Raw genomic sequence first — 56,323 nt, 5'->3', positions numbered from 1 at the left:
GGGTGACCGAGCACCTCGGGCTCGCCGCCACCGTCAACGCCACCTTCAACGAGCCCTACGAACTCGCCCGCAGATGCGCCACGTTGGACCACCTCAGCGGCGGCCGGGCCGCCTGGAACGTGGTGACCTCCTCCGACGCCTTCACCGGCGAGAACTTCCGCCGCGGCGGCTTCCTCGACCGGGCCGACCGGTACACGCGAGCCGCCGAGTTCGTCGAGGTGGCCCGGAAGCTGTGGGACTCCTGGACGCCGGACGGCGTCAGCCGGCCGTTCGCCCACCGCGGGCGGCACTTCGACATCGCGGGTGAGTTCACCGTGCCGCGCTCACCACAGGGTCATCCGGTGGTCATCCAGGCGGGGGACTCGGGAGAAGGGCGGGAGTTCGCCGCCTCCATCGCCGACGTGATCTTTTCCGGCTGGGGGTCCGGGGGTCATCCCCCGGGATGGCACAGCACACGGCACGGTTCGCTGGAGGCGGGGCGCGCCTTCTACGCCGATGTGAAGCGCCGCCTCGCCAAGTACGGCCGGGAACCGGGGGACTTGAAGATCATGGCCGGCGTCACCGTCGTCCTCGGCGACACCGCCGCCGAGGCACAGGAGAGGGCCACCGAGATCCGGCGGCAGCAGGTCTCCCCGCAGAACGCGATCCTCGCCCTGGAGCAGATCTGGGGCGTCGACCTGTCGGCGTACGACCCCGACGGGCCGCTCCCCGAGATCGACCCGGTGGCGGACTCGGCGATCACCCAGGGGCGGACTCGGCGCGGCGACAGCGTCGTGATCGCCGAGATGGGGGTCCCCCCGCTCGAGCGGAGTTCGAGAGTGGGGGAGGCGTGCCCGTCCAAGGAGAAGGGGCTGTCCATCCGGGAGACCGTGATCGAGGCGGGCGCCCGGCAGTCCTTCATCGGGACCCCGGACGCGGTCGCCGTCGAGCTGGAGGAGTTCGTGCGGCGGGACGCCGCCGACGGTTTCATCCTCGTACCGCATCTCACCCCGGGCGGACTGGACGAGTTCGTGGACCGGGTGGTGCCGCTGCTCCAGGAACGCGGGGTGTTCCGCACGGAGTACCGGGGCTCGACCCTCCGCTCCCATCTCGGGCTGGACCACCCCGGCGCCTGAGTGGTGCGGGGGAGCCGGCAGGACCGAGGACGATCCGGACGGTCGACTTCCGGACATCCGCCGAAGCCGGACGGCGGACGTCGACGTCGCGCTCGGTGCGGAGAGCGGTGGGTGGTCGTGCCGGGGCGCGAAAAGGCGTGAGAAGTACGGGACTTCGACCCCGATGCCGCAACGCGCCGCCTCCCGGGGCAGCGAGGCCACGGCCACGCGGAACCAGGGCGTGTCTGGCCAAAACGCATGGTTCGTTCACAGGTTGACGGCCGAAAGGCGCCCTTGCGGCTAGCGGTCGTTGGGCCGAATACTCCCCGACAAGCGCTTGTCAGGGGCACGGCTTGTCCGGAACCCGGACGATCATGCCCCGGGCTGCGCCTCACGGGGCCCCGACCCCACGCGGGCCCCCCGACTTCCCCTTGGGAGGAACGAACGTGAGGATCAAGCGCACAACCCCCCGCAGCGGCATTTCGAGACGGACCCGGCTGATCGCCGTCACCACCGGTCTCGTGGCCGCCGCCGCGATCGCGGTCCCCAGCGCGAACGCGTCCGAGTCCCCCGCCTTCAGCGCGAGCGCGCTCAAGAGTGCGGACGCCTCGGTGCTCAAGGCCGATGTCCCCGGCACCGCCTGGGCCGTCGACAGCAAGACCAACCGTGTCCTGGTCACCGTCGACAGCACGGTCTCCAAGGCCGAGATCGCCAAGATCAAGCGCGAGGCCGGCGCCAACGCCGGGGCCCTCACCATCAAGCGCTCGGCCGGGCAGTTCAAGCCGCTGATCTCCGGCGGCGACGCCATCTACGGCGGACAGTACCGCTGCTCCCTGGGCTTCAACGTGCACAGCGGGAGCACCTACTACTTCCTGACCGCCGGCCACTGCGGTGAGGTCGCCTCCACCTGGTACTCCAACTCCGGCCACTCCACGGTGCTCGGCACCAACGTGGGCTACAGCTTCCCGGGCAACGACTTCGCGCTGGTGCGCTACACCAACTCCTCCATCTCGCACCCGAGCACGGTCGGCAGCCAGACCATCTCCAGCGCGGCCACGCCGAGCGTGGGCACGACCGTGTACCGCCGTGGATCGACCACCGGTACGCACAGCGGGCGGGTCACCGCGCTGAACGCCACCGTCAACTACGGCAGCGGTGACGTCGTCTACGGTCTGATCCAGACCACGGTGTGCGCCGAGGGCGGCGACAGCGGTGGTCCGCTGTACGGCGGCAGTGTGGCGTACGGGCTGACCTCCGGTGGCAGCGGCGACTGCAGCTCCGGCGGTACGACCTTCTTCCAGCCGGTGACCGAGGCGCTGAGCTACTACGGCGTGAGCATCGGCTGACGTCCGGTGGTGAGTGGCCCCCGTACACAACCGGTGTGCGGGGGCTCCCTCTTGTTCGGGTGGCGGAGTTACCTTCGGAGTACAGGTAGCGCTCAGTCCCCAGGGGGCCGACATGGTCGAGGCGCTGGTGGCGGCGGGAGTGACCCTCGCGTCAGCCGGGGCGGTGTACGTGATGGCGGCGGCGCGGGTCGTCAAGCAGTACGAACGCGGGGTGGTGTTCCGGCTGGGCAGACTGCGCGACGAGGTGCGCGGGCCGGGGTTCACGATGATCGTGCCGTTCGTGGACCGGCTGCAGAAGGTCAACATGCAGGTCGTGACGATGCCGGTGCCCGCGCAGGAGGGGATCACCCGGGACAACGTCACCGTGCGGGTCGACGCCGTCGTGTACTTCAAGGTGACCGGGCCCGCGGAGGCCGTGGTGCGGGTCGAGGACTATCGGTTCGCTGTCGCGCAGATGGCTCAGACCTCGTTGCGGAGCATCATCGGCAAGAGCGAGCTGGATGATCTGCTGTCCAATCGGGAGAAGCTCAATCAGGGACTGGAGTTGATGATCGACAGTCCGGCGGTCGAGTGGGGGGTGACGATCGACCGGGTCGAGATCAAGGACGTCTCGTTGCCCGAGACCATGAAGCGGTCGATGGCTCGGCAGGCCGAGGCGGACCGTGAGCGGCGGGCCCGGGTCATCAACGCGGACGCGGAGTTGCAGGCGTCGAGGAAGCTGGCCGAGGCGGCGCAGCAGATGGCCGACACGCCGGCCGCCTTGCAGTTGCGGCTGCTGCAGACGGTGACCGCGGTGGCGGCCGAGAAGAACTCGACGCTGGTGCTGCCGTTCCCGGTGGAGCTGCTGCGGTTCCTGGAGCGGGCGCAGCAGGGGGTGGCGCCGCAGGTTCCGGAGCGGGCGGTGCGGGAGCAGTTGCCGGCGGCCGGGGAGTCCGAGGCGGGGGAGTAGCCGCGGGATGCCTGCGGCGCCTGTGCGGCTTCGGTGGGGGTGCGCGTAGCGCCTACGGTTTGGTTGTGGGTCGGGGCCGGGGCGGGGGGTGTCCGTCCTCGGTCGGGCGGTGCTGTTGGTCATGCGGTGCTGTTTCTTGACGCCCGACACTGCGGGCGGACACCCCCCACCCCGTCCCCTTCTCGCCGTGGGCGCGTGGTCTTCACGGCACCGTGGGCGCGTGATCAGTTCGGTTGGCGTAGGCCGGCTACGAGGAGCGTGACCATTCGGCGGGCGTCGTAGCGGGGGTCGCTCTCGGCGCCGACGCAGAGGTTTCCGATGCCGCGCATGAGGTGGTAGGCGTCGATGCCCGGGCGGATCTCGCCGGAGGCGTCGGCGGCTTCGACGAGTTGGGCGCACACCGGCAGGAGCCGTTCGAGGAAAAGGGCGTGGAGCGTCTCGAAGCCGGCGCTGTCGCCCTGCATCGCGGCTGCGAGGCCGTGTTTGGTGACGAGGAAGTCGACGAAGAGGTCGACCCACTTCCCCAGGGCGGCATAGGGGGTGGGGCCGGCCGCCAGCAGGGTGGGGCCGGCTTCGGCGCAGGCGTCGATCTGGTGGCGGTAGACGGCGACGACGAGGTCCGCCCGGGTGGGGAAGTGGCGGTAGATGGTGGCCACCCCGACGCCGGCCTCGGCCGCGATGTCGCGCACCGGCGCGTCCACGCCCGAGGCCACGAAGACCGCGGCGGCCGCGTCCAGCAGGGCCTGCTGGTTGCGCCGGGCGTCCTTGCGATTCGACCTGGCTGAGCTTCCCGGGCTCCGGCCCTCGTCGTTCACCGCGGCTCTCCTTCGACGGCCGATCTTGCGAAACGGATCAGCGTTCCGTATCTTAGGTGGAACAAGGTTCCGTTTCCTTCATGATGGCAGAGGGGCAGGCCTACGGCCAACCGTTGCCCTCAGCGCGCCCGTGCCCGCGGCGATCGCCGCTCGCACTCACGTACGTACCGAAAGGCATCCCCATGTCCGCATCCAAGACCGCGCCCGCCACAGTGGTGTCCGCGCGGCCGCTCGTTCTGCCCGCCCCGGGCCGCGGCGAGGACCTCCAGGTCCGCGTGTCCGCCCCCGCGAGCGGCGACGATCTGCCCGTCATCGTCTTCTCGCACGGCTTCGGCTGGTCCATGGACGGTTACCTCCCGTTGGCGGACTACTGGGCCGCGCAGGGCTTCGTGGTCGTCCAGCCCACCCACCTCGACTCCAGGACGCTCGGCCTGCCGCCCGAGGACCCCCGTACGCCGCGGATCTGGCGCATCCGCATCGAGGACCTCACGCGCGTGCTGGACGGGCTCGACGTCCTCGAAGCCGCCGTGCCGGGCCTCGCCGGGCGCCTCGACCGGGACCGCATCGCCGTGGCCGGCCACTCCTGGGGAGCCCAGACGGCGAGCGCGCTGCTGGGTGCCCGCGTCCTCGGCTCCGACGGCAAGCCCGGCCAGGACATGTCCGACCCCCGGGTGAAGGCGGGTGTGCTGCTCGCGCTGACCGGCCTGGGCGACACCCTGACCCCGTTCGCCGCCGAGCACTTCCCCTTCATGAAGCCGTCCTTCGACACCATGACCACTCCGGCCCTGATCGTCGCCGGGGACAACGACCAGTCCGCGCTCTCCACGCGCGGACCGGACTGGTTCACCGACCCGTACACCTACAGCCCGGGCGACAAGAGCCTGCTCACGCTGTTCGGGGGTGAGCACTCGCTCGGCGGCATCTGCGGGTACGAGGTCGTCGAGACGACGGATGAGAATCCCGCGCGCGTCGCCCTGATCCAGCAGCTCAGCTCGGCCTACCTGCGCAGCGCCCTCCACCCCGGGGACACCGGCTGGAAGGCGGCGGCCACCGCGCTGGCGGAGGATCCCGAAGCGCTGGGCACGCTGCGGAGCAAGTGACGCCCCGACCGCTCGCCCGCCGGTGTTTTCCCAGGTGAAGGGTGCCCGGACCGTTATCGCACAAGCGTTCTGATTTTGGTCTATGGTGGAGGTGGGACGGTCGGGAACTGATGTTCGATAACGGGAGGTGCGGGTGCCGGGCTTCACTCATCTGCACACCGCCTCCGGGTTCTCCCTGCGGTACGGCGCTTCGCACCCGGAGCGGCTGGCCGAGCGCGCCTCCGAACGGGGGATGGACGCCCTGGCTCTCACCGATCGCGACACCCTCGCCGGTGCTGTCCGGTTCGCCAAGGCCTGTGCGGGAGCGGGGGTGCGGCCGCTGTTCGGGGTGGAGCTGGCGGTGGGGGGCTCGGAGCCGGAGTCCGTGGGGGGAGGGCGGCGCCGTAACCCTGTGCGCGGTGGTTCCTTTGTCGATGAGTCGATGCCTCGGGTTGTCTATCTGGCGCGTGCGGGGGCTCGTGGCTGGGCGGATCTGTGCCGGCTGGTCACGGCGGCGCATGCGGGGGTGGGACAGCCCCTGCTGACCTGGGCGGACAATCACGCCGACGGTGTGACCGTCCTGCTCGGCCCCGCCTCCGACGTCGGGCGGGCCCTTGCCGCCGGGCGGCCGGATCGTGCGGCCCGGCTGCTCGGGCCCTGGCGGGAGGTCTACGGGGACGCCCTGCGCCTGGAGGTCGTCTGGCACGGGCGTGAGGGCACCGGGGCCGGGTCGCTGCGGCTGGCCGCCCGCACCCTGGGCTTCGCCGCCGAGCAGCGGGTCCGGCCGGTGCTCGGCAACGCCGTCCGTTATGCCGACCGCGGGCTCGGGCCGGTCGCCGACGTCCTGGACGCGGCTCGGCGGCTCGTCCCGATCGACCCCAGGAAGGAGCTGGACTCGGGGGAGGCCTGGCTCAAGGGCGCGGATGAGATGTTCCGCGGGGCGGAGCGGATCGTCGAGGCGGCGGGGTACCGGCGGGAGACCGCCCACCGGCTGCTGGAGCAGACGCAGTCCGTGGCCGCCGAGTGCCTGGTCGATCCCGAGGACGACCTGGGCATGGGGACGGTCCACTTCCCCGAGGCGCACCTCGTCGGTGCGGGACGCCGTACCGCTCAGCGGGCGCTGGCCTCCCGGGCGGCGGCGGGCATGGTGCTGCACGGTTACACGGACCGGCGTGACTACTGGGAGCGGATGCACGATGAGCTGGACATCATCGGTCATCACGGTTTCGCCTCCTATTTTCTGACGGTCGCTCAAGTCGTCGATGATGTAAGGGAGATGGGAGTCCGTGTAGCCGCTCGTGGGTCCGGTGCCGGGTCGTTGGTGAACCATCTGCTGGGTATCGCGAACGCCGATCCGATCGAACACGGGCTGCTGATGGAGCGCTTCCTGTCCAAGGAGCGGGTCGTGCTGCCCGACATCGACATCGATGTGGAGTCCGCGCGCCGGCTCGAGGTCTACCGGGCGGTCATCGGCCGGTTCGGCGAGGAGCGGGTCGCCACGGTCGCGATGCCGGAGACCTATCGGGTGCGGCACGCGATCCGGGACGTGGGCGCCGCCCTGTCCATGGACCCGGACGAGATCGACCGGATCGCCAAGTCCTTCCCGCACATCCGGGCGCGCGACGCCCGGGCGGCGCTGGAGGAACTGCCCGAGCTCAAGGCCCTGGCGGGGGAGAAGGAGAGGTACGGGCGGCTCTGGGAGCTGGTCGAGGCTCTTGACGCCCTTCCGCGCGGGGTGGCCATGCATCCGTGCGGGGTGCTGCTGTCGGACGCCTCCTTGCTGAGCCGTACGCCGGTCATGCCCACCAGCGGCGAAGGATTTCCCATGTCACAGTTCGACAAGGACGACGTGGAGGATCTCGGGCTGCTCAAGCTGGACGTGCTGGGTGTGCGGATGCAGTCGGCCATGGCGCACGCGGTCGCCGAGGTGGAGCGGGCGACGGGGGAGCGGATCGACCTGGACGGGTTGGCGGGAGGTGACCCGGCCACGTACCAGCTCATCCGGTCCGCCGAGACGCTGGGGTGCTTCCAGATCGAGTCGCCTGGTCAGCGGGATCTGGTGGGGCGGCTGCAGCCGAGTACTTTTCACGATCTGGTGGTGGACATCTCGCTGTTCCGGCCCGGGCCCGTCGCCGCCGACATGGTGCGGCCGTTCATCGAGGCCCGGCACGGACGGGCGCCCGTCCGGTATCCGCATCCGGATCTGGAGGAGCCGCTGCGGGGCACCCATGGGGTGGTCGTCTTCCACGAGCAGATCATCGACATCGTCGCGATCATGGCCGGCTGCGGACGCGGGGAGGCGGACCGGGTGCGGCGCGGGCTGTCCGATCCGGAGTCGCAGGGGCGGATCAAGGTGTGGTTCGCCCAGCACGCGGCGGCCAACGGATATGACGGAGAAACGATTCGGCGGACCTGGGAGATCATCGAGGCCTTCGGGTCGTACGGGTTCTGCAAGGCGCACGCGGTGGCCTTCGCCGTACCGACGTACCAGTCGGCCTGGCTGAAGACCCATCATCCGGCCGCCTTCTACGCGGGGCTGCTCACGCATGATCCCGGGATGTACCCGAAGCGGTTGCTGCTGGCGGACGCGCGGCGACGGGGGGTGCCGGTGCTGCCGTTGGATGTGAACAAGTCGGCGGTCGCACACCGGATCGAACTGGTGTCTGAATCTGATGGGGTGTGGGGACTGCGGCTGGCGCTCTGCGATGTGTACGGGGTCAGTGAGGCCGAGGCCGCGCGGATCGAGGAAGGGCAGCCCTACGACTCGCTGCTGGACTTCTGGGAGCGGGCGCGGCCCAGCCGGCCGCTCGCGGGACGGCTCGCCCAGGTCGGCGCCTTGGACGCGTTCGGCGCCAACCGGCGTGATCTGCAGCTGCACCTGACCGAACTGCATCGCGGGGCACGGGGCGCGGGCGGCGGCCAACTGCCCTTGGCCGGCGGGCGGAAGACCGCGTCCGCGGGGCTGCCGGACCTGTCGGAGACGGAGAAGCTCAGCGCCGAGCTGGGTGTGCTGTCCATGGACGCCTCGCGCAACCTGATGGACGATCACCGGGTCTTCCTGGACGAGCTGGGCGTGGTGTCGGCGCGGCGGCTGCGGGAGGCGCGGCACGGGGAGACCGTGCTGGTCGCGGGGGCCAAGGCGGCGACCCAGACACCGCCGATCCGGTCCGGCAAGCGGGTCATCTTCTCCACGCTGGACGACGGGACGGGCCTGGTCGATCTCGCCTTCTTCGACGACTCCCACGACGCGTGCGCCCACACCGTCTTTCACTCCTGGTTGCTGCTGGTGCGCGGGGTCGTACAGCGGCGCGGGCCGCGCAGTCTGAGCGTGGTGGGTTCCGCCGCCTGGAACCTCGCCGAACTGGTCGAACTGCGCGCCGAGGGCGGGCTCGAGGAGGTGGCGAAGCGGCTGGCGGAGCCGGCGGTGGAAGGGACGGGCGGCGATCCGGCGCGGGGCCGGCGCATCCAGCTGCCCACCGGATACGAACTCAACCCATGGGCCGATCTGCGCCCGGCGGGTCAGGAGCCTTCGCAGGTACGGAAGTTGTGGCACCAGAGTCCGGGGAGTGCGGGATGACCATCGTGTGCGTACGTTTCCAGCTGCCGCCGGAGTCCGAGACGGCCCTGCCCGGGCTGCTCGGACTGCTGGAGGAGTTCACCCCGGTCGTGGAGGCGCTGCCGCCGGATGCGGCGCTGGCCGATCTGCGGGGCGCCGAGCGGTACTTCGGGCGCGGGGCGGTCGAACTGGCGTCGGTGATCCGGGTGCGCGCCCTCGCGCTGTACGGGGTCGACTGTGTGATCGGCGCCGGACCGGGGCCGATGCTGGCCCGGGTGGCGCTGGAGGCGGCCCGGCCCGGGGTGACCTGCGAGGTGCCCGGTGATCCGGAGGGCAGCGCGGAGTTCCTCGCGGACCTGCCGGTGAGCGCGCTTCCCGGCGTGGGGGCGACGACGGCCCGCACCCTGTCCGAGTACGGCCTCGACACCCTGGGGCGGGTCGCCGCCGCGCCGCTGTCCACGCTCCAGCGGCTGGTCGGCGCGAGGACGGGCCGAGAACTGCACGAGAAGGCGAACGGCGTCGACCGCGGACGGGTCGTCCCGAACGGCGTCTCCCGCTCCCTGGCCACCGAACGCCCCTTCGATCGCGACGAGTTGGATCCCGACCGGCACCGCCGCGCCCTTCTGTCGGCCGCCGAGGAACTGGGCGCCCGCCTCCGCGCCCTGGACAAGATCTGCCGCACCCTCACCCTCACGGTCCGCTACGCCGACCGCTCCTCGACGACCCGCACCCGCACCCTGAAGGAACCCACCGCGCACTCCGCCGCCCTGACCAGGACGGCGTACGGCATGTACGAGGCCCTCGGCCTGCAACGCGCCCGGGTCCGCGCCCTCGTCCTGCGCGCCGAGTCCCTCAGCCCCGCCGACCAGGCCTCCTACCAGCTCACCTTCGACCCGGTCGACGAGAAGGTCCGCCGCATCGAGCAGACCGCGGACCGGATCAGGGCGAAGTTCGGCCCGGGGGCGGTGATCCCGGGGGCGCTGGTGGCGTGAGCGTCAGTTCGCCCAGGGCGGGGTGAGTCGGGTGCCGTCGGCCAGTTCCGCCTCCAGGCCGATGGATGTGGTGACCCAGGAGATGGCTGTCTGATCGGTCGGGTTCTCGACGCCCAGGGTCGCGCCGGGGTTGACGATGACGGTGTCGCCCGCGGTGACGCGGTCGGTGCGGCCGTCGAGGGTGATCAGGAGTTCGCCGACGAGGAGATGGAAGATCTCCTCGCGGGTGACGGTGTGGACGGGAGCCTTGGTGCCCGGGGGGATCTCGCCGCGCCAGGCGCAGAGCTCCTTGCTCCCGGTGAGGGGCGTCGCGTACGAGACGAAGCGGGCGCCGTGGATCTCATGGGTGACGGCTTCGGATGTGCGGATGACGGGCATGGGTGCCTCTCCGGTCGGATGCCGATCACATGGTCAAGTTGCTTGACCATGTTACTCGCCTCCATGGTCAAGCAACTTGACCATCTCGTCAAGGGTGCTTCAATGCCTGCGTGCAGAACTCCGAGGCCATGGCCCTTTCGGCAACCCTGCTCGCCGTCGCCGGTGAGCTGACGCAGCGCATCAACGAGGGCGTCGTCGCCCGGGGCTTCGAAGGGGTCAGGCCCGCTCACGGGTTCGCCTTCGCCCGGCTCGCCCCGGACGGCGCGACGGCGACCGAGCTCGCCGCCCATCTCGGGGTGACGAAACAGGCCGCCAGTCAGCTCGTCGACGAGATCGTGCGCAAGGGGTTCGCCGAGCGGCGGCCGCACCCCGGGGACGCCCGGGCGCGGCTGGTCGTGCTGACCGAGCGGGGGTGGGCGTGCACCCGGGCCGCGGAGGAAGCGGCCGCCGAGGTGGTACGGGGGTGGGCGGGTGTACTCGGGGAGAGTGAAGTGCGGGTGTTGTGGGAGCAGTTGTGGCGGATCGCACCCTATGGTCCTGTCAGGCCCGCCTGGTGACGGTTCCTCAGCCTCTACCGCCGAGTCAGTTACCACTGGAAGTTTTTACTGACGCGTAACTTCACACTTGCACTACTCGCTCGTAACTTGACGAGTGAACAGCATCCTTCGTGATCCGGATCACAGGGCGTAAGGCCATCGCAACTCCCTTGAGCCGCAAGGAGATCACACGATGCTGCCCTGGAACCGAGTGCTCAGACCCCTGGCCGCGGTGCTGCTGACCGCCGCGGTCGCCCTCGTCCCCGCCACCGCCGCCCATGCCTCCACGGCCCCGAGCAGCGGTTGGAACGACTACTCCTGCAAGCCCTCCGCCACCCACCCCCGCCCCGTCGTCCTGGTCCACGGAACCCTCGGCAACTCGGTCGACAACTGGCTGGGCCTCGCCCCCTACCTGGAAAGCCGCGGCTACTGCGTCTTCTCCCTCGACTACGGCCAGCTCTCCGGCGTCCCCGTCTTCTACGGCCTCGGCCCCATCGACAAGTCGGCCGAGCAGCTCTCCGCCTTCGTCGACAAGGTGCTCGCCGCCACCGGAGCCGCCAAGGCCGACATCGTCGGCCACTCGCAGGGCGGCATGATGCCCCGCTACTACCTGAGGTTCCTCGGCGGAGCCGCCAAGGTGAACGCCCTGGTAGGCATCGCACCCGACAACCACGGAACCGACCTGGACGGCCTCACCAACCTGTTGCCGTACTTCCCGGGAGCGTCCGACCTGCTGTCCTCGTCCGTTCCGGGCCTCGCCGACCAGATCGTCGGGTCCGCCTTCCTCACCAAGCTCAACGCCGGCGGCGACACCGTCCCCGGCATCCACTACACCGTCATCGCCAGCAAGTACGACGAGGTCGTCACGCCGTACAGGAGTCAGTTCCTGAGCGGTTCCGACGTGCACAACGTCCTCATCCAGAACCTGTGCTCGCTCGACCTCTCCGAGCATGTCCTGATGGGTCTCAGTGACCGGCTCGCCTTCCACGAGGTGGCCAACGCGCTCGACCCGGCGCACGCCACCACGACCACCTGTGCGTCGGTGCTGAGCTGACGCACGAACGGGGCCTGTCCGACCTGAGCCGCCGGACAGGCCCCGCCCCCCGTGGGGTCTACCGACGGCCTGAGGTCGTCGCATGCCGGCGGACCGAGGCGAACAGCGCCGCCGACCCCAGCGCGAGCGCCGCCGCACCGCCCATCGCGAGGTACGGGGTGCTGCCACCGCCTCCCGTCTCGGCGAGGTTCTCCACGGCACCGGCCGCCCTCGGCGTGTTGGCGGCCGCCGGCTCGGCCGACGTGGCGGCGTCCTGGTCGCCGTGACCGTGGTGCTCGACCGTCGACTTGTCGGCACCGGCCGCGATCTGCCGGTCGGAGGGTGCGGAGGCGGTCGGAGCCGGTGCCGAGCCGGTGGCCCCTGCGCCGCCCCCGAAGGTGACGTCCGAGCAGGAGTAGAAGGCCTCCGGGCTGTCCGAGCGCTGCCAGATCGCATACAGGAGCTGCCGGCCCGAGCGCTGGGGGAGGGTGCCGGAGAACGTGTAGAAACCGTTCGCGGCGACCGGGTCGGTGGCCTTCGCCACCGGGGCGGACAGATCCAGGTCCTTCCAGGCGAGCGGCTTCGTCGGGTCGTAGCCCGGCTTGGTGATGTAGACGGTGAACGTGCCCTTGTGCGGGGCGGTCACGCGGTACTTGAAGGTGTACGACCCGCCGCGCACGCCCGTCGCCGGCCAGTCCGCACGGGGCAGGTCGAGGCCCTTGAACTCCTCGTTGCCCGCGCTGCACAGCTTGCCGTCCGGGATCAGCGCCTGGTGCCGGCCGTTCGCGTCGCCGATGCGGATGCCGTTCCAGTCGTAGAGCGCCTGGGTGCCGCCGGCCGCGACCGCTGCCCTGCACGCGTCCGACTTGGGGCTCTCCGGGTTCTCCGCGTAGCACTGCGCGACCCGGCTGACCGGGTCGCCCATCGTCCCGTGCGCCGACGCCGGGGCGGCGGCGAGGGTGGTCAGGGCGAGCGGGGTCGCGCCGAGGACGGCGATCGTGACGGCCTTGCGGAGGCGTGCGGGCATGCGGAATCTCCTCGGAACGGTCCTGGGTGAATCCCGTGGGGTGTGATCAGAAGCTAGCCCCGAGAAACCGTGAAATCGCCTGCTGGGGACGGGCGAGGGAGATCCTTATGCTCGCGTTAAGGGAGTGCTGAGACTGGGATCAGGTAGGGAGCGTGCCGGCATGGCAGACGACGGGATCCGGGCGGCCGGGGCCGCCGACGTGGCGGCCGTGAAGGCCGTGACCGACGCCGCGTACCACCCCTACATCGAACGGATCGGGGTGGTTCCGGTGCCCATGGAGGCGGACCACGCGGCGAACGTGGCCGCGGGGAAGGTGTTCGTGACGGGCGATCCCGTCCTCGGGCTCGTCGTGCTGGAGGAGCGCGACGACCATCTGTTCCTCGACAGCATCGCCGTCCACCCCGACGCACACGGCACGGGGGTGGGGCGACGGCTGCTGGGCTTCGTCGAGGCACGCGCGCGTGCGCTCGGTCTGCCCGAGGTCAGGCTCTACACCAACGCGATGATGTGGGAGAACCAGAAGATCTATCCGAAGTTCGGCTACGAGGTCGTGGAGCGGCGGGTGGACGGCCCCTACGACCGTGTCCACTACCGCAAGCGGCTCGACTGAGTGCCCTCACCCGTCGGGCCACCACGTTCGTGCGATGTCCTTCCGCACCTCCGGGCGCCCGGCGGGACGCTCGTCGGCTTCCTCGTGGACCCTGCGCGAGTCCGACTTCTTCAGGGGCTTCTGCACAGTGGTCCGGCGCATGGCTGCCTCCTTCAGTGCCCACCGAGTTCCGCGTTCGCACGGAGGTAGACCCTTTTCGGGAGAGTGACTCATCGGTGCGGGTCTGTCAGTGGCGGCTGTCACGATTCGACTGTCAGTGGCGGGTGTCACTCTGGGGAGCATGACGAACGACAGTGAAGCCCTGACCGGGGCGGACGCGGGTTCCGGCATCGACTGGGACGCCGAGGCCGCCTCCTTCGACGACGAGCCGGACCACGGACTGCGCGATCCGGAGGTACGGCGGGCCTGGGCGGGCCGGTTGGGCGACTGGCTGCCGGGACGGTCCTCGGACGTCCTCGACCTCGGCTGCGGCACGGGCAGTCTGTCGCTCCTCGCGGCCGAACAGGGACACCGCGTCACGGGCGTGGACGCCTCACCGGCCATGGTCGAGCTGGCGCGGGCCAAGCTGGCCGGGCGTGACGCGGTGTTCCTGGTCGGCGACGCGGCGGCACCGCCGGTGGGGGAGCAGCGCTTCGACGTCGTGCTCGTACGGCATGTGCTGTGGGCCCTGCCCGATCCCGGCCGCGCGCTGCGGCACTGGAGAGGGCTGCTGCGGCCGGGCGGGCGGCTCATCCTGATCGAGGGGGTGTGGGGGACGGTCACGCCGGCCGGCATACCGGCCGGCACGCTCACCGGGCTCGTCGAGTCGTTGGCCGAGCAGGTGCGGGTGGAGCCGCTGTCGCAGGACGCGGTGCTGTGGGGAAGGCCGGTCGAGGACGAGCGGTACGCGGTGGTGGCGCTGGTGTGAGGCGGCGGCGCCTCAGGGGTCCTTTCACTATGAGCGACCCGGACGGGCATGGTGAAAGGACCCCTCAGGCCAGGAGCGCGTCGAAGCCGCCCTCGCGGGCCAGCCGCTCCAGGGTGTCCAGGGCCGCGACCGCCGCTGCCGCCGCCTGAGGGTCCGTCTCCGCCAGGCCACTGGCCGCGAACTCGTCCTCGTCCAGACGGCGTACGTCCCTGCCGTCGGCCGAGCGCCACAGGTCCAGGTCGAGGTCCTCGACGATCAGTTCCGAGCCGAAGAGGACCGCGGGGCGGGTGACGTCGCAGTACCAGCCCTTCAGCCCGCCCTCGGCGTCACGGACCTCCTTCACCGCGTACCAGCGGTCCCGCCAGTAGTACTCGGTGAAGACGTCGCCCTTCTCGAAGCGCACGAACCCGAAGTCACGGACCCCCTCGCCCGCCCAGAGGGCGCGCACGGCGATCCGGTCGCCGTCGTCCTCGACGAGGTCGGCCTCATAACCGATCTTGGTGCGGCCCGCCTTGACGAGGACGACGTTCAACCGCCGGACCGGCTCAGCCGAGTTCGCGGACATAGCGCACCTCCGACGCGGAGATCTCGTACCCCAGCCACTTGTTGATCGCGAGCATGGGGCCGTTGCCGGCGTCGTTGCCCGTGTGGGCCTCGGCGAAGCCGGCGGCGCGGGCGCGGTGCAGCGAGTGGTTCTTGGCGAGCTTGGCCAGACCCCGGCCGCGGAAGGCGCGGGCGGTGCCGGTCATGGCGGTGAAGTAGCGGGTGCCGTCCGTGTAGGCCACGGTGAAGGCGGCGGGGCGGCCGTCGACGACCGCCACCGTGGTCAGGTCGAGGTCGAGGCACGGGTGTTTCCAGTTCTCCTCGATCCAGAGCTCGTAGTCCGTGAACTCGGCGTCCACGTCGCTCGGTTCGTCCGCCGTGGTCTCCGCGTCCAACTCGAACAGCGGGCGCGGGTCGTCCGCGAAGTCGGCGGCCCTGCGCAGTTCGGTGCCGGGCGGCGGGTCCTGCAGGGGCGGCAGCGTGACGTTCGCCAGGTCCAGCCGGAGGAAGCCGGCCGAGCGGCTGGCGCGGTAGCCGTGGTGCTCGGCGAAGGCGCGGTTGGCCGGCTCGTCGAGGACCCACGCGAACAGCTTCGTCGCACCGTGCGCGATCAGGTGCTCCTCGGACGCCTGGACCAGCAGACGGCCGGCGCCGCGGTGGAACCGGTCCGGGTGCACGTAGATGTTGAGGAACCCCTGGCCCGGCTGCGGGCTGTCGTGGGCCAGGCCGATCTGGGCCGTGCCGATCATCTCGCCGTCCTCCTCCGCCACCAGCGCCCGGGCCTTCGCGTCCGGGTGGGTGCGCAGAAGGTGGTGACGGATGGCGTCGGCGGTCCACATGACGTAGGGGAGGCCGAGATGGCGGATGAGGGCGAAGTCCTCGAGGTCTTTCCGGTCGTCGGGGCGCAGGTCGCGCACGGTTACTGTCATGAAGGCGCACGCTACGGGGGAGCCGAGCCCGGGTGCCTCCCATTTTCCGGCGGGTACGGGACAATCGGGCCGTGACCTTGAAGATCCACATCGACGACAGTGCCGCGCCGTACGAGCAGGTGCGGGCGCAGATTTCCGAGCAGGCGCGGACGGGGGTGCTGCCGGTGGGGTACCGGCTGCCGACCGTGCGGGGGCTCGCCGAGTCGCTGGGGCTGGCGGCCAACACCGTGGCCAAGGCGTACCGGGCGCTGGAGAGCGACGGGGTGATCGAGACGCGGGGCCGGAACGGGACGTACGTGGCGGCGGCGGGCTCGGCGGCGGAACGGGAGCTCGCGGCGGCGGCCCAGGCGTACGTGGACCGGGCGCGGCGGTTGGGGCTGCCGGAGGCCGATGCGCTGGCCGCGGTGCGGGACGCGTTGCGGGCGGGGTACGGCGCGGGCTGAGCGGAGTTCGCACAGCGGCGGCACATCAGGCGGGCGACAGCGATGGGGTGCGGGTGACCGGGGCGCCCGCTGCCCGGGCCGCCTTCGCGAACGTCGTCGCGTCGTGTACGGCCGCCCCCGTCGGGTCGTTGTTGAAGTAGGCGTAGACGTCCTCGGTCGCCCCCCAGGTGCTCATGATCCGGGTCACCCATGTCTCCAGCGCCCGGCGGCCGTAGTGCGGCCACGGTTGGGCGCGGCCCTGGTGGAAGCGGACGTAGCCCCAGTCCGTGGTGCGCCACAGCGGGGTGACCGGGCGGGAGAGGACGTCCGCCCAGCACAGGGCCGCGCCCCGGGTCTCAAGGACCTTGCGTACCTCCGGCGTCCACCAGGACTCGTGGCGCGGCTCGACCGCGACCCGGGTGCCCGGCGGGAAGCAGCCGAGGCAGGTGTCCAGCAGGCCCGGGTCGACCTTCAGGGTGGGCGGGAGCTGGAGAAGGACCGGGCCCAGCCGATCGCCGAGACCCGCCGCGTGGGTCATCAGTCGGTCGACCGGCTCCTCGGGCTCCTGTAGCCGCTTGATGTGGGTGAGGTACCGGCTCGCCTTCACCGCGACCACGAAGTCGCCCGGCACCCGCTCCCGCCACGCCTCGAAGGTCTCCCGCGTCGGCAGACGGTAGAACGCGTTGTTGATCTCCACCGTCGCGAAGTGCGCCGTGTACTCCTCGAGCCACAGTCGCATGGGGCACCCGGCGGGGTAGAGCACACCCCGCCAGTCCTTGTACTGCCACCCCGACGTCCCGACGAACAGGGTCATACCGTCCATGAAAGCACTACAGGTACAGCCCCGCGTCCGCCCCGTCCCGGGGATCCGGCACCGAGGTCGGTGAGGTGCCCCGGCGCAGCGCGTACAGCTCGGCCAGGGTCGCGCCCTCACGGCCGACGCCCTCTTCGGTGCCCAGCCAGCCGACCGCCTCGCGGTGTGTCAGCCTGCCCACCTCGATGCGGGCCAGGCAGCGGCCGGGGCGGACCACGGCCGGGTGCAGACGCTCCAGGTCCTCGTTGGTCGTGACGCCCACCAGGACGTTACGGCCCTGCCCCAGCAGTCCGTCGGTGAGGTTCAGCAGCCGCGACAGTGCCTGGCCCGCCGTGTGCTTGGCCTCGCCGCGGATCAGTTCGTCGCAGTCCTCCAGCAGGAGCAGCCGCCAGCGGGCCTTGCCCGTCGAGTCGTCCTCGCCGATCGCGATGTCCATCAGATAGCCGACGTCGCTGAACAGGCGCTCGGGGTCCAGGACGCAGTCGACCTGGCACCAGTCCCGCCAGGAGCGGGCGAGGGTACGCAGCGCCGAGGTCTTGCCCGTGCCCGGTGGGCCGTGGAGCAGCAGCAGCCGGCCCGCGATGTCCTCCGGCGTCGTCTTCATCAGGCGGTCCATCGCCTCCGCCACCGGCGCCGTGTAGTTGTCCCGCACCTCGTCCCAGGTGCCCGCGGAGATCTGCCGGGTGGTTCGGTGCGGGCCGCGCCTCGGGGAGACGTACCAGAAGCCCATCGTCACGTTCTCCGGCTGGGGTTCGGGCTCGTCCGCCGCGCCGTCCGTGGCCTGGTCGAGGATCTTCTTCGCGAGCTCCGCGCTGGTCGCCGTGACCGTGACGTCCGCGCCCCGGTTCCAGCGGGAGATCAGCACCGTCCAGCCCTCGCCCTCGGCCAGGGTCGCGCTGCGGTCGTCGTCGCGGGCCACACGCAGCACCCGCGCGGCGGGCGGCAGCAGAGTCGCCCCGGAGCGCACCCGGTCGATGTTCGCCGCGTGCGAGTACGGCTGCTCGCCCGTCGCGAAGCGGCCGAGGAACAGCGCGTCGACGACGTCGGACGGCGAGTCGCTGTCGTCGACGTTGAGCCGGATCGGCAACGCGTCGTGTGGGTTCGCAGACATGGCGTCCATGATCCGACACCGACGCACTGCGCGCACTGGATTTCCCCCATGGGAAAATGTAGCGAAGCTGTGCATTCACTACATCTGCCCTATCTGGCGCCGACACCATTACTGTTGGCCTCGATGGGACGTCATGGGTGGACTTCGGGGGCTCGGCGGTGGCGGCTCACCGCACTGCTCGGTGTGGGCGTCGCCGCACTCGCGCTGGTCGTGACCCTGCTCAACACGCTTCCGGACAGCGGCGGCACCAAGGGCACCTCCAAGAACGGCGCCACGGTGCACGGCACCCCGGTGACCCCGCCGGACCAGGACAAGCCCGAGGTCGGCTGGGGCTTCACCCACACCCAGTACAGCGCCGACGAGGGCAGCTCCACCGCGACCGACCGGGTCGAGAAGCTGATCCAGGACGCCGGGGGCATGCCGCAGGACCAGGCGCTCATGGGCTGGGGCGCGGACAACCCCGAGCCGGTGAGGGGCCGTTACGACTTCGGCGCGATGGACCGCCGGATCGACTTCATCCGCAGATCGGGCGGCACCCCGGTCGTCACCCTGTGCTGCGCCCCGGACTGGATGAAGGGCGGCAAGGCCGGCGTCGACAACACCAACTGGAGCCAGTCCGCGCTGGAGACCGCCCCGCAGCCGCAGCACTACGCCGACTTCGCCGCGCTCGCCGCGACCGTCGCCCAGCGCTATCCGGACGTACGGCACTTCATCGTCTGGAACGAGTTCAAGGGCTTCTGGAACAACGCCAAGGGCCGCTGGGACTACGAGGGGTACACCCGGCTCTACAACCTGGTCTACCGGGCGCTGAAGAAGGTGGACAAGGACATCATGGTCGGCGGGCCGTATCTGGTGATGGACAGCGTCGATCCGCGCGCCGACGAGGCCTCCACGACCTTCAAGGGACCCTGGGGCGCCATGGACCAGCGGGTTCTGGACGCCTTCGACTACTGGAACGGGCACAAGGCGGGCGCCGACTTCGTCGTCGTCGACGGCTCCAGCTACACCAACGACGACGAGATGAAGCCGGACGAGTTCGGGGCCACCGACAAGCTCACCGCCGTGGGCCGGTGGGTGCGGCAGCAGACGCACGACCTGCCGCTGTGGTGGGCCGAGTACTACGTCGAACCCGCCGACGGCAACGACGACCGCAAGGGCTGGTCCGAGACCCGCCGGGTCGCCGTCCAGGCCGCCGGGATGATCGCGATGGTCAAGGGCGGTGCCTCCTCCGGCTTCTACTGGAACCCGGAGGACGAGAAGGGCGACACCTGCGCGGGCTGTCTGTGGACGCCGACGGACGACTCGGGCGGCGGGCGGAAGCTGCCCATGTCCGACCTGGTCTCCCGGTTCAACCAGGCGTTCCGGCCCGGCACGAGGTACGAGACCGTGTCCGTCGCGGCGGACGACGTGCCCAACGTCCGGGTGCTGGCGAGCGACAGGACCGTCCTGGTGGTCAACACCCTCGACCGGTCGATCAGCGCGCGGATCGACGGCAAGCGGTTCGAGATGCAGGCGTACGAGGTGAAGTGGCTTCAGCGGTAGGCCGCTTCACCCCGTACGCGGACCTCACTTCAGGCTCAGGAACCGTTGCACCAGCGAGGCCAGCAGCACCGCCAGCAGCGGCAGCGAGAACCAGAAGCTGCTCTGCAGCAGGCGCAGTTGGCGCACGCTGGGCCGCATCGCGACCCGGAGGACCTCGCGTGCCGTCAGCATCAGGATCAGCGCGAGGGCGGCGAGGGCGCCGACGACCGACCACGGCGTCCAGGTGATCTGCGGACCGATCGGACCCGGATCGGGCTTGGGCACCTTGCCCTCGGGCTGCTTCCTCAGGGCGTAGATCGTCGCGTCCGCGTTGTCGTACACCTTCTTCAACTCGGGCCGCCGGTCCAGGTTCTGGATCAGCCGGGGTTCCCAGGTGGCCGAGTAGCCCACGTCCATCTGGAGGTAGGTCACCTGACCCGCGTTGATCATCAGGTACGAGTTCGGCCCCGCGTCCTTGAGCGCCTTGACCAGGCTGGAGACCAGGACCGGGTCGGCCGGCGCGAGTGTCGGCACGTAATCGACCCGCTCCATGTCCTTCGCGCCCCACGGCATCGCCGGGGTCACGTCGTTGACGGTGTCGTTGCTGAGCCACAGCAGGCGGACCGTCGGCTTGTCGTGCGCGTAGACGTAGTCCATGGCGGCGACCTCGCCGGGCCGGACCCGTTCGAAGGGCTCGTTGCCCCAGCGGGCCACCAGGAAGCCGCCCATGAGCAGCAGCCCGGCCATCAGCGCCGCCAGCGGGGCCAGGCTCACCCGGTTCTTGTCCCGCTCCTCGGCGGTGACGCCGGTGCGCGGGAACAGGGCGAGACCGGCCAGCAGGGCCGCGCCGGGCAGGGCGAACATGAACACGCGCAGCGCCATCTCGCCGCCGTAGGACTGCAGGCCGAAGCCGAGGAACGGGACGAAGGTGAGGACCAGCAACGACCGTTCGCGGTACTTGTGGTCGCGCCGGCGCCACCAGCCCCAGCAGGCGAACAGCATCACACCGGCGGCCAGCAGCACGCGTGCGTACAGGACGAGCTTGTGGGTCGAACTGCCGCCCTGGATACGGCCGGAGACGGAGGTGGAGACATTGCTCCCGACGCCGCCGACCCCGCCGAACAGCTCATCGAAGTGGCCGGACCAGTACGGCTCGGCCATGAAGCCGATCCACACCGCGACCACCACGGCGAACAGGATCGGCAGGCCCCGCAGTTCGGAGCGGCCGACCAGGACGAGCGCCGCGAGCACACCCAGCATTACGAACGGGGTGAGCTGGTGGGCGGGGACGCTCGCCATGAACAGGCCGATCAACACGGCCAGCAGGACGGCCTTCTGGCGCCGGTTCGCCGGTTCGACCTCCGCCTCGCCGGGCCGCCGTTTGGTCCAGATCACCCGCGGTTCGCGGAACCAGACCAGCAGGATCGCCACGAACGCCAGATAGAGCAGGTAGGTGAAGCCCTGCGGGGAGAAGTAGTCCTGGCCGACCCAGCCGCTGAGGACGAAGATCCAGATGCCGGTCCACTTGGCGCGCCAGCTCGCCCGCAGCGAGCGGACGAGGAGGAACATCGGCGCCAGACAGAGGAGTTGGATGGTCAGCGGCCACCAGCGGATCAGGTCGGTGAGGTCGGTGACCCCGCAGGCCCTGGTCACGAACGCGGCGACCGCGAAGAAGCCCGGCCAGCTCCAGCGCGCGTCCAGGTCGGGCACGGCCGAGCCGGTCCGGTCGATGTGGTCGAGGAAGCCCAGGTGCTGCCAGGCCGTCGGGAACCGCGGCTCGGTCTCGATCACCGCGGGCAGCGCGTGCAGTGACACCACGGTCGCCAGCAGGGTGATGAGCAGCAGTGCCTTGTGCTCGCGGCCCAGCCACAGCAGCGAGCCGAACACCGCGATCAGCAGCGCGGCCCCGACCAGCGTCGGCAGCGGCAGGACCGAGATCAGCCCGAGCCCGCCCATGCGGTCCAGGTCGCTCTCGCCCAGCCGCAGCGCTGGCACCCAGTACAGCAGCAGGGCGGCGACCAGCAGACAGCCCAGGACCAGCCCGAGCCGGGTGGGCCGCAGCCGCTGACGCCAGGACAGGGCGGGCGGCTCGGGCTCGCGCACTTCTTCCCGTAGGGGCTTCTCCGCCTGCGCGGGCCACGGCTCCCGTACGGCCTGTTCGGCGAGCCCTGCCTCGAAGGGCGCGTCGACCTCCAGCTCGGCCGGCCCCAGCGAGGCCTCGGAACCGGGCTCGCGCTCCTCCACCGGCAGCCCGACCTGCGGCTGCTTCGCCCAGGTCGGCCGGTGGTCCGGGCGTACGGCGGGCGTGCCGGTGGGTGGGGTGCCCGGTCCCGGGCGGACGTCCGGGCGCCGTTCCTGGTGGTCGAAGTCGACGTGGATGCCGAGCGCGAGGGTGTCGGTGTCCAGCGCCCAGCCCGGTCCGCGGCGGCGCGGCTTCTCGCGCGCGGGTACCTCGCGCGCACCGAGGTCGGCGAGGTCACCGTCGGGCGCCGCGTCCGCGGGCAGTTCGGCGGGGGCGGCCCGCACCGTGCGGTACAGCTTGGGCGCGGCGATGGCGACGATCACGGCGAGCGAGGAGATCTCGGCGACACCGGCGCCGGTCAGCCCCATCCGGGGGAGCAGCAGCAGGGTCAGCCCGAGCACCAGCACGCACAACAGGCCCTGCAGCCAGGCCAGTCCGGCGGTGCGGCTCTGGGCGCGCAGCACCGCGAAGTACGTCTCCATCACGACCCGGAGCAGCGCGCCGACCGCGAACCAGCGCAGCAGCGGGGTCGCCGCGTCCGCATAGCCCGAGCCGAAGACGCCGAGGATGTACGGCGCCCCGAGGAACAGCAGCCCGCAGATCGGCAGCATGATCCGGGCCATCCGCCGGAGTGCGGCCCGGGTGTTGGCGGCGAGCCGCGCCGGGTCGTGCGAGCCCTCGACGGTCAGCGAGGCACCCATGTTGATGGCGAGCAGGTTGATCGTGCCGCCGATCGTGGTGGTGATGTAGAAGTACGCGTTGTCCTCGGAGCTGACCTGCGAGGCGATGATGACCGGCACGAGGTAGACCACGGCGAGCGAGAACAGCGAGCCCGTGTAGTCACCGGCGAGGAACGTGCCGATCTCCCTGACCGTCGGCGGCTTCGCGTGGTCCTCGGTCGCCTTGACGTGCCGGGGCACCAGCCTGCGGAAGACCAGGATGCCGAGCGGCACCACGGAGGTGGCGATCGCCAGGACCCAGGACAGGAAGACACCGGTCGTCGGCATCGAGGCGGCGAGCCCGATCAGCAGCGCCAGCTTCACCGCGGAGAAGACGGTGTTGCCGACGGGCACCCAGGGCGCACTGCGCAGCCCGGTCAGCACCCCGTCCTGCAGCGTGAGCAGGTTCCAGGCGGCGACCGCCATGATGAAGCCGAGGCCCTTGACCGCCCCGTGCAGGAAGGCGTACGACGGCCCCCAGGTGTCCAGCGTCAGCAGGAAGACGCCCGCCGCGAACGACACCACGACGCAACTCGCCGCGTACGTACGGAAGATGAGACGCCCGGTGCTGCGTCCGGCGACCGGGATGAAGCGGGCCAGGGCGCCGGTCAGGGTCACCGCGGTCAGGCCCGCCAGCAGCTTCATCGCGGCGATCGCGGCCGAGCCCTGGCCCACCGCCGTGTCGGAGTAGTAGCGGGCGGCGACCAGCCAGTACCCGAGGCCCAGCACCGCGGAGATACCGGTGTTGAGCATCAGGGCGTAGGCGTTGCGGAACAGTGGGCTGCCACCCCGGGACCGGCCGAGCCCGGGCAGCCGGAGACGGCGCCCCTGCTGCTCGGGCGCCTCGGTCGGGGGCTGGGCCTCGGTTGTCGTGGTCGTCGTGTCAGACACGGGAACGGATGGCCTTCCGGCGGACCTGACGTGCTCTGCGGACCAGGGCGTACCCCTTGGTGAGGGCACGGTCCCCGGCGAAGGTGCGGGCGATCGAACGGCCTTCGAGAAGGCGTCCGAACTCCTCGATCCCGGTGCTGCGGCGCACGGTGACCCGCCGCAGCGCGTACGGTCCCTGGCGGCGGCGCGCGAGGGCGTTGCCGACGGCGAGCGCCTGGGCGTACCCGCTCTCCCGGACGGCCTCGCGCACCCGGCGGCTGGAGTAGCCGTAGGGGTAGGCGAAGGAGGCCGGGGCGGTGCCCAGTTCTTGGGCGACGATCTCCCGGCACCGGCTCAGCTCGTACCGCAGCCTGTCGTCGTCGAGCTGGTCGAGCTGCGGGTGGGTGTGGCTGTGGCCGCCGATCTCGACGTCCGCCGCTGCCAGTTCGCGCACCTGGTCCCAGTCGAGCATGGTGTCGAGGCCGCCCCCGGTGTCGTACGCGCCCTTGATCCAGCCCGTGGAGACGAACAGGGTCGAGGCGAAGCCGTGCTTGGCGAGCACGGGCAGGGCGTGCCGGTGCACGCCCTCGTAGCCGTCGTCGAAGGTGATCAGGACGGGACGCGGCGGCAGCAGGCCCCCCGTGCGCCAACCGGCCGCCAGATCGGCGGTGCCGACGGGGGTGAGCCCGAGGTCGCCGATCATCGCCATCTGCTCGGAGAACGCCTCTGGCGCGACCGACAGGGCACGCGTGGCGTCGTTCGGCGCGGTCGCCACCGAGTGGTACATCAGGATCGGCACCGGCGTTTCAGTCATCGGATCCCCCCTCGATCTCGACCACCGAGAACGTTGCCCCGCCCCGGCGGGCCCGTACGCTCCCCACGACGTATCCGCCGACCGCCGTCAGCACCCCGGCGACGATCGCCCCGGCCCGCCCCGCGCCCCCCGGACGGGCCAGTACGGCGTCCCGCAGCCCGCGTGCCACCCCGGCCGGCAGCACCCGGGTGGTGTACCGGCGTTCGGACTCGAGCCCCTTGTCCGCGCCCACACTGCGCGCCACCAGCGCCTTGGACAGCCCTTCGGCGTAGGCGCGGGTGCGGAAGTAGCCGAAGCGCTCACGTGCCGCGGGCACCCGGTGGTGGATCACCGCCCGGTCGTCGATGAGCAGGACGGCGTCGGGCCTGGCCCTGCTGAGCCGGATGCACAGCTCCGTCTCCTCACAGCCCAGCGGCCGCTTGTCGCCGTCGCGTCCGATGCCGGTCGCGAAACCGCCCGCCGCCTCGAACGCCGTACGACGGAACGAAGCGTTTCCGCCGAGGACGTTGCGCACCCGCACCCGGCCCGGCGGCAGCCCCCGGTAGGTGCAGCCCACTACCCAGTCGAACTCCTCCGGGAACCAGGCCGGACGGCGTCCCGACGCCCAGACGGGCATCGTGCGTCCGCCGACGGCCATCACCCGGAGATCGGTGTAGGCCTCGGTGAAGCGGAGCAGCCAGTCGCGCTCGGCGACGGCGTCGTCGTCGAGGAAGGCGAGCACCTCGCCGCGGGAGGCCGCGATGCCGGTGTTGCGGCCGGCGGACAGGCCACGGGGGCCCGCGTTGGGGAGCACCCGTACGTCCGCGGTCTCCTTGTACTCCTTGGTGAGTCGTTCCAGCAGGGTCGGATTGTGGTCGACGACCAGCAGGGTCTCCAGAGCGGGCCGCGACTGCGCGCGCACCGAGGCGACCGCGGCGAGGATGTCCTCCCAGCGGTCCTCGGTGTAGACGCAGATCACGACGGAGACGTCGAGATCGCTCAAGACACCTCTCCCCGCACCGAGTCGAGCATCGGCGAGTGGTGTTCCTGCCGGCGCAGCTCACGCCGGTTGGAGCGCTCCTTGAGGATGACCTTCAGCACCCGGAACCCGTCCCGCACGGCGCGCAGATTGCTGGCGCCGTGGATGCGCAGGTACTCGTAGCTGGGAATCTCCTGCACCTTCAACCCGGCCTTGACCACCCGGATGTTGATGAGCGTCTCGATCTCGAAGCCGGTGCAGTCGAGGGAGATCTTGTCCAGGCAGTGCCGCCAGAACGCGTTGTAGCCGTAGCAGAGATCGGTGTAGCGGGCGCCGAACTTGCGGTTGACGATCGTGCACAGCGCCCAGTTGCCGAGCTTGCGGATGAAGGTCATGTCGTCGGTGCCGCCGCCGTTGGCGAAGCGTGAGCCCTTGGCGAAGTCGGCGCCGGAGACCAGGGCGGAGACGTACGAGACGATCTCACCGCCGTCGGCCGAGCCGTCCGCGTCGACCATCACGATGATGTCGCCGGTGCAGGCCTCGAACCCGGTGATCAGGGCGTCCCCCTTGCCCTTGCCCCGCTGCTCGACGACCTTGACCTTCGGCCACAGTTCACGGGCCACTTCGACGGTGTCGTCCGTGGAGTTGCCGTCCACCAGGACCACTTCGTGTATCCAGTCCGGCAGTGTCTTGAAGACGTAGGGGAGATTCTCCGCCTCGTTCATCGCGGGAATCACCACACTCACCGGTGGTGCGATGGCCAGATGCGAGGAGATCGGCCGGTATTGGGCGGCGGCTGTCGGGCCTTCGCCCGTGGTGGCCGGCCGCAGTACGGAACTCATGAGTCTGGTCCCTCTCGTCCGGTGGACCGCCCGCCCCTGGGCGGCCCGGTTTTGTGTCCGGTTCGAAAGGGGGGTTCACGCCTGGGCATGACGAAAAGGAACTCCGTGCACGCCGAAGCGAGCTGGCAGAACTGGCCGTCTGCCGTGACGACGGCAGCCGACCGCGCGGCACGACTCGGTCACAAGTGCGGTCACCGAGCACGGCACCCCCCTACCGCGCCCCGCCCCCGGAAGCCATCGCGGTCCTGAGCCCTCCCCTGGAGCCGCTGAGTGATGGTCCGATGCGGGTGAGATGTACAACGGTATTGACGATTGAACCCGTATGGCAAGGCCTGAAACCAGGCCTCACCTTTTTGTTGGTTTGACCGTTACACGACTTAGAAGTAGAAGTGCGCAACTGATCACGGTCACGGCAATGATCCCGCCGCGTACGGACCAGCGGTGGACGGCCAACATGCCTTGCGCCACGAGCATGTTCAGGACGACCGCGCCCGCGATGGCGGCGAGTGTGCGGCCGAAGGGTTCCAGCCCGCGCAGCGCGGCCGCGATGGCGGTCGCCGGCGCCGCGAGCAGGAAGAACAGGGCGAGCGGACCGCGCAGCGCCGAGCCGGAGTCGACCAGCGCGAGCAGCGCGCCGAACACTCCCACGGCCGTCGCGGCCCCCGCGAGCAGAGGTGCCAGGTCCCTCCCCGGACCGGGCCCCGCCCGCTCTGTGCCGCTGTCGTCCGACGGTCTCTTGATACGGATGGTCTGCATTGGCGACTTTGCCCCCCAGCGCGCCGGATGCCGGACTTCAATGTCGCGCAGGCGAACTGGGGCGTCAAGGCGCGAACGAGGCACACACCTGTTCCTGCGCTTCGCGTCCGCTCCCCAATGCCCCGAAAAGCTTGACATGGACACTTCCCCTCAACACGCGTAGTTGGTACGACGGTTATGGCAGAGATCCTGCTAAAGGGAGGTTCCATGAGACGTTCCCGATTTGCCGTCTTCGTGAGCTCGATCCTCCTCGCCGCCGGCACGGCCCTCACCGGGGCCACGGCGGCGCAGGCGTCCCAACAGGCCGCCGCCACGGGCTATGTGGCCCTCGGCGACTCCTACTCCTCGGGAGTCGGCGCGGGCAGCTACATCGGCTCCAGCGGCGACTGCGACCGCAGCACCAAGGCGTACCCCTACCTCTGGGCCGCGGCCCATTCACCCTCGACGTTCGACTTCACCGCTTGTTCCGGCGCCCGTACGGGTGATGTTCTGGCGAACCAACTCGGGCCGCTCAGCACCGCCACCGGCCTGGTCTCCATCACCATCGGAGGCAACGACGCCGGCTTCTCCGACGTCATGACCACCTGCGTCCTGCAGTCCGACAGCTCCTGCCTCTCCCGGATCAACACCGCGAAGGCGTACGTCGACTCCACGCTGCCGGGCCAGCTCGACAAGGTCTACTCGGCGATCAGCGCCAAAGCCCCGAACGCCCGTGTGGTCGTTCTCGGCTACCCCCGCTTCTACCGGCTCGGCACGACCTGCGTCGGCCTCTCCGACACCAAGCGGAAGGCGATCAACGACGCGGCGGACTACCTGGACACCGCCATCAACAAGGCAGCGGCGAACCACGGCTTCGCCTTCGGCGATGTCCGCACCACCTTCACCGGCCACGAGATCTGCTCCGGCAGCTCCTGGCTGCACAGCCTCAACCTGCTGAGCATCGGCGAGTCGTACCACCCGACCGCCGCCGGCCAGTCGGGCGGCTATCTGCCCGTGCTGACCGGAGCGGTCTGACCTTCACGAGGTCGGTGAGGCGGACGTACTGGGGGAGGCCCCGCCCGTCGGGGTCTCCGTCACACAGTTCAGCGAAAACGGAACCGAGTTGGACGTCGCGCTCACCGGATCGCGCACCTCCACGCTGATCACGTCCTGGAAGGTCCCCTGGCTGTCACGCGTGGTGATGAACTGCCGGTCCTGCCGGGACTTGCCCCCGCCCGCCGGGAACGACAGCGTCTTCCACCCGCCGGACAGCGAGTCGTTCTTCGTCACCCAGCGGTAGGTCACCGTCGCCGGAAGGCGCCCGACCGTCAGCGTGGCGGTGAACGTGGGGGCCTGGGACTTCGACGGCGGGCAGGTCCCCGAGTAGTCGGTGTTCGCCCCCGCCAGCGTGACGCTCACGGACTGGGGAGCCGTCGTACGACCGCTGCTCCTGCTCGGCGGCGGACTCGACGCGCCGCCTCCCCGCGCGGTGTCCCTCGCGGTCGGCGAAGTCCCGCTCTCGGTGCGGGTCTTGCCCGCGTTGTTCCCGTCTCCGTTGCCCTTGTCGCGGTTGAGCAGGGCGTACGTCAGCCCGGCGATGGCCAGCGCCAGCACGACCACGCCGGTCACCAGGACGACACCGGCCCGGCGACCGCGCTCCGGCGGGGCCGAGGCCGGCGTCGTGCCGGAGGAGGGCGTCGGCCGGGTCCGCGCCGTCGGGTAGGGCATCGGCGGGGTCGGCGAGGGGGACTCCGGGAAGGCCGCGACGGTCGGGGCGTACGACGACGACTGCGCCCAGTCCGCGCCGGGTGTGCCGGGCGTGCCGCCGGCCGCGACCAGCCGCAGATCCTGCTCGGCACGCTCGGCCGACATCCGCCGGCCCGGGTCCTTGCGCAGCAGCCCCTCGATCACCGGGGCCAGCGGTCCGGCCCGGTGCGGCGGCGGAAGCTCCTCGTCGACGATCGCGCGCAGCGTGCTCAGCGGCGTGTTCTGCCGGAAGGGGGAGTTGCCCTCGACGGCCGCGTACAGCAGCACGCCGAGCGACCACAGATCGGACTCCGGCCCCGGCGTACGGCCCAGCGCCCGCTCCGGCGCCAGGAACTCGGGCGAACCGATCACCTCGCCGGTCATGGTCAGCGCCGAGCTGCCCTCGACCTGCGCGATGCCGAAGTCGGTGAGCACCACCCGGTCGTCGTTGGACAGCAGCACGTTGGCCGGCTTGACGTCCCGGTGCAGCACCCCGGCGGCGTGCGCGGCCCGCAGCGCGGCCAGCACCTCGGCGCCGATGTGCGCCGTCCGCCGCGGGTCCAACGGGCCCTCCGCGTCGAGCAGTTCCGCCAGCGAGATGCCGCGGACCAGCTCCATGACGATCCAGGGCCGGCCGTCCTGCGTGGCCACGTCGTACACGGTGACGACATTGCGGTTGGCGACCCGGGCCGCCGCCCACGCCTCGCGCTCCAGTCGGGCGTACAGCCGCTCCACGTCCGCGGTCGGCAGACCGGCGGGAGCGCGCACCTCCTTGACCGCGACCTCGCGGTGCAGCACCTCGTCGCGGGCCCGCCACACCGTCCCCATGCCACCCTCACCGAGGGGGGACAGGAGGCGGTAGCGGCCCGCGATCACACGTTCCCTGCCAGGTTCTCCGGACACCGACGCCCCCCACGGCATCTGACCTGATTCATTCACAAAGTAGCTCATCCGAGTGCGGATGCCGCCCCCTTGAGGACCAGCCCCGCCCCCAGGGCCACGACGACCAGGGCGGATCCCAGCGGTGCGGTCCTGCGCAGCAGGGCCGCCATGGGGTGCGTGGTCCAGCGGGGGCGCCTGTCCAGCACCCGATTCATTCCCGTACCCAGCTTCACCACGGCGAACCCGGCCGCGGTGAGGGTGAGGGCGAGCCCGATGCCGTAGGCGACCACGAGCAGCAGCCCGAACCAGGCCTGTCCGAGCGCCGCCGCGCCGACCAGCACGACGACGGCGGAGGGGCTGGGCACCATGCCGCCGGCGAAGCCCAGGAGGATCGTGCCGCGCAGGGTGGGGGCGGTGGAGTGGGTGTGGGTGAAGCCGCCGTGCGAGTGCTCGACCGTGGCGTCGTCGTGGGTGTGGCCGTGGTGGCTGTGGTCGTGAGTGTGGCCGTGGTCGTGGTCGTGCTGATGGTGGTGGTGATCGTGCCGGTGTTCGTGATCGTGCGTGTGGTCGTGCTCGTGGTGGTGGGGGTGGGGGTGGGGGTGTTCCGTCGCCGTTGTCGCGCCGTGGGCGCCCACCAGCTCCAACTCCGGTGCGGGAGCCGTTTCTTGGTGATCGTGATGATCGTGCTGGAGGTGATGCGCGGGCGCGCGGTTGCGCCAGGCCCGGCGCACGAGGTTCGCGCCCGCCAGCAGGACCAGGACTCCGCTCGCCAGGCCCAGCCAGGCGATCACCGACGGGGTCGCCGCGGAGCCGGCTGTGACCAGGACGCCCAGGGCCACGACGCCGAGGGTGTGGGTGACCGTCACCGAGGCGGCCAGCGGGAGGACGTCCCTGAGGCGGGCCCGGCCTCCGCGCGCCGCCGCCGTGGCCGCCATCAGCGTCTTGCCGTGGCCCGGAGCGAGGGCGTGCATCGCGCCCAGGACGATCGCGATGAGCAGGGCGAGCGAGGCGAAGCCGACGGTGAGGTGGTTGCGGGCCACCAGGTTGTTCAGGTCCTGCGTCCAGCGGTCGGCGCCGCGGGGGAGTATGGAGGCGCCGGGGGCCTCCGTCTTCTCCGGGGCCAGCGCGGGGCCACCGGGCCGCACGCGCAGGGTCGCGGACGAGGTGTCGGCGGGGGAGGAGAGCAACGCCTTGGGGTAGCTGGTGAGTTCATGGGAGACGGACGTCTTCGGTACGTCCGTCGCGGTGAGCGTCATCCGGTCGCCGCGCGCGGTGATCTCGCGCCAGCCGGGTCCCGTGGTCAACCCGGCACTGTGGAAGCCGAGCCGGACGGTCTCGGCCTTGGGCAGCGGTGTCGTCAGCCGGCACTCCACGCGGAGGGTGTGCAGACCGGCCTGGCCCGGCCGCAGACGTGCCGTGCTGCTGTCGACGGTCAGCGCGGCGGTACGGCCGTCCACGGTGACCTTGCTGCCCTCGGCCGCCTTCGCGCACCGCTCCTTCGCCCACTCGGTCATGCCGAGCCGTTCGAGGTCCGGCTTGGCCTGGGTCGCCGGGATCTCGGCGAGGTCCTCGACGTGGTCCACGCGCAGGGTGCCGGGTGCGGCCACCAGGCCGTCGTACCGGTTGACGGTGAAGTTGCCGAGGGGATGCGCGCTCGCGCTGGTGGAAGGAGCCAGCGCGAGCGCGCACGCCGCCGTGAGGACGGCGGCTGTGGAGGCGAGCAGACGACGACAGCTCACTTTGCCGCCTCCAGGTCCTTGAGCGCCTTACGGGCCTCACGGGAGCCCAGTGGCGAGAAGCCGGGGTTCAGCTTCAGCGCGGCCTCCAGGGAGGCGCGGGCTTCCTGCGTGTGGCCGGTGGCGCGTTCGATCATGCCGCGGTGGTAGATGAACGAGGCGTTGCGGTAGCCGGTGGCCGTGGCCTGCCTGGCGTAGGGCAGGGCCTCGGCGTCCTTGCCGTTGACGTGCAGGGCCCAGGCGAGGGCGTCGGCGGTGTGCACGGTGTGGCGGCGGGCCCATTCGGCGCGGGCGGCGCGCAGGGCGGCGGCCCTGTCGCCGTGGTCGGCGGCGGCGAGGGCGGTGTCGAGGTCGGCGTTGACGCCGTTCGCGCGGGCGAGGGCGATCCAGGCGTCGACCAGGGCGTACTGGTCGCGGGCTTTGGTCTCGTCGCCCTTGGCCGCCCGGTCCTGGTACATCTCGCCGAGTTCGACGAGGGGTTGGGGCAGCGGATAGCGGGCGACGACCTGTTCCATGCCCTTGATCGCGGCCGCCTTGTCACCGGACGCCCACTGGGTGCGGGCGCGGCCCTCGAGGGCCGGGAGGTAGTTCTCGTCGGCGGCGAGAGCGCGGGCGTAGTCGGTGAGAGCCGTGCGGTAGTCGCCCTGGTTCCAGGCGAGAAGGCCCAGTTGGGCGGCGACGTAGGAGATGTCGCCGGGGGTGGTGGAGGTGGCCAGGGCCTGTTCCAGGACCCGCCGTGCCGTCTTCACGTCGCCGCGCAGTTCGTGGACGTACGCGTAGCGGGTGAAGACGGGGACGCCCGGGCGGCGGGCGTCGGCGGTGTCGGCGGCCTTCGAGGCGTCGGCGTAGCGGCCGAGCTCGACGAGGGCGTCGATGCGGGAGGAGAGGGCGTTCTGGCTGTAGGGGTTCTCCTTCAGGATCCGGTCCGCGTAGGCCAGGGCGTCCTTGAAGTCGTGGCGGGCCGCCGCGAGGGCCGCCTGTCCGGTGATGGCCTGCTCGTTGCCGGGCCTCACCTGCAGAGAGCGCTTGAGCGCCTTCTCGGCCTGGGGGTAGCGCGAGGGGTCGCCCTTGGTGCGGGCCTGCTCGACGTAGGCGAGACCGAGGGAGGCCCAGCTGCCGTAGTCCCTTGGCTGGGCGCGGAGTTGGGTCTGCAGGGCGGCGATGCTCGCGTCGATGCTGCCGCTGGAGAGCAGCGCCGGGGAGATGGCGCTGGGGGTGGCCGCGACCGGGGTGCTCGCGGTCTTGTCCCGGATGGCCCCGTAGGCGATCGAACCGGCGGTGAGGGCGACGGCCAACAGCACGGCCGTACCGCCGAGCTGCACGACCCGCAACCGCCGCCCGGCAGCCGACACCCGCCGCACGGCGGCGACGCGCTCATCAGCGCCCCCGACGAGAGCCTCGTTCTCCCCCTCGACGGAGGACTCGGCACCGCTGCCAACGACCGGGAAAGCCGCGCCCCTCTCCGCGCCTGACGCCTCGGCCCCGCCGGCCGCCGGGAGGGGGAGCGGGGCCTTCTTCGTGGCCGGGGGCTCCCCGTCGGTCTCCGCGGCCGGGAGTGGCCTGGCGCCGTTCGTGACGGGGCGCTGCGCGTCGGTCTGCGGGTCCGGGGACGTCACGGTGTCCTGCGCGGCGAGTGGCTGGCCGTCGCTTCCCGAGTCCCCCGAAACCGTGGTGCCCTTCGTCGCGCGCGGCTCCGTGTCCGCCTCACGGCCCGGCGTCGTGGCGACCGCCTCCGCGTCCCTGTTCGTTTCCGTGCGTGAGGAGTTCGCGTCGGTCTGCAGGGTCGAGGGGCTCTTGGCGTCCCGTTGTTCCTCGACCGCCGGCGCGACGGCGGCGGATTCGGGGGGAGTGGTCGGCACGGGGCCGTCCTCCCGCTCCGGCTCGGTGTCGTTCGTGCGCGGGGCCATGCCCTCTCCTCAATCGGCTTGCGGTGTACGGAAGTTGTGGCGGCGCGGCCCGCACCGTGGGGGACGTTGTGTGCGGGCCACGCCAGTCTGTGGAGGGCCGAGGACCGGGCGGGGCCGCTCCGAAGAACCGCCCGGTCCTCCGTCGGAGGGGTCGGGGCCCGCCCCGCCAGGCGCCCCCGGGGCGCCATGGCGTGCGGCTCGCCGACCTCCGTGCGGGACCGGCCTAGTACACCCGGCTCCGCATCCGGCGCCACCACATCAGCCCGGCGCCGATCAGGGCGATGCCGGCCGCGCCGCCGCCCGCGGAGGCGGCGATCAGGGTGGTGTTGTCCATGCCGCCCGCGCTCGCCGGCTGCAGCGCGTCACCGAGCTGGTTCTTGACGTCGTTGCCGCCGCTGACACCCTTCGCGGTGGCACCGCGCGAGCCGGAGGTCGGGTTGGCCAGGTACGGGAAGTACTTGCCGAAGCCCTTGTCGTTCTTGTCGACCGCGTCGCCCAGGTCGTTCTTGGAACCGACCAGTTCGCCCTCCATCACCTGCAGCGCCTCGTCGATCACGTCGTCCGTGAGGCGACGCCCGTTCGGGAAGCCCGCGTTGTCACCGTCGAGCACGCCGAGCCGCTTCGGGTAGGCGGTGGGCTTGATGGAGGTGTTGAGGCGCAGCTCCTCCGCCGGCTTCACGTACGGCGGCTGGTTGAGGCCCTTGACGCCCTTGAGGAACACGTCGACGAGGTCGTTGCGCGGCTCCGACGGCGCCTTGATCTTGTAGATCGCCTCGATGAGCTTCGGCAGCTCCGGGTTGGTCACGTTCTTCAGGAACTGCCCGTCCTCCCACGGCGAGGACGCGTTGAACTTGTCCTTGTCCTTGATCGGGTTGACGACCTCGTTGACCAGCGGGTTGCCCAGGCGGGAGACCTGCTCGTAGTAGCCCTGCGCGTTCCTGCGCTGGACGGTCGACCAGATGCCGACCACCGGCTGGTGCTTGGACTCCGTGAGCATGTCGTTGGGCAGCTGCAGGGCGATCGAGTTGACGTTGTAGCCCTTGAGGGTGTCCCGGCCGACCTCGGAGAGGTTCCCGCCGTACAGCAGGTCGAAGACGCGGAGGTCCGCGAAGAACGGGTCGTCGGCCTGGCCGGCGAAGGTCTGGCCGCCGTTGGAGAGCTTGTAGATCGCCTGCTCGCGCAGCTTGTTGTAGTCGGGCATCGACGCCTTGCCGACGTCCGACGGGGCCACCGGGATGTCGTCGGCGAGCTTGGTCTTGGAGACGACCCGCTGGTTCTTCAGCTTGATCAGGTCGATGTCGTAGGTCTGCGTGATGTTCAGGTCGGGGTCGGTCAGATTGTTGACCACGCCCGTGTTGTACAGGAACGACTTCTTGTTCTTCGTCTGCGTCCTGAACGTGTAGCGGAGCAGCAGGTCGCCCTGCGCGTCCCCGTTGTTGTCGATGTGGAGGTCGTACTGGGCGTCGTCCGCGAACTGGTAGAAGTTCGGGCCGCCCGCCGGCTCCTCGAAGGGGATGAAGTTGGCGATGAGCGTCGTCGTGTCCGGCTTGTCCGGGCTGACGAACGCGTACAGGTCCGTGTTGTCGTACTGCGGCTGCCCCGAGATCAGCGGGGCCTCCCGGTGGCTGGAGGCGGATGCCGCCCCCGGTTCCAGCGTTGCCACGCCGGCGGCCGCGAGTCCTCCCGCGGCCAGTGCGCCAGCTATGAGGGTCGCGATGCTCCTGCGTCCCGCGCCGCTCCTGGAGTCAGTTGTCATGCCGTCCGTCCTCAGTCCCAACTTGCCTGACGAACGCTGATTCGGAGCGGTCGGCAGGGTGGATTGGTCGAATCCCAAACGTTCTTACGCGGAACTTGAGATCTTGTTTCAGCGAGCGCGCACCCGCTTTTTCGGTTCGCTGATCCGTAACCCCATCCGGAGGTGCGTTCGTTGCGAATGCCTGGTGTGACAGGACAGGGCCCGTGCGGCCGGGAAGAGAGGGACCGAGTGGAGGCGGACGAGCTTCTGGTACTCGTGGCCGGCGGCGACCAGAAGGCCTTCGAAGCGCTGTACGGACTCGTGTCCGGGCCGGTGTTCGGGCTGGTGCGCCGTGTCGTACGCGATCCCGCGCAGTCGGAGGAGGTGGCACAGGAGGTGCTGCTCGAACTCTGGCGCTCCGCCGCCCGGTTCGACCCCGGCCGGGGCAGCGCGCTGTCCTGGATCCTCACCCTCGCCCACCGTCGCGCCGTCGACCGGGTGCGCAGCGCCCGCGCGGCCGGCGAACGCGAGCAGCGCGAGGCCCGCCGGGCCCACAGCACCGCCTTCGACCAGGTGACCGAGGAGGTGGAGGCGGGCCTGGAGCGCGAGTTGGTGCGCCGCTGCCTGGACCGCCTCACCGCGCTGCAGCGCCAGTCCGTCACGCTCGCCTACTACGACGGTTACACGTACCGTGAAGTGGCCGAGCGGCTCTCGCTGCCGCTGGGCACCGTCAAGACCCGTATGCGCGATGGACTCACCCAGCTGCGCAAGTGCCTGGGAGGTGTCGCATGAGTCTCCTCGACCGGATGCTGGGCCGAGAGGATCTGCACTCGCTCGCCGCCCCCTACGCGCTCGACGCCCTGGAGCCCGCCGAGCGGGTGCGCTTCGAGCGGCACCTGAAGTCGTGCCCCTCCTGTGCCGCCGAGGTGCGGGCGCTGTCCGAGGACGCGGTCCGCCTCGCCTGGTCCACGGCCGCCCAGCCGCCGCCCGCGATGCGCGACCGGGTGCTGGCCGCCGTACGCGCCACTCCGCAGGATCATGGGCCGGTGCGGGAGCACACGCCCCAGCTGCCGCCGCACGTCTGGGGCACGCAGCCGCCGCCGGCACGCTCCCGTGCGCCCCGCGAGCGCCGCCCCCTGTTCGCGCCGCTCGCCACCGCGACGGCCGCCGCGGCCCTCGTGGTCGCCTCGCTCTTCGCCGTCCAGGCCAACCGGACGCAGGACCGGCTGGACGCGGAGCGGGCGCAGTCACGTGAGATCGCCCACGTTCTCGCAGCTCCGGACGCCCGCGCGAGTGCGGGCAGGGACGCCCAGGGGCGAAGTCTCGCGGTGGTCGCCTCCGCCTCCGAGGGACAGGCGATCGTCACGCTGAGCGGATACGACGTCCCGCCCGGCGGACGGGTGCACCAGCTGTGGCTCATGCGCCCCGGCGCGCAACCACGCTCCCTGGGGCTCTTCTCGACCGGCGACACGCCCTTGGTCGCGACCGGTCTCAACAAGTCTGCTACATCACTCGCAGTGACCGTCGAGCCCGACGGGGGTTCCCCGCAGCCCACCAGCCAGTCAATTGTCCAACTCGCCCTGAAATCGGTTGGATTCGGAGAGTGACGACCGAGGCGTCGTCAACACCCGTACGGGGAAGGTGAATCCTGTGACCGCGATACACGAGTGCCCGGTTGGGGCGATAGGGTTACCCTGCCCGGGCCGGGTGGACTCGTACGGGTGGGGAGTGACATGGAACAGATAACAGTGCGCAGCAGGGCCAGGGTCCCTGCGATCACCTACGGGAGCAGCGCGAGCAGTTCGCGTCTGGACCGTCATCTCTCGGTGCTGGCGGGTCCCGCCGTGCCGCAGCAGAAGACGGCCGAGGCGACCTCGCTGATGCTCGAGCTGACCGCTCGTGACACCACGCAGACCCGCAGCGACCGGGGTGCGCGGGTCCGCCGCGTTTCGCTGTTCGCGCCGCTGCGTCGGCTCACGCGTTCGCTGTTCGGCGGGCGCTGAGAAACACCGGCGTCCGCCTGGCAAGGGGCCGCGCTCGGTTCGCCGCGCCGTCCGGCACAGCGCTGCGATCTCGTCGTCCATCATCCCCACGGCATGCAGCGACGCCCGGGTTCACCCCGGGCGCGGCCACGTCCCCGATCCGTCACCTCCGGTACGACCCACCCGCTCCGTACCCCGGTCCGACTCCGCCCACGTCGATGGCCGTGGAGGTCAGCGCTCCCCGCGCGCGTACCTCCGCACGGCCAGCGGCAGGAACACGGCGATCAGCGCCGCGCACCACAGCAGTGACCCGGCGATCGGATGTGCCACCGGCCAGGCGGCACCCGACGGCACCGGCGCGTTCCCGAACAGGTCGCGCAGGGCCGTCGTGACCGCGCTGATCGGATTCCACTCGGCGAGGACGCGCAGCCAGCCCGGCAGACCGTCGGTCGGGATGTAGGCGTTGGACAGCAGGGGCAGGACGAAGGTCGAGGCCCCGAGCTGACCGGCCGCGTCCTCGCTGCGGGTGAGGAGCCCCAGCCAGATCCCCAGGGACGTGCAGGCGAACCGGAAGAGCAGCAGCAGCCCCACCGCGCCCAGGGTCCCGGCCGGTGACCCCTCGATCCGCCAGCCCACCGCGAGCCCGACCAGCAGCAGCGGCACCGTCCCGATCGCCGTGACCACGAGATCGGCCACCGCCTGCCCGAGCGGTACGGCCGCCCGGCTCACCGGCATCGTGCGGAACCGGTCCATCACCCCCCGGTGCGAGTCGGCCGCCGCCTGGAACATCCCCGTCATGATCCCGCCCGCGGCCGTCGCCACCAGCAGCCCGGGGACCAGGAAGGACCGGTACTCGCGCCCGGGCACCGCGAGGGCGCTGCCGAAGACATAGCCGAAGAACAGCAGCATGTTGATCGGCATGACCTGGGTGAGGACGGCGAGGCCCGGGTTGTTGCGGACCCGCCGCAGCTGCCGGCCGACCATCGCCAGGCCGTCGTACGTCAACGCGCTCATGCCACAAGCTCCTTGTGATCGGGGGAGTCGTCCGGGCCCGCGTCCGTGAGCCGGAGGAAGACGTCGTCGAGGGTCGGCGGGCGCAGGCTGGCGTCGATCAACGGCACGCCCGCCGCGTCCAGTTCGCGCACCAGGCGCGGGAGGGTGAGGGTCGGGTCGGTGGTGACGGCGCCCACCGCGTTGCGCTCCCGGTCGAACAACGGCTCGGCGCCGGTGAGCCGGTCCAGGACGGCCGCCGCGCCGGTGAGCGCGTCCTCGTGGCCGACGACGGCTTCCGCGTACGAGCCGATGAGGGCCTTGAGCTGGGCGGGCGACCCGGTGTGCGCGACCCGGCCGCGGGCCACCAGGGCGATGTCGTCGGCGAGTTGATCCGCCTCCTCCAGGTACTGCGTGGTCAGCAGCACGGTCGTGCCGTCCCGCTTGAGCTCGCGCACGGCGTCCCGGATCCGGTTGCGGCTGGCCGGGTCGAGCCCGGTGGTGGGCTCGTCGAGGAACAGGACGGCCGGCCGGCGGATCAGGCTCGCGGCGAGGTCGAGCCGGCGGCGCATCCCGCCGGAGTAGGTGGCGGCGGTCCGGCCCGCGGCCTCGGTGAGCCCGAAACGTTCCAGCAGCTCGTCGGCCCGGGCGGCCGCGTCCCGCACCCGGTGCAGCCGGGCGAACAGCCGCAGGTTCTGCCGGCCGGTGAGGTCGCCGTCGACCGACGCGTACTGCCCGGTGACGCCGATGTGCCGGCGTACGGCCGCGGGCTCCCGGACGAGGTCGTGCCCCGCCACCCGGGCCGACCCCGCGTCCGGCCGCAGCAGCGTCGTCAGCAGCCGTACGGCCGTCGTCTTGCCCGCCCCGTTCGGCCCGAGAATCCCGCAGACCGTGCCCTCGGCGACCGCGAGATCCAGCCCCCGCACGGCGTGCACCTCGCCGAAGCGCTTCTCCAGACCTTCACTAAGTACAGCGTACGTAGAAGTCATGTCCCGACCATAGCGCACTACGTACGGTGTACGTAACTACGATGGTGGCCGAGGTGATGATCGATGGCGGGCCGAGCGGCGGTACCCGAAGTGATCTGGGCCAGGCCCGAGCGGACGGGGCGGGGGCCGAGACCGGCGTACACCCGTGCCGACATCGCGGCGGCGGCGGTGAAACTCGCCGACGCGGGCGGGCTGGACGCGGTGTCGATGCGGCATGTCGCGGCCGAGCTGGGATGCGGGACCATGTCGCTCTACAACTACGTCCCCCGCAAGGAGGACCTGTACGAGCTGATGGTGGACGCGGTCAGCGGGGAGCACGAGCCGTGGGAGCCGAGCGGGGACTGGCGGGCCGACATGACGCGGGTCGCGCACCAGACGCGGACGCTCATGCACCGCCATCCCTGGCTCCCGCGGCTGATGTCACCGGTGTACGGCTTCAGCCCGAACGCCCTGCGGTACCTCGAGCACTGCCTGGCCTGCCTGGATCCGCTCGAGGACATGACGTACGGCATGAAGATGCAGCTGATCGGGCTGCTCAACGGCGTGGTGACGATGTACGTCTCCAGCGAGCTCGCCACGGCCGAGCGCACGAGGAACCTGCCCTGGTCCGAGGAGCAGGAGAACGCGGTGCGGATCGCCTATCTGGGGAGCCAGATCGCCGGCGGGGCGTATCCCCGGATGGCGGCGGCGTTCATGGAGGACCCGGGGCCGATCGACCTGGACGCCGTCTTCGACCTGGCGATGCAGAGGGTCCTCGACGCCTTTGACCCCGCCAGAGGCTAGATCAGCGCGAACTGGCCCTCCGGGCCCTCCTCGTGGTGGTCCAGGACCGAGGCAGGCCGGCGTGCGGCCTCCGGCACCGGCAGCACGCCCGCCGTCGTCAGCTCGCTCGCCGTGATCGTGGCCGGTACCGTCAACTCCCGCTGCTGCGGCCGTAGTTCCGCCAGCAGAGCCAGAACCGTGATCAGCTCCAGCAGTTCCGACGTCCACGCCTGCGGCCAGGTCGCCGGGCGGATCGCCGACAGGGTGCCCGGCTCGGGCTCCGCCGTCCGCGCGCCGAACCACTGCTCCAGCACCCGGACTCCGGCCGCCTCGAAGTCCCAGGCCTCCGGTGGCACGGGGGAGATGCGGCCCTCGTCCAGCAGCAGGGTCTCCTCGTCGCGGTCGTAGTCGAGGGTGAGGGGACGCGAGGGGAGCGGGGCGCGGACGTAGGGGCGGCGGCCGCCGGGGAGTCGGGGCCGCTCGCCGTCGCGCCGCATCAGCCACAGCAGACGGTGGCCCAACTCCACGCCCCGGGACCAGAGCTCGGGATCCTCAGGGAGGGGCACGGTGAGGTCCTGGCGGACCGTGGCCATGATCCAGGCCAGAACGTCCGGCGCCCGCACCGGCGTTCCGAGCCGGGTGCCCAGATGCTCCGTCAGGCCCGGCGCCAGGTTGGGTTCGGCGCCGCCCGGGCGACGGTAGAGCGGGCGGATGCGACCGGGGCGGAGCAGGGGGAGGTGGGAGGTGGCGAGCAGATGCGGACCGTCGGTCTCCGACGGAGTCTCCACGACGAAGATCTGCTGTTCGTCCGCCACCCGCCACAGTTCCGGTCGGGCGGTGTCGATCAGGCGGTGGTCGGGGATCAGCCACTGCTCGTCGAAGGGCGCGTGCAGGACCCGTACCGGCTCGGGGCAGGGACCGGAGGCGCGGATCAGCTTCTCCGTGCCGCTCGACTGCCCCGGGAGCTGCCCCACCGCCGTGTGCGATGTGCGGGAGCGCGTCGGCTCGAACAGGGCCTCACGGTCCGGACCGTCCGCCTTCAGCAGGGCGTCCCAGCGGGCTTTCAGGGTTGCCGCGTCGGGGCCCGTCGGCCACCCCCGGCCGAGCCGCGGCGGTGCGACGGACCACGGCATGAGGTCCGCCAGCGGCGGAGCGTCGTCGTGCGTCACGCTGGGCATCGTACGACCATCGGCCGACAGGTACGGGGGGCTGGTGAGCTCACGTGGCGTCCAGAGTCACCGTGAAGGAGAAGCGGTCCCCGCGATAGTGGATCACCGCCACGTCCAGGACCCGCCCCGCGGTGTCGTACGTCACCCCCGTGTAGTGCAGGATCGGGCTGAGCAGGGGGACTTGGAGCAGCCGGGCCGTCTCCGGGTCGGCCAGCCGGGCCTCCACGGTGTCCGTGATGCGGCTGATGTCCGCGCCCACGACGTCCCGCAGCACCTTGGTCATGGGCCGGCGCACCAGGTCCGAGGGGTCGATCCGCGCGGCCATGTCCGGACGCACGTAGTTGCGGGCGTGGTTGGTCGGCTCGCCCGTCTTCTCGTCGCCGCGCAGCCGGTGGTACGTGGCCACCTCGCCGATCCCCGGGAAGAACTCGGCGAGTTCGGGCGGCACCGAGGCGCTGCCGTGGTCCAGCAGCTCGGTCGTCATGCCGGACTGCTGGGCCACGATCGCGTCCACCGAGCCGAGCAGCCGCACCGGAGCGGCCCGGCGGGCGGCGGGCTCGATGAAGGTGCCGCGGCGCCGGTGCCGGGTGATCAGGCCCTCGTCCTCCAGTTCCTTCAGCGCCTGCCGCATGGTGAGCACGCTGACCCCGTAGTGCCCCGCCAACTGCTCCTCGGTGGGCAGCCGCAGGGGGTCCTGGGGCGAGCGGCCGAGTATCGAGGCGCGCAGGGACTGCGAGACCTGGTACCAGAGCGGCAGCTTGCGGTTCAGGACGATCGAGTCCGGGGCGAAGGAGGTCACGGGCTATCCGTACCGGTCGTGGGCGATCAGCGCAACGGCCGGAAGTGGCGCTGGAGTCCCCGCCACACGTCGTCGTAGTGCGGCTGCAGATGGTCCGCCTGGGCCGCGTGCGCGGTGAGCAGGACGGGCCAGCGCGTCTCGAACATGAACGCCAGCCCGTCGTCGATCTTCTGCGGCCCCAGCTCCGCCGCACTCGCCCGGTCGAACGTCTCCCGGTCCGGGCCGTGCGCCGACATCATGTTGTGCAGCGAGCCGCCGCCCGGCACGAAACCCCCCTTCCCGGCCGTCTTCGCGTCGTAGGCGCCCTCGACGAGCCCCATGTACTCGCTCATCACGTTCCGGTGGAAGTACGGCGGCCGGAAGGTGTCCTCGCCCACCAGCCAGCGCGGCGCGAACACCACGAAGTCGACGCCGGCCAGTCCGGGGGTGTCCGACGGGGACGTCAGCACCGTGAAGATCGACGGGTCGGGGTGGTCGTAGGAGATGCTGCCGATGACGTTGAAGCGGCGCAGGTCGTAGACGTACGGGACGTGGTTGCCGTGCCAGGCGACCACGTCGAGCGGGGAGTGGTCGTAGGTGGCGGTCCAGAGGTTGCCGCAGAACTTGTTGACCACCTCCACCGGGCCCTCGACGTCCTCGTAGGCGGCGACGGGTGCGAGGAAGTCGCGGGCGTTGGCGAGACCGTTGGCGCCGATCGGGCCGAGGTCGGGGAGGCGGAAGGGGGCGCCGTAGTTCTCGCACACATATCCGCGGGCTGAAGCGTCCAGCAGCTCCACCCGGAAGCGCACCCCACGGGGGATCAGCGCCACATGGCCCGGTTCCGCGTGCAGCAGCCCGAACTCCGTGCGCAGCAGCAGCCCGCCGCGCTCCGGGACGATCAGCAGCTCGCCGTCGGCGTCGCTGAAGACGCGGTCCATGGAGGCGGTGGCGTGGTAGAGGTGCACGGCCATGCCGGTGCGCTGGGTGACGTCGCCGTTGCCGCCGAGGGTCCACAGGCCGGCCAGGAAGTCGGTGCCCTCCGCGGGCTCCGGCAGGGGGTTCCAGCGCAGGCGGTTGGGATCCGGCACCGACTCCGTGAAGGGAGCCGTGCGGATCCAGCCGTTGTGCGTCTCCGTGAACGCCGGGTGGGCGGCCGAGGGGCGGATGCGGTAGAGCCAGGAGCGGCGGTTGTGGGCGCGCGGCTCGGTGAACGCCGTGCCGCTGAGCTGCTCCGCGTAGAGCCCGAGGGGGGCGCGCTGCGGGGCGTTGCGGCCCTCGGGCAGGGCGCCGGGTACCGCCTCCGAGCTGTGCTCGTTGCCGAAACCGGAAAGGTAGCTCAGCCCCTCCGCCGTCTTGCGCGCGTCCCCGCTCATGGCCGCTCCTTCGCGACTTGATTCCTATGCCTCACCATAGGATTGCGCTCCGGCCGGCGCAAGGGGGACCCCGGCCCCACGGCCCTCCTCATCAGGGAGGAACCAGAACAAGACTCCAGGGGGATTCGCCTGTCGTACCGGTGTTCTACGCTCCCGGGCATGTCGTGGACGCGGGGACTCCTTGCCGTGCTCGCGGCCTGTGTCCTGCTGCTGGCCGGATCCGCGGGCTGCGGGTCGAGCGACGCGCACGAGAGAACGGACGGGAAGGGTGAGACGTCGACGTCGCCGGTGGGCAAGCTCCTCGACGACACCGACCCGCAGGGCAGACGGCTGCGCCAGGTGGACAAGAAGGGCGCTCCCGACGTCGGCATCGAGGTACTGCCCGACGCACACAACACCTGGGACGTACGGCTGACCGTCCACCACTTCCGCTTCTCGCCCGGCGGCACGAAGGCGAAACCCGTGGCCGGACGCGGCTTCGCCTCCCTGTTCGTCGACGACCGGCCCGTCACCCGGCTGCGCGGTACCGCCTACCGCCTCCCGGCCCGCCTGGTCACCCGCGGCACCCACCACGTCACCGCCCGGCTGTACGCCGACGACGGCACGGTGTGGGCCGTGAAGGGCAAGCCGGTGCAGAGCACGGCCGACATCACGGTGTCGGAGCCGGACACCACGCCGGGCGGGACGCCGGGCGCCTCGGGCACTCCCGGCGGGACACCGGGGGCTCCCTCCCCGTCGGGCGGGACATCGGCCGCCTCCGCCGGACCCGGCGCCACCCCGGACTCGGCCGCCATGAGCGCGTCCGGCATCGATCTCCGTACCGAGGGGCGAGGTTCACCGGACCGCGTCGGAAAGGCATCATGAAACCCGTGCCCCACGCGACATCGCTACGCCGTGCGCCCGTGCAACGGCGCAGTGCCGAACGGCTCACCAGGATCCTCGACGCCTGCGCCGACCTCCTCGACGAGGTCGGCTACGACGACCTGAGCACCCGTGCCGTGGCACTGCGCGCGGGCGTCCCCATCGGCTCGGTCTACCGCTTCTTCGGCAACAAGCGGCAGATGGCCGACGCCCTCGCCCAGCGCAACCTCGAGCGCTTCACCGAACGCGTCACCGAGCGGCTGAAGAAGTCCACCGAGGGTGGCTGGCGCACCGCCATGGACGCCGTGCTCGACGAGTACCTGGCCATGAAGCGCACCGCCCCCGGCTTCTCCCTCGTCGACTTCGGCAACCAGATCCCGGTGGGTTCCCGGCACGCCGAACCCAACCACCGTGTCGCCGACCGCCTCACCGATCTGCTCTCCGGCTATCTGGACCGCGAACCGGACGACGATCTGCGCCGTACGTTCCTGATCGCCGTGGAGACCGCGGACACCCTGGTCCACCTCGCCTTCCGGGTGGCCCCGGACGGCGACGAGAAGATCATCGAGGAGGCCCGGGAGATGCTGCGGGCGTATCTGGCGCGGGTTCTGGACTGACCGGGCTCGCGGGTCTGCGACCTGTTTTGCGACCTCACTCCCGAAGAGGGCTCCCCTCCGTTCATACCGGTCGGTATGCTCCCCTGAAACAGGCACCGCTGCCCCAGGAGGACCCGTGTCCCGCACCGCCCTGCGAATCTGCCCCCTGTGCGAGGCCACCTGTGGGCTGACGCTGACCATCGAGGGAACCAGGGTCACCGGCGCCCGCGGCGACCGGGACGACGTCTTCAGCAAGGGGTTCATCTGTCCCAAGGGCGCCTTGTTCGGCGCCGTCGACGGCGACCCGGACCGGCTGCGCGCACCGCTGGTGCGCAGGGACGGGGAGCTGCGCGAGGCCACCTGGGACGAGGCCTTCGACGCGGTCGCCGCGGGCATCCGTCCCGTCGTCGAGCGGTACGGGCCGAACTCCGTCGGCGTCGTCCTGGGCAACCCCAACGTGCACACCATGGCCGGCGCCCTCTATCCGCCGGTCCTGCTCGCCGGGCTCGGCACACGCAGCGTCTTCACCGCTTCCACCGTCGACCAGATGCCCAAGCACGTCTCCAGCGGACTGCTCTTCGGCGACGCGAACGCGATCCCCGTGCCGGACCTCGACCACACCGACCATCTGCTGCTGATCGGCGCCAACCCGCTGGAGTCCAACGGCAGTCTGTGCACCGCTCCCGACTTCCCCGGCAAGCTCAAGGCCCTCAAGGCCCGCGGCGGCACCCTCACCGTCATCGACCCCCGCCGCACCCGCACCGCGAAGCTCGCCGACCGCCACATCGCGATCCGCCCCGGCACCGACGCCCTGCTCCTCGCGGCGATGGCACACGTCCTGTTCGAGGAAGACCTCGTGGAACTCGGCGAGTTGGCACCGCACGTCGAGGGCGTCGAGGAAGTGCGGGCGGCCGTACGGGACTTCACCCCCGAGGCCGTCGCCGACGCCTGCGACGTCGACGCCGGCACCGTCCGTGCCCTCGCCCGCGAACTCGCCGCCGCCCAGACCGCCGCCGTGTACGGACGCATCGGCAGCTGCACCGTCCCGTACGGCACCCTCGGCAGCTGGCTCGTCGACGTGCTCAACGTCCTCACCGGCAACCTCGACCGGCCCGGCGGCGCCCTCTTCCCACAGGCGGCCACGGACAGGACCCCCCGCCCCGCCGGACCCGGCCACGGGTTCGCCCTCGGCCGCTGGCACTCACGGGTGAGCAGGCATCCCGAGGCGAAAGGGGAGTTGCCCCTCTCGGCGCTCGCCGAGGAGATCGACACGGCGACCGCGGAGGGCGAGCCGATCCGCGCCCTGATCGCCGTCGCCACCAACCCCGTGCTCTCCGCGCCCGACGGCGACCGGCTCGACAAGGCCCTGGACTCCCTCGACTTCATGGTCAGCGTCGACCCCTACCTCAATGAGACCTCGCGCCACGCCGACGTCGTCCTGCCGCCGCCCCCGCCCTCCCAGAGCCCGCACCACGACTTCGCCTTCAACACCCTCGCCGTGCGCAACCAGGTCCGCTACAGCCGCCCCGCCGTCCCGCTGGAGCCCGGACGCATGGCGGAGACCGAGATCCTCGCCCGGCTGATCCTGGCCGCGACCGGCATGCACGGCGCCGACCCCTCCGCCGTGGACGACCTCGTCATCGGCCAGGCCCTCGGCAAGGCGGTCAAGGAACCCCACTCGCCCGTGCACGGCCGCGACACCAAGGAACTCGCCGCACAGCTCACCGGCGTCAGCGGCCCGGAGCGGCGGCTCGACATGATGCTGCGCCTCGGCCCCTACGGCGACGGCTTCGGCATACGACCGGACGGGCTGTCCCTGGAACGCCTGCTCGCGCATCCGCACGGCATCGACCTCGGCCCCCTGCGCCCCCGCCTTCCGCAGCCGCTGAAGACCAGCAGCGGCAAGGTCGAGCTGCTGCCGCAGCCGATCGCCGACGATCTGCCGCGCCTGCGGCGGGCGTTGCGCGAGCGCCCCGAAGGGCTCGTGCTGGTCGGGCGCCGGCATCTGCGGTCCAACAACAGCTGGATGCACAACGTCCCCGCCCTCACCGGCGGTTCCAACCGCTGCACCCTGCACATCCACCCCGAGGACGCCGAGCGGCTCGGCGTGCGCGACGGGGCGCCGGTACGGGTCAAGGGCGCCGGGGGAGAGGTCACCGCCCGCGCCGAGGTCACCGACGGGGTGCGCCGGGGCGTGGTGAGCCTGCCGCACGGCTGGGGCCACGACCGGCCCGGCACCCGGCTTCGCCACGCCGCCACCGAGCCCGGCGTCAACGTCAACCAGCTCCTCGACGGCAGCCTCCTCGACCCGCTGTCGGGGAACGCGGTCCTCAACGGAGTGCCGGTGGATATCACGGCCGTCGTGGCCGTGTGACCCGCCCGCCGACCTGAGCAAAGCCGTGACCTGCGGTTTTGCGCTTATTGCTCACAGGTCAACTACTTGTTAACGCCGTTTGAACGGACCTAACGTCGTCGCACCGCCTGCCCGGTGGGATGTTCAAGGGCGAACGTTAGGTATCCACTCATGCTGACCATCCTCGGCTTCGCCATGATCGCGACCTTCCTGGTCCTGATCATGCTGAAGAAGATGTCGCCGATCGCGGCACTCGTGCTCATACCCGCGCTGTTCTGCGTGTTCGTGGGCAAGGGCGCCAAGCTCGGTGACTACGTCATCGACGGCGTCACCAGCCTCGCGCCCACCGCGGCGATGCTCATGTTCGCGATCGTCTACTTCGGTGTGATGATCGACGTCGGCCTCTTCGACCCGATCGTCCGGGGAATCCTGAGGTTCTGCAGGGCCGACCCGCTCCGGATCGTCGTCGGCACCGCGCTCCTCGCCGCGATCGTCTCGCTCGACGGCGACGGCTCCACCACCTTCATGATCACCGTCTCGGCGATGTACCCGCTCTACAAGCGCCTGAAGATGAGCCTGGTCGTGATGACCGGTGTGGCCGCGATGGCCAACGGCGTGATGAACACGCTCCCCTGGGGCGGTCCGACGGCCCGCGCGGCGACCGCGCTGAAGCTCGACGCCAGCGACATCTTCGTGCCGATGATCCCGGCACTCGCCGTGGGCCTGCTCTTCGTCATCGCCCTCGCGTACGTCCTCGGCCGCCGTGAGCGGGGGCGGCTCGGCGTGCTGACGCTGGACGAGGTGCTCGTGGAGGAGCCCGCCGAGCAGGAGACGGTGCTGGTCGGCGCGGGTACCGCCAAGCGCCCCAAGAGCGGCGGCGGTTCGGACACCGGCGCGGACCTGCCCCAACAGCCCGAGGACGACGGCTTCCAGGGCCTCGACCCCGAACGGCCCACCCTGCGGCCCAAGCTGTACTGGTTCAACACGCTGCTCACGGTCGCCCTGCTCACCGCCATGATCATGGAGTGGCTGCCGATCCCGGTGCTGTTCCTGCTCGGCGCCGCGCTCGCGCTCACCGTCAACTTCCCGCACATGCCCGACCAGAAGGCCCGCCTCGGCGCCCACGCCGAGAACGTCCTCAACGTCTCCGGCATGGTCTTCGCCGCCGCCGTCTTCACCGGCGTCCTGCAGGGCACCGGCATGGTCGACCACATGGCGAAGTGGCTGGTGGACAACATCCCCGACGGAATGGGCCCGCACATGGCCTTCGTCACCGGCGTCCTGAGCATCCCGCTCACGTACTTCATGTCGAACGACGGCTTCTACTTCGGCATCCTCCCCGTCCTCGCCGAGGCCGGCCAGGCCCACGGCGTCTCCTCCCTGGAGATCGCCCGCGCCTCCCTCGTCGGCCAGCCCCTGCACATGTCGAGCCCGCTCGTCCCCGCCGTCTACGTCCTGGTCGGCATGGCCAAGGTGGAGTTCGGCGACCACACCAGGTTCGTGGTCAAGTGGGCCGCGCTCACATCACTGGTCGTGCTCGGGGCAGGGATCCTCTTCGGCATCATCTGACCGCACACGGAGGTTCGTCCCATGAGGCCCGGTGGAAACCGCGGCTGGCTGCTCCGCCTCGTCATCGCCTTCTCCTTCGCGCAGGGGGCGGTGTCGATGGCCCGGCCCGCCGTCTCCTACCGGGCCCTGGCGCTGGGCGCCGACGAGCGGGCCGTCGGCGTCATCGCGGGCGTCTACGCCCTGCTCCCCCTCTTCGCCGCCGTACCGCTGGGGCGGCGCACCGACCACGGCCGCTGCGCGCCCCTGTTGCCCGTCGGCGTCGTCCTCATCGCCGGCGGCTGCGTACTGAGCGGACTCGCGGGCTCCCTGTGGGCGATGGCGGTCTGGAGCGGCGTGATGGGCCTCGGCCACCTCTGCTTCGTGATCGGCGCCCAGTCCCTGGTCGCCCGCCAGTCCGCACCGCACGAACAGGACCGCAACTTCGGCCACTTCACCATCGGCGCCTCCCTCGGCCAGCTCGTCGGCCCGATCGCCGCGGGCGCGCTGATCGGCGGGCCCGACATGGCGGGCACGAGCGCACTCGCCCTGGTGGTGGCGGGCGCGGGCGGGGCCGTCGCGTTCACCTCGCTGTGGCGCATCGAGGACCGTACGGCCCTCAAGTCCCGTCCCCCACAAGGCGATCGCGTTCCCGTCGGCGGCATCCTGCGCGCCCGGGGCGTCCCGGCGGGCATGCTCATCAGCCTCTCGGTGCTGTCCGCCACGGACATCCTCACCGCGTATCTCCCGGTCGTCGGCCAGCACCGGGACATCGCGCCGTCGGTGATCGGCGTGCTGCTCAGTCTGCGCGCCGGGGCGACCATCGCCTGCCGGCTCGTCCTGACCCCGCTGCTCCGGCTGCTCGGCCGCCCCCTGCTGCTGACGGTGACCTGTCTGCTCGCCGCCCTGCTGTGCGCGGGCATCGCCCTGCCGGTGCCGGTGTGGGCGCTCGGTCTGATGCTGGCCGCGCTCGGCTTCTGCCTCGGCGTCGGACAGCCGCTGTCCATGACGACGGTCGTGCAGGCCGCCCCCGACGGCGCCCGTTCCACCGCCCTCGCGCTGCGGCTGACCGGCAACCGCCTCGGCCAGGTGGCCGCGCCGGCCGCGGCGGGGCTGGTGGCGGGGGTGGCCGGAGTGGCGGCGCCGTTCGTGATGCTGGGCGGGTTGTTGCTGCTGTCGGCGGGGGTGGCGGTGCGGTCGTCGTCGGCTCCGGGCGGCGGTCCGGGGGCCGGATTCGTCCGCCGGGAGGGCCGGGCCGGCACTGTGTTGCGCCGGTCGAGCGATATCTGACGGCGCGTCGGGCAGGGCTCCCGCCCGTATGGCACGGATGTGAAAGAGAGTCAGGTGAAAGAGCGATTTGTGTGAAAATCGTCTGACTCGGAGGAACATCCATGCCCACCTTGATGCCCCCGTCCGCCGTCGGCGCCCGTCTCGGCGCCGCGGCCCTCACCGTCCTCACCGCGGCAGGGGCCTCCTTGGCCGCGGCACCGGCCGCCGTGGCCGCCCCCGGAGACGGAGCCGACATCAGGATCCACAATGAGCGGGTGCCCTACGGTGTCTCGAAGGACGATCCCGTCGTCTGCAGGTTCTACCTCGACGCGGAGAACTTCGGCGACCTGACGACCGTCAACTACACCATCAAGGCGCAGCCCCCGCTGCCCACGGCGGCCACCGTGAGCGGCTCCATCGCCCTCGCCGGCGGCGCCGGTCACACCGACACGCTGGGCCTGGCCGACGGCAGGTACACGCTGCAGTGGACCATCCCGCCGGTCGCCGGTGCCCCCACCGCCGTCCCCACCGTCGCCCCCAAGGAGAAGGTCTTCGTCGTCGACTGCAACCGCCGGCGCGACCACGACCGGGCCCAGGACCCGGGCCGGACCATCGAGGACCACGGCCGTGAGGCTGCGGGTCCCGGCGCCGGTTCCTGGGGCGGCTCCGGGGGCGGCCACGAGGGCGGCTCCGGGGGCGGCCACGAGGACGGCGGGCCGAAGGGCGGCGTGCACGCCGGCGGCGGTGGCCTCGTCGACACCGTGCAGGCGTACACCCCGCTGAGCGCGGCCGCGGCCGTCGGGCTGGTCGCCATCAGTGCGGGCGTGTACATCCGGGTCCTCCGCCGCCGCTCGCATGGTGCCGCGTAGGCGCAGACGCAGGCCCTGGTACCGGACCCGCGCCTACCGCCTCACCAGGACGGCCGCGATCGTGGCCGTCCTGGTGACGGTCGTCCGGTGCGGGGGCGACCACGAGCCGCATGCGTCCGCCAGGGCCGGGGCGTCCGTGGAAGCCCCCGCCGACCCGGCCCCGGGGGCCGCCGGAGGCTCCGCCGCCACCGAGGGGAAGGCCTCGGCCGAACCGGCTGTCCCGCCCAAGCCCCTGCCCCGGTCACCGGCGACCGCACTGCGCGTACCGTCCCTGGGGATCGACGCGCCGGTCATCGGACTGAGCCTCGGTCCCGACCGGCAGCTCAAGACGCCGCCGCTCGACAAGCCCAAGCTCGTCGGCTGGTACCAGGACGGGCCCTCGCCGGGCGAGAACGGCACCGCCATCGCGGTCGGCCACCGCGACACCCGTACCGGCCCCGCCGTCTTCGCCGCCCTCGCGCAGGTCCCGCGCGGCGGCCGCATCGAGGCCCGGCGCGCCGACGGCCGTACCGCCGTCTACACCGTGGACCGGGTACGGGTCTTCGACAAGACCCACTTCCCCGACAAGGAGGTGTACGGCCCCAGCCGGCGCCCCGAACTCCGGGTTCTGACCTGCGGAGGTCTCTACACCCGCAGGACGGGCTACACCAGCAACGTCGTCGTCTTCGCGCACCTCACACGGACCCTCGACGCCCCGGCCGGACACTGAATCTGATCGTCCGCTTTCTCACGGACCGAACCGAACCGCCCTGACTCTTCCCCCGGCCGCACACATTCCGTTAATTTCCGTGACCCACAGACCTCGTACGACCCGCACGAGGCCATCGGACGGCGGAGCACCAGCGCCTGCAGCCCTCGGGGGCACCGGACATGACACGCGCCATCTCTCTGTACGACGTGACCAAGACCTACACGCGGGGCGTCCGCGTGGTGGACCGGCTGTCGCTGGACATCCGGCCCGGCGAGTTCCTGGTCCTGCTGGGGCCCTCCGGCTGCGGGAAGTCCACGGTGCTCAGGATGATCGCCGGGCTGGAGGAGATCACCGAGGGCAGGCTGCTGCTCGACGGCGAGGAGGCGGGCGAACTCCTGCCGTCCGAGCGGAACATGGCGATGGTGTTCCAGAACTTCGCCCTCTATCCGAACATGACCGGCCGCGGCAACATCGGCTTCCCGCTGCGGGTGGAGAACCCCGGCGAGGACCCGCGCCCCAGGGTCGACGCCACCGCCCGCATGCTCGGCATCGAGGACCTCCTGGACCGCTTCCCCAGCCAGCTCTCCGGCGGCGAGCGCCAGCGCGTCGCGATGGGCCGGGCCATCGCCCGCCACCCCTCCGCCTTCCTGATGGACGAGCCGCTGTCCAACCTCGACGCCAAGCTCCGCAACCATCTGCGCGCCGAGATCGCCGCGCTCACCCGGGAGCTGGGCGTCACCACGGTGTACGTCACCCACGACCAGTCCGAGGCCATGTCGCTCGGCGACCGGGTCGCCGTACTGCGCGGCGGCGTCCTGCAGCAGGTGGGCAGCCCGCGCACGGTCTACGCCCTGCCCCGCAACGTCTTCGTCGCCGCCTTCATCGGTACCCCGCGCATCAATCTGCTGCGGGGCCTGGTGCGGGCACCGCTGGACGGCGCGATGACCATCAGCCTGGGTAAGCAGTTCCTCCGGCTGCCCGAACCGCTGTCCCTGGACCACCAGTTGCTCCGGGTCCAGCAGGGCAGGGAGGTGATCGTCGGGCTGCGTTCGGAGGCCGTCCGCATCGCCAAGCACAGCTCCGCCCGGCCGGGGGAGGTGCCGCTGACCGGGCTGGTCGAGCATGTGGAGTTCCAGGGGCACGAGGTGCTGGTGCACTTCAACACCGGTTCACAGCCCGCCGTCGTACCGGATCTGGAGGCCCCGCGCCCCGGGAGGCAGGCCCGGCGGAGACGCGGGGGGACGAGCGTCCTGGGCCGGTTGAAGGACCGGGCGGAGGCGCTGCGGGCCGGGCCCGTGGTGGTGCTCGACGACGAGTCGCGGGACGCGGAGCCGGCCCCGGCCCCGGCCGAGCCGCGTCTCCCCGGTGATCTGGTGGTCCGCACGACGCCCGACATCGATCTGCGCCGAGGGCTCCAGGTGCCGCTGTTGGTCGACATCGCCCACCTGTTCGTCTTCGACCAGCACGGTGAGCGGATCTGCCCGGCTCCGGCGAGGTTGCCCGATCTCGACGGCTGACGGTGCTCACGGACGGCGGTGTCTGGCGTTTCAAAACTACCGTCGCTAGTTTATGTGGCTGTCGGTAGGTTGGGACGCGAACCGCGGCGCTGCCCTGAGGAGCACCATGAAGGCACATGACGGCATGTACATCGACGGGGAGTGGCGTTCCGCCGCGGGCCGGGACGTGATCGACGTCGTGAACCCGGTGGACGAGCAGGTCATCGGGCATGTCCCCGCGGGGACGGCCGAGGACGTGGACGCGGCGGTACGGGCCGCCCGCGCCGCCTTCCCGGGCTGGGCCGCCACCCCGCCCGCCGAGCGGGGCGCGCGGCTGGCCGCCCTGCGGGACGTCCTCGTCGCCCGCAAGGACGAGATCGCCGAGACGGTCACCGCAGAGCTCGGCTCGCCGCCGCAGTTCTCGCAGAACGTCCACGCCGCCGTGCCGATCGCCGTGGCGGGCTCGTACGCCGACCTCGCGACGGCGTACGCCTTCGAGGAGAAGCACGGGAACTCGACGGTCTACCTGGAGCCGGTCGGCGTGGTCGGCGCGATCACGCCCTGGAACTACCCGCTCCACCAGATCGTCGCCAAGGTCGCCCCGGCGCTCGCGGCGGGCTGCACCGTCGTGCTGAAGCCCGCCGAGGACACCCCGCTGGTCGCCCAGCTCTTCGCCGAGGCGGTCCACGAGGCGGGTGTGCCGGCCGGTGTCTTCAACCTGGTCACCGGGCTCGGACCGGTCGCCGGGCAGGCCCTCGCCGAGCACCCGGATGTCGACCTGGTCTCCTTCACCGGGTCGACGGCGGTGGGCCGGCGGATCGGCGCGACGGCGGGCGCGGCCGTGAAGCGGGTCGCCCTGGAGCTCGGCGGCAAGTCCGCCAACGTCATCCTGCCGAGCGCCGACCTGGCCAAGGCGGTCAACGTCGGCGTCGCCAACGTCATGTCCAACTCCGGCCAGACCTGCAGCGCCTGGACCCGGATGCTGGTGCACCGCGACCAGTACGAGGAGGCGGTCGAGCTGGCCGCCACCGCCGCCGCCAAGTACGGCTCCCGCATCGGTCCCGTGGTGAACGCCAAACAGCGGGCACGGGTGCTCGGTTACATCGAGAAGGGCGTCGCGGACGGAGCGCGGCTGGTCGCCGGCGGACCCGAATCGCCGCGCGAGCAGGGCTACTTCGTCTCCCCGACCGTCCTCGCGGACGTCACCCCCGAGATGACCGTCGCCCAGGAGGAGATCTTCGGCCCGGTCCTGTCCGTCCTGCGCTACGAGGACGAGGAGGACGCCCTGCGCATCGCCAACGGCACGGTGTACGGCCTCGCGGGTGCCGTGTGGGCCGGCGACGAGGCGGAGGCGGTCGCCTTCGCCCGCCGGATGGACACCGGGCAGGTCGACATCAACGGCGGCCGCTTCAACCCCCTCGCCCCTTTCGGCGGTTACAAGCAGTCCGGCGTCGGCCGCGAGCTCGGCACGCACGGTCTCGCCGAGTACCTCCAGACCAAGTCCCTGCAGTTCTGAGGAGCGTTTCCGTGGTTCGCGCAGCCGTACTGCCCGCAGTGGGCGCCCCGTTGGAGATCACGGACATCGAGCTTCCCGACCCGGGCCCCGGCCGGGTCCGGGTGCGGCTCGCCGCGGCCGGGGTGTGCCACTCCGACCTGTCCCTGTCCAACGGCACCATGCGGGTGCCGGTGCCCGCCGTGCTCGGCCACGAGGGCGCCGGCACGGTCGTCGCCGTCGGGGAGGGCGTCACGCATGTCGCCCCGGACGCCGAGGTAGTCCTCAACTGGGCCCCGTCCTGCGGCAGTTGCCACGCCTGCTCGCTGGGCGAGGTCTGGCTGTGCGCCAACGCCCTGAACGGCGCGGCGGACGTGTACGCCCGCACCGCCGACGGCACCGAACTGCATCCCGGGCTCAACGTGGCCGCGTTCGCCGAGGAGACCGTCGTCCCGGCGGGCTGCGTCCTGCCGCTCCCCACCGGCATCCCCCTCACCGACGCGGCCCTGCTGGGCTGCGCGGTCCTCACCGGCTACGGCGCCGTCCACCACGCGGCGAAGGTCCGGCCCGGCGAGACGGTCGCGGTGTACGGCGTCGGGGGAGTGGGCCTGGCGGCGCTGCAAGGGGCCCGTATCGCGGGAGCCTCCCGCATCGTCGCGGTCGACGTCTCCCCACAGAAGGAGGAGCTGGCGCGCGCGGCCGGTGCCACCGACTACGTGCTCGCGTCCGACACCACGGCCCGCGAGATCCGGGGGCTGACCGGCAAGCAGGGCGTCGACGCGGCGATCGAGTGCGTGGGCCGCGCGACGACCATCCGCACCGCCTGGGACTCCACCCGCCGGGGCGGCCGTACGACGGTCGTCGGCATCGGCGGCAAGGACCAGCAGGTCACCTTCAACGCGCTGGAGATCTTCCACTGGGGCCGCACCCTCTCGGGCTGCGTCTACGGCAACACGGACCCGGCGAAGGACCTCCCGGTCCTGGCCGACCACGTCCGCTCCGGCCGCCTCGACCTGGGCGCGCTCGTCACCGAGCGGATCGCCCTGGACGGCATCCCGGCCGCCTTCGAGAACATGCTCGCGGGGAAGGGCGGCCGGGCACTCGTGGTGTTCTGAGCGATAGGCCGCCGCCTCGGCTCACGGCACCTCCTCGCGCTGCGGCTCTGCCACGACGCCGCTCGCCGCCGCCCGGGGCCGGGACCGGGACACCGCGACGCCGGCCAGGCACAGCGCCCCGCCCGCGAGCGTCAGCAGCCCCGGCACCTCGCCGAGCGCCAGCCAGGACATCAGCACGACCAGGGCGGGGACGGCGTACGTCGTCGCGCCCATGCGGCTGGCGGTCGTACGGGCGAGGGCGTACGCCCAGGTCGTGAACGCCAGCGCCAGCGGGAACACGCCCAGGTACACCATGTTGAGCGTCGCCGACACGGGTGCGTGGGCCGCCTCGTGCGCCAGCTGCCCGGCGAACGGCAGGCACAGCACCGCGCCGACCAGACAGCCGAAGGTCGTCACCTGGAGGGCGCCGGCCTGTCCCAGCGCCGGTTTCTGGGCGACGACTCCGGCCGCGTACGAGATCGCGGCGAGCAGACACAGGACGACGCCGAGCACCGAGGAGCCGCCCTCGCCGGACATCGACAGTCCGACGGCGACGGCCCCGGCGAACGACACCGCCATGCCCGCCAGCAGACGGGGCGGCATGGGGTCGCCGAGGATCTTCGCGCCGAGCAGGGCGATGAGGATGGGGCCGATGTTCACGACCAGGGCCGCGGTGCCGGCGTCGACCTGCTGCTCGCCCCAGTTCAGGACGACGCCGTAGAAGCCGAACCAGAGGACGCCGGATATCAGGATGCCGCGCCAGGCCGAGCGCGGGGGGAGCCCCGCCCTCCGTACGACCAGGATGACGCCGAGCACGACGGAGCCGGACAGCAAACGTCCCAACGCGAGGGCGCCGGGGGAGTAGGCGGTTCCGGCACTCCGGATCGACACGAAGGCGGAGGCCCAGAGCACGACGGTCACGGCGGCCGCGGCCGCCGCGTGGATGCCGGCGCGGTTCGTCGTCGGACTGGCGTTCATCATGCTCCTGAGGTTAGGCACGGCGAGGCGGTGACGGCTGGCGGATATCGGACGGTGGGGTGGGGGCGGCCAGGGGGGAGGGTGGCTGGGGTGTCGTGCCGGGTGCGGGCTGGTTGTGGCCGGTCGCGCGGTTCCCCGCGCCTCTGAAGGAACGGCTGCATCTCCAGGGGTGCGGGGAACCGCGCGAC

The 56,323-nt window shown here is 71.4% G+C and carries 50 protein-coding genes (1 of these 50 cut by a window edge); 27 read left to right on the top strand and 23 right to left on the bottom strand.

Annotated elements, in window-relative coordinates:
• The 3 genes from ABZ453_RS28245 to ABZ453_RS28235 all read left to right on the top strand — a co-directional run.
• A protein-coding gene (locus tag ABZ453_RS28245; RefSeq protein WP_359018997.1) for an NtaA/DmoA family FMN-dependent monooxygenase crosses the window boundary here: on the top strand, positions 1–1,115 show its 3' portion. The gene continues 262 nt to the left of window position 1, outside the view; only the last 1,115 of its 1,377 coding nucleotides appear in the window; its start codon lies beyond the left edge, outside the window; it ends in the stop codon at positions 1,113–1,115.
• Between the two features lie 425 nt (positions 1,116–1,540).
• A complete protein-coding gene (locus ABZ453_RS28240; RefSeq protein WP_359018995.1) occupies positions 1,541–2,440 on the top strand; it encodes a S1 family peptidase in 900 nt (299 codons plus the stop codon).
• Between the two features lie 112 nt (positions 2,441–2,552).
• Positions 2,553–3,389 (top strand): slipin family protein, encoded by an 837-nt coding sequence (locus ABZ453_RS28235; RefSeq protein ID WP_359018993.1) that lies wholly within the window; start codon positions 2,553–2,555, stop codon positions 3,387–3,389.
• Positions 3,390–3,613: 224 nt separating this feature from the next.
• Here ABZ453_RS28235 and ABZ453_RS28230 read toward each other — a convergent pair whose 3' ends face one another.
• Positions 3,614–4,204: a TetR/AcrR family transcriptional regulator gene (locus tag ABZ453_RS28230; protein WP_359018991.1), complete on the bottom strand. Its 591-nt coding sequence runs from the start codon at positions 4,202–4,204 to the stop codon at positions 3,614–3,616.
• A 182-nt stretch (positions 4,205–4,386) separates the two neighbouring features.
• Here ABZ453_RS28230 and ABZ453_RS28225 point away from each other — a divergent pair, with 182 nt between their 5' ends.
• The 3 genes from ABZ453_RS28225 (at position 4,387) to ABZ453_RS28215 (ending at position 9,831) form a co-directional block, all read left to right on the top strand.
• Positions 4,387–5,304 carry an alpha/beta fold hydrolase gene (locus ABZ453_RS28225; RefSeq protein ID WP_359018989.1) on the top strand — a complete coding sequence of 306 codons (918 nt, stop codon included), beginning with the start codon at positions 4,387–4,389 and terminating at the stop codon, positions 5,302–5,304.
• Between the two features lie 133 nt (positions 5,305–5,437).
• Entirely contained in the window at positions 5,438–8,860 is a 3,423-nt protein-coding gene (locus tag ABZ453_RS28220) for a DNA polymerase III subunit alpha (RefSeq protein ID WP_359018987.1), read from the top strand.
• Entirely contained in the window at positions 8,857–9,831 is a 975-nt protein-coding gene (locus ABZ453_RS28215; protein ID WP_359018985.1) for a hypothetical protein, read from the top strand. Before ABZ453_RS28220 ends, ABZ453_RS28215 begins: the two co-directional genes overlap by 4 nt.
• 3 nt (positions 9,832–9,834) lie before the next feature.
• Here the strand turns inward: ABZ453_RS28215 and ABZ453_RS28210 are convergent, their stop codons facing one another.
• Complete coding sequence (locus tag ABZ453_RS28210; protein WP_208785432.1) at positions 9,835–10,209, bottom strand: cupin domain-containing protein; 375 nt, start codon at positions 10,207–10,209, stop codon at positions 9,835–9,837.
• Between the two features lie 110 nt (positions 10,210–10,319).
• On the opposite strand from ABZ453_RS28210, the gene ABZ453_RS28205 reads away from it, so the two are divergent.
• Both ABZ453_RS28205 and ABZ453_RS28200 read left to right on the top strand, forming a co-directional pair.
• Positions 10,320–10,766, top strand: a complete 447-nt coding sequence (locus tag ABZ453_RS28205) for a MarR family winged helix-turn-helix transcriptional regulator (RefSeq protein ID WP_359018983.1) — start codon at positions 10,320–10,322, stop codon at positions 10,764–10,766.
• A gap of 172 nt (positions 10,767–10,938) precedes the next feature.
• Positions 10,939–11,799 carry an alpha/beta fold hydrolase gene (locus tag ABZ453_RS28200; RefSeq protein WP_359018981.1) on the top strand — a complete coding sequence of 287 codons (861 nt, stop codon included), beginning with the start codon at positions 10,939–10,941 and terminating at the stop codon, positions 11,797–11,799.
• Between the two features lie 58 nt (positions 11,800–11,857).
• Here the strand turns inward: ABZ453_RS28200 and ABZ453_RS28195 are convergent, their stop codons facing one another.
• Positions 11,858–12,805, bottom strand: a complete 948-nt coding sequence (locus ABZ453_RS28195; RefSeq protein WP_359018979.1) for a lytic polysaccharide monooxygenase — start codon at positions 12,803–12,805, stop codon at positions 11,858–11,860.
• A 160-nt stretch (positions 12,806–12,965) separates the two neighbouring features.
• On the opposite strand from ABZ453_RS28195, the gene ABZ453_RS28190 reads away from it, so the two are divergent.
• The gene (locus ABZ453_RS28190; RefSeq protein ID WP_359018977.1) at positions 12,966–13,415 is read left to right on the top strand and encodes a GNAT family N-acetyltransferase; all 450 of its coding nucleotides are present in this window, start codon (positions 12,966–12,968) and stop codon (positions 13,413–13,415) included.
• Between the two features lie 6 nt (positions 13,416–13,421).
• Here the strand turns inward: ABZ453_RS28190 and ABZ453_RS28185 are convergent, their stop codons facing one another.
• Complete coding sequence (locus tag ABZ453_RS28185; protein ID WP_280117550.1) at positions 13,422–13,556, bottom strand: hypothetical protein; 135 nt, start codon at positions 13,554–13,556, stop codon at positions 13,422–13,424.
• A 139-nt stretch (positions 13,557–13,695) separates the two neighbouring features.
• Here ABZ453_RS28185 and ABZ453_RS28180 point away from each other — a divergent pair, with 139 nt between their 5' ends.
• Positions 13,696–14,322 (top strand): class I SAM-dependent methyltransferase, encoded by a 627-nt coding sequence (locus tag ABZ453_RS28180; RefSeq protein ID WP_359018975.1) that lies wholly within the window; start codon positions 13,696–13,698, stop codon positions 14,320–14,322.
• Between the two features lie 64 nt (positions 14,323–14,386).
• Here ABZ453_RS28180 and ABZ453_RS28175 read toward each other — a convergent pair whose 3' ends face one another.
• Together ABZ453_RS28175 and ABZ453_RS28170 are read right to left on the bottom strand one after the other, a co-directional pair.
• Positions 14,387–14,887, bottom strand: a complete 501-nt coding sequence (locus ABZ453_RS28175) for a DUF402 domain-containing protein (RefSeq protein WP_359018973.1) — start codon at positions 14,885–14,887, stop codon at positions 14,387–14,389.
• Positions 14,868–15,794 carry a GNAT family N-acetyltransferase gene (locus ABZ453_RS28170; protein ID WP_359018971.1) on the bottom strand — a complete coding sequence of 309 codons (927 nt, stop codon included), beginning with the start codon at positions 15,792–15,794 and terminating at the stop codon, positions 14,868–14,870. The genes ABZ453_RS28175 and ABZ453_RS28170 overlap by 20 nt, the downstream gene beginning before the upstream one ends.
• A gap of 71 nt (positions 15,795–15,865) precedes the next feature.
• Between ABZ453_RS28170 and ABZ453_RS28165 the strand changes: the two genes are divergently transcribed.
• Positions 15,866–16,237 carry a GntR family transcriptional regulator gene (locus ABZ453_RS28165; protein WP_359018969.1) on the top strand — a complete coding sequence of 124 codons (372 nt, stop codon included), beginning with the start codon at positions 15,866–15,868 and terminating at the stop codon, positions 16,235–16,237.
• Positions 16,238–16,262: 25 nt separating this feature from the next.
• Here the strand turns inward: ABZ453_RS28165 and ABZ453_RS28160 are convergent, their stop codons facing one another.
• Positions 16,263–17,030, bottom strand: a complete 768-nt coding sequence (locus ABZ453_RS28160) for a DUF72 domain-containing protein (RefSeq protein WP_359019106.1) — start codon at positions 17,028–17,030, stop codon at positions 16,263–16,265.
• Between the two features lie 16 nt (positions 17,031–17,046).
• Positions 17,047–18,141, bottom strand: a complete 1,095-nt coding sequence (locus ABZ453_RS28155; RefSeq protein ID WP_359018967.1) for a DUF5925 domain-containing protein — start codon at positions 18,139–18,141, stop codon at positions 17,047–17,049.
• Between the two features lie 123 nt (positions 18,142–18,264).
• On the opposite strand from ABZ453_RS28155, the gene ABZ453_RS28150 reads away from it, so the two are divergent.
• The gene (locus tag ABZ453_RS28150) at positions 18,265–19,683 is read left to right on the top strand and encodes a xylan 1,4-beta-xylosidase (protein WP_359018965.1); all 1,419 of its coding nucleotides are present in this window, start codon (positions 18,265–18,267) and stop codon (positions 19,681–19,683) included.
• Positions 19,684–19,707: 24 nt separating this feature from the next.
• On the opposite strand, the gene ABZ453_RS28145 is transcribed toward ABZ453_RS28150, so the two are convergent.
• The 5 genes from ABZ453_RS28145 to ABZ453_RS28125 form a co-directional block, all read right to left on the bottom strand.
• Entirely contained in the window at positions 19,708–23,514 is a 3,807-nt protein-coding gene (locus ABZ453_RS28145; protein WP_359018963.1) for a lipopolysaccharide biosynthesis protein, read from the bottom strand.
• The gene (locus ABZ453_RS28140) at positions 23,507–24,307 is read right to left on the bottom strand and encodes a polysaccharide deacetylase family protein (protein WP_359018961.1); all 801 of its coding nucleotides are present in this window, start codon (positions 24,305–24,307) and stop codon (positions 23,507–23,509) included. Before ABZ453_RS28140 ends, ABZ453_RS28145 begins: the two co-directional genes overlap by 8 nt.
• Entirely contained in the window at positions 24,300–25,289 is a 990-nt protein-coding gene (locus tag ABZ453_RS28135) for a glycosyltransferase family 2 protein (RefSeq protein ID WP_359018959.1), read from the bottom strand. The genes ABZ453_RS28140 and ABZ453_RS28135 overlap by 8 nt, the downstream gene beginning before the upstream one ends.
• On the bottom strand, positions 25,286–26,107 hold the full coding sequence (locus ABZ453_RS28130) for a glycosyltransferase family 2 protein (RefSeq protein WP_359018957.1): 822 nt from the start codon (positions 26,105–26,107) through the stop codon (positions 25,286–25,288). Before ABZ453_RS28130 ends, ABZ453_RS28135 begins: the two co-directional genes overlap by 4 nt.
• A gap of 345 nt (positions 26,108–26,452) precedes the next feature.
• Complete coding sequence (locus tag ABZ453_RS28125) at positions 26,453–26,863, bottom strand: hypothetical protein (protein WP_359018955.1); 411 nt, start codon at positions 26,861–26,863, stop codon at positions 26,453–26,455.
• Positions 26,864–27,070: 207 nt separating this feature from the next.
• On the opposite strand from ABZ453_RS28125, the gene ABZ453_RS28120 reads away from it, so the two are divergent.
• On the top strand, positions 27,071–27,877 hold the full coding sequence (locus ABZ453_RS28120) for an SGNH/GDSL hydrolase family protein (protein WP_359018953.1): 807 nt from the start codon (positions 27,071–27,073) through the stop codon (positions 27,875–27,877).
• A 3-nt stretch (positions 27,878–27,880) separates the two neighbouring features.
• On the opposite strand, the gene ABZ453_RS28115 is transcribed toward ABZ453_RS28120, so the two are convergent.
• From ABZ453_RS28115 to ABZ453_RS28100, 4 genes are all read right to left on the bottom strand, one after another.
• A complete protein-coding gene (locus ABZ453_RS28115; protein ID WP_359018951.1) occupies positions 27,881–29,491 on the bottom strand; it encodes a serine/threonine-protein kinase in 1,611 nt (536 codons plus the stop codon).
• A gap of 44 nt (positions 29,492–29,535) precedes the next feature.
• Positions 29,536–31,209 carry a sulfite exporter TauE/SafE family protein gene (locus ABZ453_RS28110; RefSeq protein ID WP_359018949.1) on the bottom strand — a complete coding sequence of 558 codons (1,674 nt, stop codon included), beginning with the start codon at positions 31,207–31,209 and terminating at the stop codon, positions 29,536–29,538.
• Positions 31,206–33,113 carry a tetratricopeptide repeat protein gene (locus ABZ453_RS28105; protein ID WP_359018947.1) on the bottom strand — a complete coding sequence of 636 codons (1,908 nt, stop codon included), beginning with the start codon at positions 33,111–33,113 and terminating at the stop codon, positions 31,206–31,208. Before ABZ453_RS28105 ends, ABZ453_RS28110 begins: the two co-directional genes overlap by 4 nt.
• 223 nt (positions 33,114–33,336) lie before the next feature.
• Positions 33,337–34,869, bottom strand: a complete 1,533-nt coding sequence (locus tag ABZ453_RS28100) for a DUF4331 domain-containing protein (protein WP_359018945.1) — start codon at positions 34,867–34,869, stop codon at positions 33,337–33,339.
• A gap of 177 nt (positions 34,870–35,046) precedes the next feature.
• Here ABZ453_RS28100 and ABZ453_RS28095 point away from each other — a divergent pair, with 177 nt between their 5' ends.
• From ABZ453_RS28095 to ABZ453_RS28085, 3 genes are all read left to right on the top strand, one after another.
• Positions 35,047–35,640 (top strand): sigma-70 family RNA polymerase sigma factor, encoded by a 594-nt coding sequence (locus tag ABZ453_RS28095; RefSeq protein ID WP_359018944.1) that lies wholly within the window; start codon positions 35,047–35,049, stop codon positions 35,638–35,640.
• Positions 35,637–36,455: an anti-sigma factor gene (locus ABZ453_RS28090; RefSeq protein WP_359018942.1), complete on the top strand. Its 819-nt coding sequence runs from the start codon at positions 35,637–35,639 to the stop codon at positions 36,453–36,455. Before ABZ453_RS28095 ends, ABZ453_RS28090 begins: the two co-directional genes overlap by 4 nt.
• Before the next feature lie 126 nt (positions 36,456–36,581).
• Positions 36,582–36,851, top strand: a complete 270-nt coding sequence (locus ABZ453_RS28085) for a hypothetical protein (RefSeq protein WP_208780505.1) — start codon at positions 36,582–36,584, stop codon at positions 36,849–36,851.
• A gap of 210 nt (positions 36,852–37,061) precedes the next feature.
• Here the strand turns inward: ABZ453_RS28085 and ABZ453_RS28080 are convergent, their stop codons facing one another.
• Both ABZ453_RS28080 and ABZ453_RS28075 read right to left on the bottom strand, forming a co-directional pair.
• Positions 37,062–37,844 carry an ABC transporter permease gene (locus ABZ453_RS28080; protein WP_359018940.1) on the bottom strand — a complete coding sequence of 261 codons (783 nt, stop codon included), beginning with the start codon at positions 37,842–37,844 and terminating at the stop codon, positions 37,062–37,064.
• A complete protein-coding gene (locus ABZ453_RS28075) occupies positions 37,841–38,809 on the bottom strand; it encodes an ATP-binding cassette domain-containing protein (RefSeq protein WP_359018938.1) in 969 nt (322 codons plus the stop codon). Before ABZ453_RS28075 ends, ABZ453_RS28080 begins: the two co-directional genes overlap by 4 nt.
• Positions 38,810–38,872: 63 nt before the next feature.
• Between ABZ453_RS28075 and ABZ453_RS28070 the strand changes: the two genes are divergently transcribed.
• Positions 38,873–39,592, top strand: a complete 720-nt coding sequence (locus ABZ453_RS28070; protein ID WP_359018936.1) for a TetR/AcrR family transcriptional regulator — start codon at positions 38,873–38,875, stop codon at positions 39,590–39,592.
• On the opposite strand, the gene ABZ453_RS28065 is transcribed toward ABZ453_RS28070, so the two are convergent.
• The 3 genes from ABZ453_RS28065 to hmgA are packed head-to-tail and all read right to left on the bottom strand — an operon-like array spanning position 39,589 to position 42,891.
• Positions 39,589–40,749, bottom strand: coding sequence for a type ISP restriction/modification enzyme (locus tag ABZ453_RS28065; protein ID WP_359018935.1), 1,161 nt, complete (start codon positions 40,747–40,749; stop codon positions 39,589–39,591). The genes ABZ453_RS28070 and ABZ453_RS28065 overlap by 4 nt on opposite strands.
• Before the next feature lie 40 nt (positions 40,750–40,789).
• Positions 40,790–41,539 carry a GntR family transcriptional regulator gene (locus tag ABZ453_RS28060; protein WP_359018933.1) on the bottom strand — a complete coding sequence of 250 codons (750 nt, stop codon included), beginning with the start codon at positions 41,537–41,539 and terminating at the stop codon, positions 40,790–40,792.
• Between the two features lie 26 nt (positions 41,540–41,565).
• Positions 41,566–42,891 (bottom strand): homogentisate 1,2-dioxygenase, encoded by a 1,326-nt coding sequence (gene hmgA / locus ABZ453_RS28055; protein ID WP_359018931.1) that lies wholly within the window; start codon positions 42,889–42,891, stop codon positions 41,566–41,568.
• A 159-nt stretch (positions 42,892–43,050) separates the two neighbouring features.
• Here hmgA and ABZ453_RS28050 point away from each other — a divergent pair, with 159 nt between their 5' ends.
• The 10 genes from ABZ453_RS28050 (at position 43,051) to ABZ453_RS28005 (ending at position 55,178) form a co-directional block, all read left to right on the top strand.
• The gene (locus tag ABZ453_RS28050) at positions 43,051–43,755 is read left to right on the top strand and encodes a hypothetical protein (protein ID WP_359018929.1); all 705 of its coding nucleotides are present in this window, start codon (positions 43,051–43,053) and stop codon (positions 43,753–43,755) included.
• Positions 43,752–44,369: a TetR family transcriptional regulator gene (locus ABZ453_RS28045; RefSeq protein ID WP_133047217.1), complete on the top strand. Its 618-nt coding sequence runs from the start codon at positions 43,752–43,754 to the stop codon at positions 44,367–44,369. Before ABZ453_RS28050 ends, ABZ453_RS28045 begins: the two co-directional genes overlap by 4 nt.
• Before the next feature lie 115 nt (positions 44,370–44,484).
• Positions 44,485–46,722 carry a molybdopterin oxidoreductase family protein gene (locus tag ABZ453_RS28040; RefSeq protein WP_359018926.1) on the top strand — a complete coding sequence of 746 codons (2,238 nt, stop codon included), beginning with the start codon at positions 44,485–44,487 and terminating at the stop codon, positions 46,720–46,722.
• A 150-nt stretch (positions 46,723–46,872) separates the two neighbouring features.
• Positions 46,873–48,270 (top strand): citrate:proton symporter, encoded by a 1,398-nt coding sequence (locus tag ABZ453_RS28035; protein ID WP_359018924.1) that lies wholly within the window; start codon positions 46,873–46,875, stop codon positions 48,268–48,270.
• A 21-nt stretch (positions 48,271–48,291) separates the two neighbouring features.
• Entirely contained in the window at positions 48,292–49,536 is a 1,245-nt protein-coding gene (locus ABZ453_RS28030; protein WP_359018922.1) for an MFS transporter, read from the top strand.
• Positions 49,537–49,637: 101 nt separating this feature from the next.
• Positions 49,638–50,384, top strand: coding sequence for a hypothetical protein (locus ABZ453_RS28025; RefSeq protein ID WP_359018920.1), 747 nt, complete (start codon positions 49,638–49,640; stop codon positions 50,382–50,384).
• Positions 50,371–51,093 carry a class F sortase gene (locus ABZ453_RS28020; RefSeq protein WP_359018918.1) on the top strand — a complete coding sequence of 241 codons (723 nt, stop codon included), beginning with the start codon at positions 50,371–50,373 and terminating at the stop codon, positions 51,091–51,093. Before ABZ453_RS28025 ends, ABZ453_RS28020 begins: the two co-directional genes overlap by 14 nt.
• A gap of 161 nt (positions 51,094–51,254) precedes the next feature.
• The gene (locus ABZ453_RS28015; RefSeq protein ID WP_133047211.1) at positions 51,255–52,592 is read left to right on the top strand and encodes an ABC transporter ATP-binding protein; all 1,338 of its coding nucleotides are present in this window, start codon (positions 51,255–51,257) and stop codon (positions 52,590–52,592) included.
• Between the two features lie 106 nt (positions 52,593–52,698).
• Positions 52,699–54,087, top strand: coding sequence for an aldehyde dehydrogenase family protein (locus tag ABZ453_RS28010; RefSeq protein WP_359018915.1), 1,389 nt, complete (start codon positions 52,699–52,701; stop codon positions 54,085–54,087).
• An 11-nt stretch (positions 54,088–54,098) separates the two neighbouring features.
• On the top strand, positions 54,099–55,178 hold the full coding sequence (locus ABZ453_RS28005) for a Zn-dependent alcohol dehydrogenase (RefSeq protein WP_359018913.1): 1,080 nt from the start codon (positions 54,099–54,101) through the stop codon (positions 55,176–55,178).
• A gap of 21 nt (positions 55,179–55,199) precedes the next feature.
• Here the strand turns inward: ABZ453_RS28005 and ABZ453_RS28000 are convergent, their stop codons facing one another.
• Positions 55,200–56,135, bottom strand: a complete 936-nt coding sequence (locus tag ABZ453_RS28000) for a DMT family transporter (protein WP_359019104.1) — start codon at positions 56,133–56,135, stop codon at positions 55,200–55,202.
• Between the last annotated feature and the right edge of the window lie 188 nt (positions 56,136–56,323).

Source organism: Streptomyces sp. NPDC005799, assembly GCF_040630525.1.
GTDB classification, from domain to species: Bacteria; Actinomycetota; Actinomycetes; order Streptomycetales; family Streptomycetaceae; genus Streptomyces; species Streptomyces griseorubiginosus_B.
The sequence above is the reverse complement of the archived record's forward strand: the minus strand, read 5'-3'. Positions and strand labels throughout refer to the sequence as shown.

Coding starts and splice junctions, on each gene's coding strand:
- ABZ453_RS28160 (WP_359019106.1), bottom strand. CDS start 17,030: ATGACCCTGTTCGTCGGGACGTCGGGGTGGCAGTACAAGGACTGGCGG.
- ABZ453_RS28140 (WP_359018961.1), bottom strand. CDS start 24,307: ATGACTGAAACGCCGGTGCCGATCCTGATGTACCACTCGGTGGCGACC.
- ABZ453_RS28150 (WP_359018965.1), top strand. CDS start 18,265: ATGGGACGTCATGGGTGGACTTCGGGGGCTCGGCGGTGGCGGCTCACC.
- ABZ453_RS28020 (WP_359018918.1), top strand. CDS start 50,371: ATGGTGCCGCGTAGGCGCAGACGCAGGCCCTGGTACCGGACCCGCGCC.
- ABZ453_RS28105 (WP_359018947.1), bottom strand. CDS start 33,113: ATGGCCCCGCGCACGAACGACACCGAGCCGGAGCGGGAGGACGGCCCC.
- ABZ453_RS28075 (WP_359018938.1), bottom strand. CDS start 38,809: ATGACTTCTACGTACGCTGTACTTAGTGAAGGTCTGGAGAAGCGCTTC.
- ABZ453_RS28095 (WP_359018944.1), top strand. CDS start 35,047: ATGCCTGGTGTGACAGGACAGGGCCCGTGCGGCCGGGAAGAGAGGGAC.
- ABZ453_RS28000 (WP_359019104.1), bottom strand. CDS start 56,135: ATGAACGCCAGTCCGACGACGAACCGCGCCGGCATCCACGCGGCGGCC.
- ABZ453_RS28235 (WP_359018993.1), top strand. CDS start 2,553: ATGGTCGAGGCGCTGGTGGCGGCGGGAGTGACCCTCGCGTCAGCCGGG.
- ABZ453_RS28100 (WP_359018945.1), bottom strand. CDS start 34,869: ATGACAACTGACTCCAGGAGCGGCGCGGGACGCAGGAGCATCGCGACC.
- ABZ453_RS28090 (WP_359018942.1), top strand. CDS start 35,637: ATGAGTCTCCTCGACCGGATGCTGGGCCGAGAGGATCTGCACTCGCTC.
- ABZ453_RS28010 (WP_359018915.1), top strand. CDS start 52,699: ATGAAGGCACATGACGGCATGTACATCGACGGGGAGTGGCGTTCCGCC.
- ABZ453_RS28215 (WP_359018985.1), top strand. CDS start 8,857: ATGACCATCGTGTGCGTACGTTTCCAGCTGCCGCCGGAGTCCGAGACG.
- ABZ453_RS28030 (WP_359018922.1), top strand. CDS start 48,292: ATGAGGCCCGGTGGAAACCGCGGCTGGCTGCTCCGCCTCGTCATCGCC.
- ABZ453_RS28185 (WP_280117550.1), bottom strand. CDS start 13,556: ATGCGCCGGACCACTGTGCAGAAGCCCCTGAAGAAGTCGGACTCGCGC.
- ABZ453_RS28015 (WP_133047211.1), top strand. CDS start 51,255: ATGACACGCGCCATCTCTCTGTACGACGTGACCAAGACCTACACGCGG.
- ABZ453_RS28065 (WP_359018935.1), bottom strand. CDS start 40,749: ATGCCCAGCGTGACGCACGACGACGCTCCGCCGCTGGCGGACCTCATG.
- ABZ453_RS28070 (WP_359018936.1), top strand. CDS start 38,873: ATGGCGGGCCGAGCGGCGGTACCCGAAGTGATCTGGGCCAGGCCCGAG.
- ABZ453_RS28170 (WP_359018971.1), bottom strand. CDS start 15,794: ATGACAGTAACCGTGCGCGACCTGCGCCCCGACGACCGGAAAGACCTC.
- ABZ453_RS28025 (WP_359018920.1), top strand. CDS start 49,638: ATGCCCACCTTGATGCCCCCGTCCGCCGTCGGCGCCCGTCTCGGCGCC.
- ABZ453_RS28085 (WP_208780505.1), top strand. CDS start 36,582: ATGGAACAGATAACAGTGCGCAGCAGGGCCAGGGTCCCTGCGATCACC.
- ABZ453_RS28210 (WP_208785432.1), bottom strand. CDS start 10,209: ATGCCCGTCATCCGCACATCCGAAGCCGTCACCCATGAGATCCACGGC.
- ABZ453_RS28120 (WP_359018953.1), top strand. CDS start 27,071: ATGAGACGTTCCCGATTTGCCGTCTTCGTGAGCTCGATCCTCCTCGCC.
- ABZ453_RS28130 (WP_359018957.1), bottom strand. CDS start 26,107: ATGAGTTCCGTACTGCGGCCGGCCACCACGGGCGAAGGCCCGACAGCC.
- ABZ453_RS28175 (WP_359018973.1), bottom strand. CDS start 14,887: ATGTCCGCGAACTCGGCTGAGCCGGTCCGGCGGTTGAACGTCGTCCTC.
- ABZ453_RS28045 (WP_133047217.1), top strand. CDS start 43,752: ATGAAACCCGTGCCCCACGCGACATCGCTACGCCGTGCGCCCGTGCAA.
- hmgA (WP_359018931.1), bottom strand. CDS start 42,891: ATGAGCGGGGACGCGCGCAAGACGGCGGAGGGGCTGAGCTACCTTTCC.
- ABZ453_RS28225 (WP_359018989.1), top strand. CDS start 4,387: ATGTCCGCATCCAAGACCGCGCCCGCCACAGTGGTGTCCGCGCGGCCG.
- ABZ453_RS28190 (WP_359018977.1), top strand. CDS start 12,966: ATGGCAGACGACGGGATCCGGGCGGCCGGGGCCGCCGACGTGGCGGCC.
- ABZ453_RS28195 (WP_359018979.1), bottom strand. CDS start 12,805: ATGCCCGCACGCCTCCGCAAGGCCGTCACGATCGCCGTCCTCGGCGCG.
- ABZ453_RS28200 (WP_359018981.1), top strand. CDS start 10,939: ATGCTGCCCTGGAACCGAGTGCTCAGACCCCTGGCCGCGGTGCTGCTG.
- ABZ453_RS28050 (WP_359018929.1), top strand. CDS start 43,051: ATGTCGTGGACGCGGGGACTCCTTGCCGTGCTCGCGGCCTGTGTCCTG.
- ABZ453_RS28035 (WP_359018924.1), top strand. CDS start 46,873: ATGCTGACCATCCTCGGCTTCGCCATGATCGCGACCTTCCTGGTCCTG.
- ABZ453_RS28180 (WP_359018975.1), top strand. CDS start 13,696: ATGACGAACGACAGTGAAGCCCTGACCGGGGCGGACGCGGGTTCCGGC.
- ABZ453_RS28080 (WP_359018940.1), bottom strand. CDS start 37,844: ATGAGCGCGTTGACGTACGACGGCCTGGCGATGGTCGGCCGGCAGCTG.
- ABZ453_RS28155 (WP_359018967.1), bottom strand. CDS start 18,141: ATGTCTGCGAACCCACACGACGCGTTGCCGATCCGGCTCAACGTCGAC.
- ABZ453_RS28125 (WP_359018955.1), bottom strand. CDS start 26,863: ATGCAGACCATCCGTATCAAGAGACCGTCGGACGACAGCGGCACAGAG.